Genomic DNA, 56,851 nt, shown 5'->3' with positions numbered 1-56,851 from the left:
CCAGAGGGGTGAGGAGCGCCCCAGCCTCAAGCGTCGTGGATGCTCTTCGTAGCTCGCGGGCTGACTATCCGCTCCTGTCAACGCGATTCCTGCAGAAGGGTGGGGATTCGAAGAACTAGATGATTCGATGCGCGCAGAGTTTCTAGAAAAATGGCACAAACGGTCAGTGCTTTCATGGAAAGAGCTGGCACAGCATCCCAAGCACGGACTCGGCTCAGAGTTTATTCCGGCAAGCGCGATTATTCCTCAGATTCCTCGGCAGTTTCAGGATGTCGAGAGATTCCGGGTTTACCGCCATAAAGGGAATCTCCCTTTTGCGGGCTGGAAAGACGGGGAAGTGTTTTACGTCATTTGGATTGAGAAAGCCTACAACGAGCTCTACGAGCATTAGCTCCTGTTCTGAGCCCTCGTAGGTCAGCATTTAGGCGGAGCATTCCAAGGAATAGCTCCTTAATGCGAGAATCCGCTCGCTACCCGTTACGATGACCACTATGAGCGTTGTCGAGATGGACCCATTGATCGAGTCGCTGTACTACTGGTCCGACATCATTGGTGTCCTCCTCATGGGCATGATTGGCGGAACGATGGCGCGGCAGCGCGGCTATGACATCGTGGGCTTCTTCTTCATCGCGATGTTCTCTTCCCTCGGCGGCGGCATGATCCGTGACGTGCTCATCAACCGCGGAACCGTCGCCGCGATGAGCCAGCCGGAGTACCTCTACCTGGCGTTTACCGGAGCCATCATCGCCCGCTTCGTCTACTTCAAGGGCAAGACGTGGGACTATGTGCAATCCCATGGGGATGCGGTGGTCTCGGCGCTGTGGGCGTCGACAGGCGCGCTCAAGGCCATTGCCTATGGCTTGCCGCTGATTCCCTGCATCATGATGGGCGTGTTCACGGCCACGGGCGGATCCATGATTCGTGATATCGCCATGGGCCGCGAGCCGGCCGTCTTCGGCGATAACACCCCCACCGTGATCCCGGCGGTGGCCTGCGCCCTGGTGGTGCTCGGCGCGGACTCGGCCGGTTACTTGGCCTGGGGAGTCATTCTGGGCCCCGTCGTCTCTTTCGTGATGACGATGCTGGGTATTTGGGCCGGGTGGCGCGTGCCCGCCCGCCAGGAGTGGGCGCCGGTCAATGACACCGCGGCCTACGTCATGGTGATGGCGCGCAAGGCGGAGAGTAAGGGCAGGGCCGTGGGGCGTCGCCTAGAGCCCACGAAGCTGCGCTCCTGGCGTCACAACCAAATGGAGAAGGCACTGCAGCGCCGTATTGAGCGCGAGGTACGAGCCGGCAAGCGGCGCGCGGAAGCGGCTCTCGATGCTAACGAATTCCTCGACTCCTTCAATGAGGAAGTAGCGGAGATGTCAGAGATGATTGAGCCTGCCACTGCGGAGACGGAAACCTCTGACTTCGGCGTGGACTTAAGCGGTGACTCCTATGAGACCCCGAGCGCCGATGAGCCCTCACCGCGCGAGCTTCTGGATCGTATTTTGGCTGATGATCAGCTCACCGATGAACTGGTGGAAAGGCTCATGCGTCGCTATGAAAAGAGGGATGATTAGATGCTTTAAAGTATGGGTGAAAGTGAGGTGATGAGCGCGTGACGTCGAGGCGTTCTTTTCTGGGTCTGCTGGGGATGCTGGCAGTGTCGGGGGCAGTGGCACCCGCGGTGGTGGGCTGTGCTTCGCAGCCTGGCAGCGTTGATACCTCAGGCTTAGACCTCATCACCACTGATATTTCAGAGCCGCAGCGCTCCCTCATCCCGGCTGATTCCAACGATGTGCCGGGACAGACCATCATCAACCTGGTGTATTCGGGATTGATGTATCTGGATGAAGACGGTGATGCTCACTATGACATGGCGGAATCCATCACCCAGGTCGATGACACCACCTATGATGTGGTGATTCGTGAGGACGCGGTGTTCTCCGATGGCTCGAACGTTACTGCTGAGGACTTCGTCGATACGTGGAATACCGCGGTAAACCAGTCGCTGCTGTCTGCGCACCATTTTGAACCGATCCTAGGTTTCCACGAGGGCGGCAAGACTATGCGTGGCCTGACGGTCACGGGGCAGAAGTCCTTCCGCATTCAGCTCTCACGTCCCACGGCGGGATTCCTGGAGAGGCTGGGCTATTCGGTCTTTTTCCCCATGCGTTCCGAAGACCAAGACAAGTTGAGCGAGCGCGGAATGGAACCCATCGGCAGCGGACCGTACATGCTGGCCTCTTGGGAGCGTGAGAAGGCAATAACCCTCGTGCCGAACCCGCGCTATAACGGTCCGCGCAAGCCACAAAACGAGGGAATCACGTTCGTTGTCTACTCCTCGGAAGAGAAGGCCTACCAGGATCTTGTGGAGGGCCAGCTGGACGTGCTCACGCGCATCCCGTCGGAGAGACTCGGCAGCTTCGAAAAGGACCTGGGTGAGCGTGCGCTGACTAAGCCAGGTGGCTCCATCATGGAAATCACCATCCCCGCCAATGACGCGAATTTCCGCGGTGAGGCTGGGCGCTTGCGCCGCCGCGCTATGTCCATGGCGGTGGACCGCGAAAAAATTGCTCAAGAAGTCTTCCACGACATGGTGGTTCCGGCCACCAGTTTCGTCGCGCCCCTCTTTGGCTCCACCCCGCCCGCCCCGGAAGGAGCCGACGTGCTGACCTACCAGCCGGACAAGGCCCGCGAGCTGTGGGCGCAGGCGGAAGAGCTAAAACCCTTCGAGGGCCCGTTCAGCATTGGCTATAACGTCGATGGCGGCCACAAGACGTGGATTGACGCGGTGGCGAAACAGCTGACGGATACCCTCGGCGTTCCCTCGGAGGGCCAAGAGTTTGGGACTTTGAAGGACCTGCGCAAAGAGGTTACTGCCCGCCACATCACCGGGGCCTTCCGCACGATCTGGCAGGCGGAGTTTCCAGAGGAATCGACCTTCTTGGTTCCCTTGTATGCCTCCTACTCCTCAGAGAACGAGTCCGGCTTTAGCAGCCGTGAATACGATAAGTTGCTGGAAAAGGCAGGTAAGGCACAAGACCACGAGGAAGCCCAGAAGTACTACACCGAAGCGCAGAGCTTGCTGCTGGAAAAGATGCCGGCCATCCCGCTGTGGACGACAAAGTCCTATACCGCTTACGGCGCAGATATCGTCCCCGCCGGCTTCACGTGGAAGCCCACCCCGAATTACTATCTCATCCACCGCGCTTAAAGTTCCAAGGGTTCTGTCAGGCTGAAAGAGTAATCTCGGCGAAATGCTGAAGTACTACATGTTCGCCATCTGGCAGGCCATCGTGGACCATGGTTTGCCGCTGTTGGGAATGCTTCTGTTGGGCATTCTCATCCCGCGTATCGGCCGGCTGGCCGTGCGGGTGATTGAGTCCCGTTTGGATGAGAACCAAGAATCCACCAAAGCGCGCCTAGCACTCGCCGGGGCGCTGGTCTATGTGGCGCAGGCGGTGGTGTATTTCCTGCTCGTGCTGGCTGCGCTGTCCAATCTTGGGGTGCCACCCCTCGGCGCGGCGATTCCGGCGACCGTCGTCTCGGCTGCCGTCGGTTTCGGTGCGCAGTCCATCATCGGTGATTTCCTCGCGGGTTTCTTCATCCTGTCGGAAAAGCAGTTCGGTGTGGGGGATTACGTCAGCTTCGACGGCGTGACGGGTGTGGAGGGCACGGTTGTGTCGCTGACTCTGCGTACGACGACGGTGCGCACGCCCACCGGCGAAGTCGTCATGGTGCCCAATGGTTCTGCGGGCGTGGTCACGAACTTCTCCCAAGAGTGGTCCCGTGCGGTGGTGGATATTGCCATCCCGGTTCATGAGGGCGATTCTTTGCCGGAGATCACCGAGCAGGTGGAAAAGATTTCTCAGCACGCCCTCGGTGCCCCGGAAATCCGCGAGGATGTAGCTGGCGAGCTCGACGTCCTGCCCGCTACCGGGCTTACCGCACCCACTGCGGCTGGCCAGCCCTGGCAGGTACAGTATCGCGTCTTGGTGCAGGTAAACCCCGCCCGCCAGTGGGCGGTGGAGCGCGCTATTCGCTCAGCCCTGCTGTCTTCCTTCTGGGATCTCTACAAGCTGCCCACGGCGGAGGGCTTGCCGGGCGATGCCCTGCAGGTGCTTGGCGACGCCTCCGATACCACCACCCCCACCACCGTCATGCCGGCGGCAGGTACTGCTTCGATCTCGCAGCACAGCGCGACGTCGGATAGCGTGGCTGAGGCGCAGACGGAGGTCATCGCTACGGACGCTGTGGCGGATGCCGCCGAGGAACCTAAGGAGAACATGGATGACGGCCCAGGCCGCCCGGCGTTCTCCGATGAATCCGACGACGAGGAAGAGGACGACTACAAGGGCGGCATCTGGCGCGCCGATAAGCCGGAGACTAAGTGGCAGTATTTCTGGACGCTGGGCGGGCGCGTGCGCGCCTCCACTATGGGACTCTTCGCCTCGCTCGGCGTGGTGGGCCTGCTGCTCCTTTTCTCCGCTAACCCGGATGGGGTGGATGCCGGGTGGCTTTCGCCTTCGCGCTGGATGGGGGACTCAGAAGCAGCTTCTGAGTCCGCGGAACCGTCTGAGCCTTCGGCCGCACCGAATAGCACGCCGCAGGATGCCCCGGCTACTGAGCCCACGGGCCAAGAACCGACGGATGCAGGCCAGCCGGCGACGCCGACTGATAGCGCCCCGGACAGCGAGGCCACGTATGTCCCGGCGGATCCGCAGGCCCCTGCAACGCAGACCCCAGCGGAGCAATACTCCGAAACAGCTGCACCAACAGCTAATGAGCAGCCCACCGTGAACGCCACGGAGCCTTCCAGCGCGATGTAGGTCCTGCAAAAAGTCCAGCAGGGCTGGGCGAGTGGCACCGTGAGGTGCTGCCGGGAAACGCTTGGAGAGGGCGCACCAGAGATATGAGTGATAGGGAAGTGCAGCGGCGCAATGCGCTACGCCTTATGTATCGCCAAGGCGGGGTCATTCGTTAACGAAGCGTGTGTCGGGGCAATCCAGCCCCAGCTCATTGCGTAATTTCCTGTGGGGAAGAACCACGGGCTATAACTTATCTTTATGACTAAGTTCTCTCGTGCGGTTCTCGCCGCCTCTGTCTCTGTTTCTCTTTGTTTATCCGCTGTTGTTCCTGCTCAGGCGGAGACTGCTGGTCAAGGAGCCGAGGCTCCTGTCGCTGACTCCTCCGCCGCTGATACTGGTGCAGATTTGTCCTCTGATCAGAGCTCTGATTCTTCCAGCGAGGAAGATGATGCTGAGTTCCAGCAGTCTTCCCAGGGGGAGAAAATTGCTCTTGGCGTGGGCATTTCCGCAGCCATTCTCGCGGCAATTGCTGGCGGCGTCTACTGGGCCGTGCAGCAGCGCATCATCCCGAATCCGCTCCCAGGTCTGATTCCTTCGCCGCCGGCCCCTGCGCCGGCCCCGGCTCCCGCACCAGCGCCTGCTCCGGCACCAGCGCCTGCTCCCGCTCCCGCACCGGCACCGGCTCCGAAGTCTGCGTCCAAGCCCGCTCCCGCCCCGGCACCGAAGCCGGCTCCGGCATACTTCACTCGTTGTGCTGATGTGTGGAACGCGCTCGGCCGCCCGATCTATGCGGGTGAGCCGGGTTTCCGCTCCAAGTTCGACCGCGATGGTGATGGCGTAGGCTGCGAGCGCGATCCTCGTTAAGCTGGAGCGCATGAGCGCTTTTTCTTCTCTTGAGTCCTGGCCAGTCGATACCGTTGCTGCCGCCCTGCTGCACCGCGGCGAGGTGGTAGAGCAGCTGGGAGATACCTCCCGCCGCTTCCCGGTGGCGTCTGTGACCAAGTTGGTGGCCGCCTATGGGGTGATGGTGGCCGTCGAAGAAGGGGCGGTGGAGCTGGATCAGCCTGCAGGCCCTGAAGGCTCCACATTGCGCCATCTTTTAGCCCATGCCTCGGGGGTGGGCTTTGATACTCGCAAGCAGCAAAAGCCCCTCGGGGAGCGCCGCATCTACTCCTCAGCCGGCTATGAGTGGGCCGCCGAGGAAGTGGAAAAGGCCACCGAGATTCCCTTTGCTGAATACCTTGCTGAAGGCGTGTGTGCCCCGGTCGGCATGCAGGCGACGATCCTGGAAGGTTCGGCCGGACACGGCTTGGTCTCTAGCGTGGAGGACCTCGCTGCCTTTGCTGCCGAGGTACATTCGCCCAGCCTGCTTGATCCTTCGACGGTGGAGGAAATGCGCAGCGCTCAGTTCCCTGGGCTGCGCGGCATTGTTCCCGGCTATGGCAGCTTCAAAGACTGTACGTGGGGGCTGGGCTTTGAAATCCACGGCGAGAAGAAGCAATGGATGGGTGGCTTGCCCGCTGATGCAGTGGGTCACTTTGGCATGAGCGGAACCTACCTGTGGGTGGCGGGTGATTGGGCCATGGTGGCGCTCACGGACCGTGACTTTGGTGAGTGGTGCAAGCCGCTGTGGGCTGAGTCCAACACGGCCATCTGGGAGGAGTGCCAGGCGCGCTAGGCACGGTTGTGCGAAGACCCCCGCATGTTGTCGCGGTGCCCTTCGGTGCGCCGCGACGGGGGTAGTGGGAGGGCTGTGGCGACAACGCGCGCCTGGTGCGCGCGTTAACTTGTGTGGTTCAAGTGATTCGTGGGGCGAATTTCGGGGTAGAAGTCTCAAGTCTTTGTTGAGGCTATGGGGGCTTAAGTGCAGGTTGAGGGTTGTTGTGGCCCAAGTGGCAGGGGAAAATTGTGGTCACACAACGACGCACCGCGTGGCCACATACTGCGGCCACACCAGGCGGTGTTCGCGCCTCGGCGCGAGTGACGTGATGAAGACAAGTTCGTAGGGGAAGACGAAGCTCGTCTTGCGTCGGCGCATGCCGGCGTGCCATCACTCGCACGTCAAAGGAGTTTAAGGAGTGAATCAACGCGTTCACCCGCAGCTGGCCGGTGCCGCCGCGCCGGCCGCTTCAGCCACCCCACTTGGTAGCCCGGCGGATAGTTGGCCCAACCGTGCCTGCGGTGAGGTCTGCACAGCCGTGTTAGAGATCTCAGGCATGCCGCGCAGCCTGCGCCCCGCCATTGAGCGCGCCATGGCGCGCTGCATTCGCAGCGAAAGCGAATTCATCGTGCCCGGGGATGACCCGCTGACCGCCCAGTGGTGCACCCGCTGGCGTCGCGACCCACTGTGGGACGTTGTCAGCATGAATGCCGACAACACGATAACGACGGATGCCGACAACGTAGTTAAAGGGGAAACCGCCAACGCAGGTTGCACCGGAATCGGCTGCCAGCAAGTGCTCACCGGAACGCCCAGCGAATTGGAAGCGCTGGGCCGCGCGGTGGAGATGCTGGCGGGGGAGTATGGTTTCCGGGGCGTCGTCAAGCGCGCGGTCTAAGCCCTAGTCCGCGAAGGGATCGAGGATACGCTCCGGCAGATCCGCCACGGAATCAATGATGCGTGTTGGGCGGAAAGGATAGCGCTCGATGATGCGGTCATCGCTGATGCCGGAGCGCACCAGGATGCTGCGCATGCCGGCCTCCAGGCCAGACTTGACGTCGGTATCCATGCGGTCACCGATCATCACGGTGTTCTCCGAGTGCGCGCCAATGTTATTCAACGCGCTGCGCATCATGACCGGGTTGGGCTTGCCCACGTAATAAGGCTCGCGGTTGGTCGCTGCGGTGATGAGTGCCGCGACAGCGCCCGTGGCTGGCAGCACGCCCTGCGGGGCCGGGCCCGTAACATCCGGGTTGGTGGCAATGAACCGCGCGCCGTCGCGGATGAGATTGATTGCCGTGGTGATGGCTTCAAAAGAATACGTGCGGGTCTCACCCAAGACCACGAAATCCGCGTCCCGGTCGTTGAGAATCCAGCCGGCCTCGTGCAGCGCGGTGGTCAGCCCAGACTCGCCCACGACATAAGCCGTGGACAGCCCCGCCTGGTTGGAGAGGAAAGCCGCCGTGGCCGTCGCGGAGGTCCAGATGCGCTCCGCCGGAATATCCAAACCGGTGTTCTGCAGGCGCGCGGACAGGTCCCGCGGGGTGGACATCGAGTTATTAGTCAGAACCATGTACTCGATGTTGTTATCCTTCAGCGCTTGGATGAATTTATCCGCGCCGGGAATCATCTCCCCTTCCTTGATGAGGACGCCGTCCATGTCCGAAAGATAAGAAATCACGAGTGTTCCTCCACATACTCAGCAAGTTCGCCCACCGTGGTCACGGAGAGCATGGTTTCTTCATTAAGACGGACCCCGCAGGCTTCCTCGAGGCGCACGGCTAATTCGATGCGCTCGAGTGATTCAACCCCCAGGTCCTCCAACTTCGCTTCGCGCTCCAGGCCTTCCTCCACGCCGGTCACCTTTGTGATGAGGCGGGTGAGCTCACTATAGGCGTCGCCGGCGGGTGCAGTATCTTTCTCTTCTGCCGGCGCGGAGCCGAAGCGGGCTTGGAGTTGCGCTGAAAGGTCATTAGCCATGGGGCCCAGTCTAGTATTGAAATGTCATGGTTATTCGAGCACGTTCCTCCGCCATCGCCCGCAGCTGGTCGCGCCGGGTTCGCCCCCGCATGCGCGCCGTCGAGCACACCGTCCACAACGATCTGCATGATCTCACAACAAAGCCAGGGCTGACAGGAGTGAGCGACTCGGGCTTCGTGGATAACGACGGCGTGCGCGTGGCCTGGTATGAGGTGGGCCCTGAGGATGCGGAGGTCACCGCGGTTTTCATCCACGGCTATTGTCTGTCGGCTGAGAGCTTCTACTCCCAGGTCAACGACGTGCGCCGTAACTATCCCACGGTGCGCTGCCTGCTTGTCGATGTCCACGGCCACGGCCAATCCACCCACGTCGCCCCCGCGCAGTGCACGGTGCGGGGCGCGGCCGATGACGTGCTGGCCGTGATTTCCGAGCGCGCCACCGAGGGGCCCTTGGTCCTCCTCGGGCATTCCATGGGCGGGATGATCGCGCTGAATTTATTGCGCCGCGCCCCGCGGGATGTCTTTGATCGCGTCGAAGGAATGGCGCTGGTGGCCACCTCGATGCAGCGTTTTGCCGCCGCTGGCGTGGCTCGCATCTTGGAATCGAAGACGCTGGGCATGGTCTACCGCGCTTGCCTGAAGCTGCCGAACCGGCTCAACCGCGTGCGCTTCGAGGCAGCAGCACTCATCGCCCCGGTGTTTGCGGCGCTGTTGCAGGGCTTCCCGCAGATGGACAAGCTGCAATTCCACGTGGCGATGCTGCTGGATACTCCGATGTCGAGCTACGCGGGCTTCTTCGATGACTTGGTAGAGCACTCCGAGTTCGGTGCAACGGCGCGGCTGCGCAGCGTGCCGGGGGAAATCGTGGTGGGCCAGCATGACATTGTGACCCCGCGCCGCCAATCGGAGGTCATTGCCCGCCACTGGCCGGACTCTACCCTGACCGTCATCGATGGCGCCGGCCACATGGTCATCCTGGAAGAGCCTAGCGAGGTCTCCCAGGCTTTAGGCCGGGTCCTCGATCGCGTGCTAGGCAGCTAGTCCCCGCTGCTGGTGGCGGTTGGGCTTTGTATTGCCGTTGGCTGGGGCTCCTGTGGTGGTCGAACTGCCCGTTCTGCCAAAGTTATAGCCTCTGATTCAAGATCTGGCCAGAACTTTGGCAACAAGGGCAGTTGCCCCTGGGCTGGAACATGAGTTGAGCATGAGAAAGCCCCTCCTGCTCAGGCAGAAGGGGCTTGAGGCCTTAAGCTCTAGCCTTAGTCCTCATCGGAGGACGTGGAGACGGTGGCGGTCGGGTCGTCGAGCTTCAGCTCGCGGGCCGCCTTCTCTACGGTGCTGCGCTCCACCTTGCCTTCGCGGGCGAGGCCCTCGAGGACGCCGACGACGATGGACTCGGCGTCGATGTTGAAGTAGCGGCGAGCACCCTCACGGGTGTCGGAGAAGCCGAAGCCGTCTGCGCCCAGGACGATGTACTCACCCGGGACGTAGGGGCGAATCTGCTCCTGCAGGTCCGTGGCAAAGTCGGAGACGCCGACGAACGGTCCCTCGAAGCTCTTGAGCTGGGAGGTAGCGAAAGCCTCGGTCGGCTCCGTGCCCTTGCGCAGCGCCTCCTGGTTGCGGGCAGCACCGTCGCGAGCCAGCTTGACCCAGGACGTGACGGAGAACAGCGAAGCCTTGACGTCGTAGTTCTCAGCCAGGATCTCCTGGGCGCGCAGAGCCTCGTACATACCCACACCGGAGGCCAGGATGTTGGCAGGGATGGAGCCGGACTCAGCGGTGTTGTAGTGGTAGATGCCCTTGTGCAGGCCCTCGACATCGAGGTTCTCCGGCTCGGCAGGCTGCTTGACCGGCTCGTTGTACACGGTGATGTAGTACATGATTGGCTCGTTGTCCTCGCCGTACATGCGCTCGATACCGCGGGGGACCAGGTGCGCAATCTCGTAGCCGAAGGCTGGGTCGTAGACCTCCACAGCCGGGTTGGTCGACGCCAAGATTGGGGAGTGGCCGTCCATGTGCTGCAGGCCCTCACCGGTCAGGGTGGTGCGGCCGGCGGTAGCGCCGATGATGAAACCGCGGCCCAGCTGGTCGCCAGCAGCCCAGAAGGCATCACCGGTGCGCTGGAAGCCGAACATCGAGTAGAAGATGTACAGCGGGATCATCGCCTCGCCCTGGGTGGCGTAGGAAGTAGCCGCCGCAGTGAAGGACGCTGCGGCACCGGCCTCAGAAATGCCCTCGTGCAGAATCTGGCCGTCCGTGGCCTCGCGGTAGGAGAGCATGAGGTCGTGGTCCACCGGAACGTAGTTCTGGCCGCGCGGGTTCCAGATCTTCAGGGTGGGGAACCACGAGTCCATACCGAAGGTGCGGGCCTCATCCGGGATGATCGGCACGACGCGCTTGCCCAGCTCCTTGTCGCGCATGAGCTCCTTGAAGGTACGCACCAGCGCCATGGTCGTGGCCACGTCCTGCTTGCCGGAACCCTTGCGTACCGAGCGCAGCTTGGACAGGTCTGGGGTTGTCAGAGTCTCGAAGTTCTCACGGCGCTCCGGCAGGAAGCCGCCCAGCTCTTTACGACGCTCCAGCATGTACTTGATCTCCGGAGCATCTTTGCCCGGGTGGTAGTACGGCGGCAGGTACGGATCGGCCTCGAGCTGCTCATCGCTGATCGGGATGCCCTGCTTATCGCGGAAGAGCTTGAGATCCTCCAGCGTCAGCTTCTTCATCTGGTGGGTAGCGTTGCGGCCCTCGAAGTTGTGGCCCAAGCCGTAGCCCTTAATGGTGTGGGCCAGGATGACCGTCGGGCGGCCGGTGCCCGCGTAGCTCAACGCCTTGTCGTATGCAGCGTAGATCTTGCGGTAGTCGTGGCCACCGCGGCGTAGTGCCCAAATCTCATCATCGGACATGTCCACCACCAGCTTGAGCGTGCGCTCATCGCGGCCGAAGAAGTGCTCGCGCACGTAAGCACCGTCGTTCGCCTTGAAGGTCTGGTAGTCACCATCGGAGGTGGTGTTCATGATGTTGACCAGGGCGCCGTCCTTATCGGCTTCTAGCAGCTTGTCCCAGCCACGGCCCCAGACAATCTTGATGACGGACCAGCCGGCACCGCGGAAGAAGGACTCCAGCTCCTGAATGATCTGGGTGTTACCGCGCACCGGACCATCGAGACGCTGCAGGTTGCAGTTGACCACGAAGGTCAGGTTATCCAGCTCATAGAGGGAAGCCATCTGCAGCAGACCGCGGGACTCCGGCTCATCCATCTCGCCGTCACCCAGGAAGGCCCAGACGTGCTGCTTGGAAGTGTCCTTAATGCCGCGCTTCTCCAGGTACTTGTTGAAGCGTGCCTGGTAAATGGCGTTGATCGGGCCAAGGCCCATGGACACAGTGGGGAATTCCCAGAAGTCCGGCATCAGGCGCGGGTGCGGGTAAGAAGGCAGGCCATTGCCCTCGCCGCGGGAGTGCTCCTGGCGGAAGCCGTCGAGGTCCTCCTCGCTCAGGCGGCCCTCCATGAAGGCGCGGGCGTAGACACCCGGGGAAGCGTGACCCTGGAAGAAGACCTGGTCACCGCCGGAGGGATCATCCTTGCCCTTGAAGAAGTGGTTCAGACCCACCTCATACAGCGGGGCAGCGCCAGCGTAGGTCGAGATGTGTCCGCCGACGCCAATGCCTGGGCGCTGCGCGCGGTGTACCATGATGGCCGCGTTCCAGCGGATCCAGCGGCGGTAGCGCTTCTCCAACTCCTCATCGCCCGGGAACTCCGGCTCGAGGGAGGTGGGGATGGTGTTAACAAAATCCGAGGACGTCAGGGACGGCAACGGCACGCGCTTAGCGGTAGCGCGCTCAAGAAGACGCAGCATGAGGTAGCGGGCGCGCTCCGGATCGGAAGAATCTAGAAGACCATCGAGGGAGTCCATCCACTCGCGGGTCTCCTCCGGGTCGGAGTCATGCAGGTATGCTGCCACGCCATCGCGAACGATGGGAAAGTTGGAGTCGCCGTTGTGGGCGTCCAAGTCGGCCATTAAATCCTCCTGGGTCGTAGTACACAGATCTTGCTCTAGGATACGCGCCTCGTTCACGGTGGGGCACTCGGAGGCCCCCACGGGTGGTTTTATGAGGGAAAATGTCCACCTTGGGGCAAGAATGGGGGAGGTTTGACGCGAAAAAGTGCACCGTAGACGTTAAAATACTCTGCATGACATCAACTACTTCATCGGAAGGAACTCAGCGAGTGACGGGATTTGCAGCCAAGCTCGGCGTCGAGGAGGGCCAGATTGCCCTGGAACTTGGCTGGGACGAGGACTGTGACTCCACGATTTCTGAGTCCATCGAGGACGTGTTGGGGGAGGACTTCCTCGAGGAAGAGACCGACGAACTGTGTGACCTCGTGCTGCTGTGGTGGCGCGCGGAGGACGGCGACTTGGTCGATGGGCTGGTGGATGCCACCCGTCCCCTGGGTGATTCCGGCCGTATCTGGCTGCTGACCCCGGGTGCTGGAAAGCCGGGCAACCTGGAGCCGGGCGAGATCTCCGAATCCGCACAGCTGGCCGGCCTCGTACAGACCAAGGCTGAGCGCCTCGGCGAGTGGCAGGGTTCCTGCCTCGTGGCCCGCGGCTACACCAAGAAGCCCTAAAGAATAACCGCAGGATATACCTGCTCAGGCGGCATTCGCGGCGTCGAATCACACCCTGATTTGTTGCTGCGGGTGCCTATGGGCTAATCTTGTTCGAGCACACCAAGTGTACTGCGGCTTTAGCTCAGCTGGAAGAGCAACTGGTTTACACCCAGTAGGTCGGGGGTTCGATCCCCTCAGGCCGCACCAAATGAAACCCCTTTCCGTTAAGTCGGAGAGGGGTTTCGTCGTGCTCGGCGGTTGCCCGCGGGTGCTCTAGGGCGAAGGCCGCTTTGGCGGTCGGCGTAGATGCGGACTGCTCCGGCTGCTTTGAGTTGGGTGTGTTGGCGTTCGGGGGTTTGGTCAGGGTTTAACCCTAGCGAACACTTGGTATGGTTCCGGAATTAGTGTTCGGTTAGGGTATACCTCAAATGTGAAGCTTCCTAGAACAATGGCCGAACGATGTAATCCGGGTGGGGGAGACTACTAACCACACAAACCCGCGCTAAAACAGCAAACATGTATTGAGGAGGATGGCATTGACGCGTAAACAGAAAAGCGCAGCCTACTGGTCGAGCGTTACTGTCGTTGTAGTGCTGTTCATCGCAACGCTTGTAATCAATTATCTAGCAGGACTAAGTGCTGATGAATCATACTTTGGAGCACATTGGTGGCATCGTCTGGCGTGGGTTACGCCACTGTTGTTCTTGGCTTCTTTGATTTGGGCCTGGTTCGAGCACAGGAAGGTGCATCGGTATCCGCATTGACCCATATTTAGTAGGGTCGCGCGTGAATGAGAAGGAAGCCTTTGCGCTTGGGTGAAAGATGCTTTTTGCTCTAGTGGGGAGTGTCGATCGGGCCTAACCCCCGACGTGTCTACTTTCCGGGGTCAGGCCCATGTCTTCGCCCCAGTTGGGAATGCAGTTCTCAGCGGTGCAGCCAGCGGCTTCAAGAATACTGTCGGCAATCTCCATGTTTAGAAAGCCGGCAATCTCGGAAATCTCGGTTTCGGTCGCTTCTCACGTCCACGCAATCGCGTTCATGATCGTCCCCTTTGGGGGCCGAGGCTAGAAGCGTTCCTGACCGCGCTCGCGGATCTTCTCGTAGAAGTCCGGCTTGGCGGAGCCATAGCGCGAGCGGGAGCGGCGGGAAGGCTGCGTTCCAGCCGCCGGTCTTGGTCCTGAGGCAGAAGGCGCTGTGGCTTCGGGGTGCTCGCTCGCAGGCTCCTCGTGCTCGGAGATATCGACGTCTGCGGACGCATCGGGGGAGCCAGCACTGGTGGCGGCCGCGGTGGCCTCGGCCATCAGGGCTTCCTCCTCGCGGGCGCGTCGGCGCTCCCGAATCTCGGACCACACGAAATACGCAAAGCCCAACGGCGCCATGATGCCGAAGGCAATCCATTGGTAGCCATAGGAGAGGTGATTGCCGCGATCCAACTTCGGCACCGGCAGCGCATTAAGCTCACCCGGCTGATCGGGGGAGAGTTGGAGGTAGTCGTGGGCGAGGGGGACGTCGACAAGCTCTGCTATCTGCTCCGTATTGATGGAGTAGACCTGTGTGTATCCCTGCTCCTCAATGGGGGCGGAGGAGTGCTCGCGCTCGTTGTAGCGCGCCATGCCCACGATGGTCACCTTGTCCCTGGGCGCCGGATCGATGTGGGGCACAGAATTACCCTCATCCGTAGGCACCCAGCCGCGGTTGACCAGGAAGGTCTCGCCGGATTCGGTTTCAAAGGGAACCAGTGACTGGAAGCCCGGGGCGGACTCCACCGGGCGCAAGCGCAGGAGAACCTCATCCTCCGGGAGGTAGTGGCCAGTTAGCTCCGCGCGCTCCCACTCCTTGTGCAAGGAACCATCCGCCGAAAAAACCTCGGTGACCGGTTGGGGGTCGGCCTCATAGGCCTCCTCAATGAGGTGGTTGCGCTCCACAATCTGATCGTCCTTATTTAGCTGCCACGGTGCCAGCACCGTGAAAGAGAAATAGGAAAAGGCGACGACGAAGATGAGAAAGAGCACCCACCCAGGCTTGAGGAATGTCTTGAGCATGATGATCAGTCTAGTAGCCGCAAAGAATTATCTAGCCGTGGTTCGTCTTAATCCACTCGAGTAGGCCGGGAACGGCGGCATCAATCTCCTCGCGGGTGCGGGCGAAATCCTCCTCCGTGCCGTAGAACGGATCCTCTACGCTGGCATCCTCCGGGGAATTCGGATCGAAGCTGCGCATGAGACGCACCTTCTCCTGCGGGATGCCGCGCTCCAGGAGGGCATCGCGGTGGCCGGTGTCCATGGCCACGAAGAGATCCGCGTCCATGTGCTCTTCGCCCAGCTGGGCAGCCTGGTGGCCGGCACCATCGTGGCCGCCGCGGCGCAGTTCAGCAACGGCGCGCTCATCCGCGCCCTGGCCCACGTGCCAGCCGCCGAGGCCGCAGGAGTCCACGCGCGCGAGGAGATCGAGCATGTCGGTCTCCATGGCATCGCGGGTAATGATTTCCGCCATTGGTGAGCGGCAAATATTGCCCGTGCATACGAAGACGATGTGGAGCTGGTTGGAGTTCTCCGGAGGCGTCATGCAAAGGCTCCTTAAGCTAGAGGGGTGCGCTGGCGAACGAAAGCTAGGATATAGCAGCGACGCGACTGACGTGAAACCTGAAGCCGTATAAGGAGCATAGGAGATGGCAGAACACACGACCGTTGGCGAGATCCGCCGCGTTATCCACGAGGCCTACCCGCCGCAGCTGGCCGAGCCCTGGGATGCCGTTGGCCTGGTATGCGGCGACCCCACGGATGAGGTGAGCACCGTGGCTTTCGCTCTGGACTGCACCCAGGAGGTAGCAGACAAAGCTGTGGAACTCGGCGCGCAGATGCTCGTGGTGCATCACCCGCTGCTTCTGCGCGGGGTGACCTCGGTGGCGGCGGATACCCCGAAGGGCAAGGTCATTCACACTCTTATCCGCAACGGCGTGGCCCTGTTGGCCGCGCACACCAACGCGGATAAAGCACGCCCGGGTGTCAACGACAAGCTGGCGGAGCTCGTCGGTATCAAGCCTGGGCGCCCCATCGTCCCGGTGGAGCCCTATGAGAACCTCGATGAGGCCTTAGGGTTGGGGCGCGTGGGCGAGTTGGAGGAGCCGGTGACTCTGCGCGAATTCACCCAGCGCGTGGCCGATGCCCTCCCGGAAACTGAATGGGGAGTGCGCGCGGCTGGTGACCCGGAGCGGATGGTCAAGCGCGTGGCCGTCTCCAGCGGCTCGGGGGACTCTTTCCTGGACCAGGCGGCCGCGCTCGGAGTGGACGTCTACGTCACCTCCGATTTGCGCCACCACCCGGTGGATGAGCACCTGCGCGCCGCGCACTTGGCGGAGCCGGAGGGCCCAGCCGTGGTGGATACTGCTCACTGGGCCAGCGAGTTTCCCTGGACTGCCCAGGCGCGCGATATTGTGGAGGACGCATTGCGCGTGAACACCGAGAGCATCGATGTCCGCACCGACCCATGGACGATTTCTGCGCATAAGGAGAACTAAATGAAACTGCCACAGGACCTGCAGAACATCTTGCTGGAGCTGGCCACCCTCGAGCGCTCCCAGGCGCACGGTGGAACTCCCACCATCCCGGAGCAAGAGGAATACGAGAAGGCTCAGGCCGCACACGCCCGGCTTGTCGACGCCTCCGGCTCCGCCCAGCTCGCCGTCGATGACATGGAGATGGAGATCCTGCGCATCCAGGCTGATGAGCGCAAGCTGCGCCAGCGCGAGCGCGATGACAAGGCACAGCTCGGCGCCGCGACCGACCCGGAGACCCGCAAGGATCTGGAGCACGATCTCTACGCGGCCAAGTCCCGTATCGCGGATCTCATGAGCGAGCTGCAGGAAGCCCACAACGAAATCCACGCCCTGCGCGCCAACCTGGACGTCCACGGCGCAAAGGTCTCCGATTCGGAGCGCAAGCTCGAAGTCCTCAAGCGCGCGGCCGAGGCCGCCCAGGAGGCTGCGACGAACCGCCCCGACCCACAGGTGCGCATCGGCGAGCTGCGCGAGCAGCTGCCCGCGGATGTCCTGGAAGAATACGAAACCGTGCGCGAAGAAAACGGTGTGGGGGCCGCGGCCTTCACCGGCCGCGCTTGCGGCGGCTGCTTCATCGTGTTGCCGCCAGCCGAGCAGAACGCAGTGCGCAACGCGGCGGCCGACGAGCTTCCGCAGTGCTCCGATTGCGGCTCCTACCTGGTGCGCCCGGCCTCATGAAGCTAGTCATCTTCGCTGACGGCGGCTCCCGCGGCAACCCCGGGATAGCCGGTTCTGGCACGGCGGTCTACAACGAGGACCGCTCGCAGGTGCTCAAGGAAATCGCCTACGTCGTGGGCCAGAAGTCCACCAATAACGTGGCCGAATACCACGGCCTGCTGCGCGGCCTTGAGGCCGCGGTGGAGCTGGGGGCCGACGAGGTGGAGTTCTATATGGACTCCAAGCTCGTGGTGGAGCAGATGAACGGGCGCTGGAAGATCAAGCACCCGGACATGCAAAAGCTCGCTATCGAGGCGCGCCGCCTGCTCAACCAGATTCCGCGCTTCAGCCTCGAGTGGGTACCGCGCGCCAAGAACTCGGTGGCTGATGAGCTGTCCAACGTGGCCATGGATGCCGCCGCGAAGGGCGAGCCCGTGGGCATCCTCGACATGGGTGCCGACGACGCCACCGAAGCGGACGCTGCTGTCGATGCGGCGGGCGGCGGAGAGGCGTCGCCAAGCGCGGCGTCCTCAACCGCGGCCGACTGGCGCCCCGAGTGTGGCCCGGCCACCCGCTTCATCCTGCTGCGCCACGGGCAGACGGCGATGTCCGCCGCCAAGCAGTACTCCGGGCGCGCGAACCCCGAGTTGACTGAGTTGGGCAAGAAGCAAGCGCTCGCCGCCGCCCAAGCCTTGGCCGATACCCACATCGATGCCGTGGTGTGCTCGCCGTTGCGCCGCTGCCAGCAGACGGCCGCGGCCGTGGTGGAAGGCCGGAACCTGCGTGTGGAAACCGTCGAGGACCTCATTGAGGTGGACTTTGGACGCTGGGAGGGCAAGACCTTTGCTGAAGCCGACGTCGCCGACCCCGAGCTTCACGCGCGCTGGCTGAAGGATACGTCCGTGGCCTGCCCGGGCGGGGAGTCCCTGCGCGCCGTGCACCGCCGCGTCAGTGCTGCGCGCCGTAAGTTGCAGCAGCGCTACGCGGGGCAGACCGTTCTCGTGGTTTCCCACGTCAACCCCATCAAGTCCTTCGTGCGCCAGGCGCTTGATTCCGGACCGCAAACACCCAACCACCTCTTCCTAGAGCTGGCTTCTGTGAGTGAGGTTGAATTCTTCGACGGCGGCAGCACTCTGCACCGTTTCAACGATGTGGGGCATCTGGGCGCGCTGCGATAAACTAACAGGCGCGAATGAGCCGACCGGGCAAACGCGTTCCGTCGAACCGGTTCCGTTATGGGACTAGGCGCGGGCCGAGGAAAGTCCGGACTCCACAGAGCACGGTGGTTGCTAACAGCAACCCGGGGTGACCCGCGGGAAAGTGCAACAGAAAGTAGACCGCCGCGCCCTTCGCTTCGCTCCGGCGCGGCGTGGGGTAAGCGGTAAGGGTGAAAGGGTGCGGTAAGAGCGCACCAGCACCGTCAGCGATGGCGGTGGCTGGGTAAACCCCACTGGGAGCAAGGCATCACGGCCCGCCACGCTAGCGGGCCCGATCAGGCGTTAGTAGGTTGCTCGCCGAAGCCTGAAGGTAGCTGCTTGAGTCAACTGGCAACGGTTGGCCTGGATGGATGTTTGCCACCGCGCCACGCGCGCGGCACAGAATCCGGCTTATAGGTTGGCTCATTCGCGCCCTACACTTTTATTTTTTGGAACAATGGGGCGGCATGAAACTGTATGCCGCGCCCTTGGACTTTCGGCCCATCGCTGAGGAGTTTTCTGTTCCGACCGACTTCCCAGAGGAGGTCACCGCACAGGCCGCGTCCGCGCAGGACCGCTATGCCGAGCAGCGCCGCGATGCCCGGGACATCCCGTTGGTGACCATTGACCCGGCCGGCTCCAAGGATCTGGACCAGGCCGTCTTCATTGAGGCGCGCGATGGCGGCTACCGCGTGCTCTATGCCATCGCGGATGTTGCCGCTTTCATTGAACCGGGCTCCGCACTCGAGACCGAGTCCCTCAAGCGCGGCCAGACTATCTACCTGCCTGATGAGCCAGCGCGGCTGCACCCGCCGGAGCTGTCTGAGGACAGAGCTTCGCTGCTTGCCGACGTCGACCGCCCCGCCGTCCTCTGGACCTTCAACCTTGACTCCGCGGGTGAGGTGGAGGACTTCTCGGTGGAGCGCGCACTCGTGCGCAGCTGCGCGCGGCTGGACTATGACCAGGTCCATAAGGACTTGGAGAATGGCACTCTGCATTCCTCTATCGCCTTACTGCCGGAGGTAGGCAAGCTGCGCCAGGCCTCCTCACTGCGCCGCGAGGCAATCAACCTGCGCCTTCCTTCGCAGCGCGTATCTGAAAGCAGCGATGGGGAAGAAGGGCACTACGAGCTGGTGATGGAGCCGCGTCACGAGGTGATGGACTATAACTCGGAGATTTCCTTGCTTACCGGAATGTGTGCGGGGCGGTTGATGGAAGAACACGGAGTTGGTTTCCTGCGCACCCTATCTGCGGCCACCCCGGAGGCCGAGGCAACTTTTCGCTCGGAAGCGGAAGCGCTGGGCTTCGAGCTGGGGGAGCGCAGCATCTCGGAATTCCTCCATTCCGTGGATGCGGATTCACCGCGCGGGATGGCGGTGATGCGTGAGGCCCAGCGGCTTTTGCGGGGTGCGGACTACGTGTGGCTCGAAGATGGCCAAGCGGACGTGCACGCGGGAATCGGCGGCTACTATGCGCACGTGACCGCCCCGCTGCGGAGGCTTGTCGACCGCTTCGCCACGGAGGTCTGCTTGGCGCTGAGCGGTGGCTACGAGGTTCCGCAGTGGGTGCGCGAGCGCGCCGGGGATGTCATGTCCACGATGCGCTCAACATCGCAGTTGGCCTCCCAGGTGGATAAGGCGTGCTTGAACCTCACGGAGGCGACCGTCTTGACGCCGTGGGTTGGCACCAACTTCGAGGCCGTCGTGGTTGATGGTGGGCCAAAGCGCGAGAAAGCACGGCTCTTCGTGCTGGACCCACCGGTGATTGGGCAGGCCGTAGGCCACCCAGAGACCGGTAAGGAGACGATGGTGTCCTTGGTGAAGGCCGACGTTGCGGAGCGCGATGTGCTCTTTGCCTGGCCGGCAGATTAGTCCTCGGTGATTGCAGGGCTTCCGGCAGAAAGCGGAATGACCAGCAGGCCGTCCTCGGCCAAGTCGGCCGCGAAGTTTGTGGCCCTAGCGCTCGGCACGTAGGCGATGACGGCGGAGGATGTGCCGGCGTGAGCAGAGCGTGAGGCGACGGCACCGCGGGCGGTGGCCAGCTGCGCGAGTTTTTCTGCGGAGTTGAAACCATAGACGGTGGCCAAGGCAGACTGCGACTGTGTGAGCAGCGGGAAGAGCTCGGTGCCGCGGCGGGAACGCAAAGCACGAGCAATGCCTTCGGCGCGCTCAGTTTCCTCCGAGTAGAAGGTCAGCCATGCCGTGGCTTCGGCGATGGTCGGCTGGTTCTCGGTGCCGTGCACCTTGTGGACCGCGGCCAGCCACTCAAGGACGCGCTGGGGCGCATCCGGCAACAAGCGCAGCGACGGCGTGCCGAAGGCGCGGCAGGCGGCGTCGATGAATCGCTCGCGGGCGCGAATCTCCGTCACGGCCTCAGCGGAATCCACGTCTCCGGGCACGGCCAAGGCGTAGGCTGCAATGTCCTTGTTGATCATGTGGGGTGCCTGGGTCACGGAGCCATCGGCGTAGTCGATGATGGTGATGGAATCACCTGCGCCGCGCAGGGCAGCGGAGTGACGAGCGCGCAGTGCAGGGAATCGCGCGAAGGTGCCAACCGCTTGGGAACAGACCTCTGCGATACGGGCGCGCAGCGGGGCGTCATGCAGATCATCCGCCGTGCCGAGCAACGCCAAAGCGGTGGCGATGTCGATGGCTGCTGCGGCGCCGAGTCCAGTTGAATCGGGGATGTCGTTGACCACGGTGATATCGGCACCAGCGGTCTCGCGGGTAAGAAGCTGGCGGTTGATCATGGTGTAGATGATGCCGCCGAGGCGCGCCGCGATAGCGCCTTCGGGTGCTGGGGGTTCGATGGGCTGGCCTTCAGAATCCACGCCGGGTTGCTGTTGTGCGGCGAGGGCAGAAACCTGTTCGAGGGAGATCTCGTCTTTAACGGTCTCGCCATTGGTGTGCTCGAGGTGAACCTTGACGAGTCCGTCGCTGCGGGGGCTGACAGCTGCTGCCGCGCGGATAGTGGCAAGCCCCATGATGGCGATGCCGCCGTAGTGGTCGATGTGCTCGCCAATGAGTGCCCAAGTGGCGGGGGCGCTGGCGACGTGTGCTGATTCAGCGCCCACGTTCTCGCGGTGTGCGGCGCGAACGCGGTCGACGGCCGGGGTCGAAGGGGCAGTCCACAGGGGCATCGGGAAGGTTCTCCTTTGCTGGTGGCGATATCCTGCCAAAGAAGTAGCAGCAGGACTAAGTGACCTATCTATTCTAACGGGCATGGTACGTAGGCGGTCTGTAGTGTGGGGTGCACTGAGTGAGAGATGAAGAGAATGGAGAAAATTATGGCTGAGGCCGATAACAAGTGGTTCTATGACCCGTCCACCGGTGAGGTATCCCAGGGCAAGGTGTCCGGTTGGGAGAACCGCATGGGACCTTATGATTCCCGTGAGGAGGCTGAGCACGCCATCGAAATCGCGCAAGCACGCACCGCTGCAGCTGATGCTGAGGACGCCGCCGAGGACGATTACTAAAGCACCACACCGCCGAGAACGGCACGGCTGATTAAGAAACCCACTTAAGAAGTCCGCTCAACAGAAGCGGCCCACACCACCGCACGGGAGCGAAGGTGTGGGCCGCTTCGGCTTGTTGCCTCGCAGCGCAGGAAGACTAGAGGAGGAAAGCCAGCCGGCTAGCGCAGTTTCTTGCGCAGCGGCTTGAAAGCAGACTTGATGGCCTTGAAGCTATCCGAGTAGGCGTTGAGTGCTTCCAATCCGATGATGCGCTCACGCTGGTAGAGGAGGCCATAGCCGAAGGTGTCCTCACCACGGCGGCGTGCGCTTTCTGCCAACTCGAGCAGCTTATCGCGGGAGGTCACCGAATCCTGGAAGTCTCCCAAGACAGATTGCATCTGCTTGCAGGCCTTGTAGAGGTTCTTCGTCTTCAGCGTGGTAGCGGACCCAGCAGCTTCCGCGGCATAGCGCAGCTTCTTCGCTGCCTTGCGCATATCGTGGAAATACTCCTCACGCTCGTGCAGCGTCAGCTCGGTGTTATCCCAGTTGGAGACGGCCTTCTTGTGGCGCTTGACCAGCTTGTCATAAGCCTGCTTGAGGTGCAGGGCCATCACCGCGTCGAGATCGTGGGGCTCGGCTTCCTCATCAGACTTGGCGTGCTTCGGCTCGTAGTCTTGTGCTGCTTCTTGTTCCTGAGCGGAATCAGTGGATGCCGACTCGGCGCTTTCAGAGTCTTCCGCTCCGCTATCCGCGGATGAGCTGTCTGAGTCAGCGGAGGTGTCTTCCCCGGCAACCGGCGGGTTGGCGAGGAAAGCGTCCAGTGCATCGAGCAGAGCCAGGTATTGGTCCGAATCGAGCGCGGCGATGACTCGGCGATGCGCACGGCGGTAGGCACGGCCCATGTCATGCGCAATGTGCTCGCGGGTAGCGTCATCGAGAACATCGGAGTCCTCGGATGCGAGCAGATTCTGCCAACGTTCTTCTACAACCTCGGCATCACGGGCAACGCCCAGCATGGCCGCAAGCTCCTTGAGATCTGACTCGATGCGCTTGATCTCAGGGCCCACCACAATGCCGTGGAAGGTCTGCAAGTGGCTGCGCAATTCACGGGTAGCCACACGCATTTGGTGCACCGAATCCCACTCATCCCGGCGAACCCGCGGATCGAATTCGACGAGCTTGTCCCGATTAGCCTTCAGTGCCTCCACGACTGCCGCCGCGGGGGAGCCCGGCTCCACAGTGGACGCGGCGAGGGCCGGAGGCAGCTCGACGTTGTTGATGGAGTCTCCCAATGCAGACTTCAGCTTGGACGGCGAGGAGGAAACCCGAGCTCCAGAACCGATCAATAGGGAAGTGGCGTGCCGCAGCAGTTTGCTGCCTGCTTTGCTTCCTGGCAGGTCCCCGGCGAGCTCTACCTCCCACTCGCGCCACGTGCTCTGCGAACCACCCGGCAGGAAGGAGAACGCGGTGACATGGTCATCGCAGAACTCAGCAACTGGTTGCTCGTCTGCGTCAACGAGGAGCAACTCGGTGCGGTTGTTATCCACCTGTGCGATCGGCTCAAGAGGCTGGTTGCGCACGACCGATCGGACCTGGTGGAGCAACTCGTCCGGAACCTCGTATTTGCCGTCGATGGGCTCACCGAGTTCCGCGCGGATCTCAGTGCGACCTTCCGCACCGGGAATCTTGATGTGCCAGCCATCATCATTTCCGCCGGTGCGACGTCGCAGCGTGATCTTCGCGTGGGTAAGGCGGAGGTCCTCGGTGTCGTAGTAAATCGCGGACAACGAGTGGTGGCGGGTTTCTGCAACACGGGAAACCTCATCGAGGTGGGTGAGATCCGGCATGGGGGTGGTCTCATCCACGGCGAACTTGGCTTCGATTTCAAGGAACGTCTTTGGAGACATGTACACACCTTCGTCGGGGAGCGAATTGATAAAAAGGAGGCATCAAACCTCGGTACCGCCTTCTAGGTTACCTGGCTAGTAACGCAAATGTGCCTGCCATTAATCGTCCTTAGCAGGTGAGTTGGCGGCGTCCGTTAAGCCCCGAGGAATCACCTCCCAAGTGGGACTTTTCTGCAGCTGATGCGCCGGCGGATACTCCTGCGTGGCTTCTCACCGCCAGGGAGACGGTGCGCGCATTGGGGTAGATTCGATCAGTCACTGCTTCGGCGTTGCGGCGGCGTTCTTCGACTGCCGATAGCGATTGCTGAGCCAGGGTAATTTCGTCTTGCCGAGTGCTGGGGCCGCTTGGTGCCGAAGCAGTCCCTTCTACGTCGTGGGAGACCAGCTTTGAATTTGCTTCCTCCAATAACTCACCGATACGGGTGGCATAAGACAGAATGAAGCTTCGGCGGAAAGACGCCACATTGCCTAGCTGGCGCGCACTCTCGGCGTGCTCGCCGTGGTGCATATGCCATTCACATTGCCGTAGAAGTGAGGCGAAAAGATCAGTGACGTGGTGAACGTCCTCTTCAGCGCCTATGACGGTGACAATCCCTTTGGGATGCAGCCGGAGGGCGGTGCATCCGTTCCGATCCGCAATGACGCTGAGCAGAGTGGTTTTGTGGTTGATATAGGGAGCGCTGATATGGATGCGTGTGGATACCACCGTGTCCGAGGAACTAGTCAGTGTCTTCTCGAGGCGGTGCTGTTGTTGCAGGCTCTGCGCTTTGGCGATGAGCGCGCTGGCTTCTTCTTCATAGGGAGTGGATTCTGCTTTTCGCAAAAGATGAGAGATTTTGGCGCGGATCCTATCTTCCTTGCTGTCGCGGGATACCCGAGAGTCGGTTCGTTGGGCCGCTAGCACTTCAACGTCCCGAAGGGGTGGCAGGAAAGTGATTGCTTCAATAAGTCGCATAAGGTCATCGGTCGGCATGGTCATCGAGGCAGGCGGGGTAGTACTCAACCATTCCTTGCGCAGCGCAGTGGAACTAATCTGTGCGGGAACATGAGGGGCGGCGCGATAAATGAGTGGGTGGCAAAAACTACCCAGGACATGGAGCAGGTCTTTAGGCGACCATCCTTGCTGGGCTGCTTGGCTAATGAGCTCGATTCCTCGCTGGCTCAGGGTTGCGTGTTGCGTGTTCATGGCTGTTCCTCATCCTTCTTTATGGGTACATATGTTCGGTTGTGTGGCCATTCAAGCATGTGAAGCCGACAGAGGTCAGAGGAGTCGAAAAAATTTGCCCCCGAGATACTCTTGCCAACTGGGTTAATACATGTCGGTGCGGGGGCAAAAGAAGAAACTCTCTCCGTGGCTTCGGCGCGCGGCGGTAGGGTTTAAAGCATGAACAGCCAACACGAATTCGTCCTTCGTACAGTTGAAGAACGTGATATCCGCTTCATTCGCCTCTGGTTCACTGATATCTTGGGGGCGCTGAAATCGGTGGTAATGAGCCCCTCAGAGTTGGAATCCGCCTTCGAGGAAGGTGTTGGCTTCGACGGTTCTTCAGTGGAAGGGTTCTCCCGCATTTCGGAGGCCGACACCATCGCGATGCCGGACCCTTCGACCTTTCAGATCATGCCCTTTGACAAGGAAGAGCCCGAGCTTCTCTCGGCGCGCATGTTCTGTGACATTACTCAGCCCGATGGGCAACCTTCGTTGGTGGACCCGCGCCACATCCTGCGCCGTCAGGTAACCGAGGCGGCCAATGAGGGATTCACGTGCAAGGCGTCTCCTGAGATTGAGTTTTATCTCCTTGAGGACGCGCACGATATCAACAGGCTTGTTGCCACCGATAACGGCGGCTATTTCGACCAAGCCACGCATGATAACGCCCCGAGCTTCCGGCGCCGGTCAATGTACGCGTTGGAATCAATGGGCATCGCCACGGAGTTCAGCCACCATGAGACCTCACCTGGCCAGCAGGAGATCGACCTCCGCCATGCTGACGTATTGTCGATGGCGGACCACATCATGACCTTCCGCTACCTCATCAAAGAGGTTGCCTCCCAGCAAGGAGTGCACGCGACGTTCATGCCCAAGCCTTTCGAGGACCGCTCAGGCTCGGGCATGCATACTCACTTGAGCCTTTTCGAGGGAGATTCCAACGCCTTCCATGACCCCGATGATGAGATTTCGCTGTCCAGCACAGGACGGCAGTTCATCGCCGGCATTCTTGAACACGCAGTGGAGATGACAGCGATCACCAACCAGTGGACTAACTCCTATAAGCGCCTGATGTTTGGCAGCGAGGCTCCAGGGTCAGTGACGTGGGGAATCTCTAATCGTTCTGCGCTGGTGCGAGTTCCCACCTACCGCCTTTCCAAGGAAATGTCGCGCCGAGTTGAAATCCGCTCGCTGGATTCAGCGATGAACCCTTACCTGGGTTACGCGGTGCTCCTTGCCGCTGGTTTGCGCGGAATCAGAGAAGGCTATGAGCTAGGGGATCCGGCCGAGGATGACGTCCACCAGCTGACCCACCGCGAGCGCCGTGCGATGGGGTACAAGGATCTGCCGAGCAGCCTGGACCAAGCCCTCCGAGAATTTGAACGCTCCGAGTTTATGGCGGAGGTCCTCGGTGAACACGTCTTTGAGTACTTCCTGCGCTCAAAGTGGGATGAGTGGCACGAGTACCAGCAGCAGATCACTGCATTCGAACTGCGCAACAACCTGAATTTCTAGGAGAAGTATGCGTCCAGCATCAGTACCGTCCCCAGCTACTCTTGGTCTGACCCGGCCAACTGCTGCGGAGGATCTATCCCGCCTCGGGTGGGATAATCCGGAGTCCCTAGAACTGTTGTGGACACTGGCCGGAGCAGGCGATCCCGATATGGCCCTCAACACGTTGATGAGGATCGTCGAGGGGGCGCCTGAGATTGGCCCGGCGATGCGCGAGGACGAAACATTCCGGGTGCGACTCATCGCCCTGCTGGGCGGCTCTTCGGCATTCGGTGATCATCTCGCTGCACACCCAGAAACCTGGCACGAGCTGCAGCGGGCGCTGCCGACTCCTACCGAAATGCTGCACACGCTGCTCACAGAGGTCGGGGCGGAACCTGCGACATACGTTGAGCAACCAGACCAGCCTGACACCGCGAGCTCCGACCTGACGTCTCCCGGCACCTACCGGGCAGCACCGGGGGACCACAAAGCATCACTCAAAGTGGCCTACCGAACGCTGATGATGCGCATTGCCGCCCATGACCTCGCAGGTACATTTCACTCGCGCAAGGGCCAGTCACGCCCCCAGCCGCGAGTTGGTTTCCGGGAGGTCACTAGGCTGACCACAGCCCTCGCAGATGCCGCCTTGACGGCAGCACTCGCCGGTGCGGTCCGGGTGGTCTATGGGGATGAAGCACTCGATGCGCAGCTGGCCGTCATCGCGATGGGCAAGTGCGGCGCGGGCGAATTGAACTACATCTCCGACGTGGACGTGGTCTTCGTAGGCTCCGAGGCGACACCACGGATCACCCGCCTAGCGTCGGAGTTCAACCGGATTGGCTCGGCCTGCTTCTTCGAGGTTGACGCTAACCTGCGTCCAGAAGGCAAATCCGGCGCCTTGGTCCGAACACTGGATTCGCACGTGGCCTATTACAAGCGGTGGGCAGAAACCTGGGAGTTCCAAGCGCTGCTGAAGGCACGGCCACAAACCGGCTATCTGCCTTTAGGCACGGACTACCTGGAACAAATCGGGCCGATGGTGTGGACTGCGTCGCAGCGGGAGTCCTTCGTGGAAGACGTTCAAGCTATGCGCCGCCGCGTGCTGGATAATGTCCCCGAAAAGATGCGCCTTCGAGAGCTCAAGCTGGGGGAGGGCGGCCTGCGTGACGTGGAGTTCGCCGTCCAGTTGCTGCAGTTGGTGCATGGGCGCTCGGATGAATCGCTGCGCACACTCGCTACGGTTGATGCACTGGCAGCGCTCGTGCGCGCCGGGTATGTCGGACGTGAAGACGGCACCCAGCTCATCGAGGCCTACGAGTTTCTGCGTTTGCTCGAGCACCGCCTCCAGTTGGAGCGTTTCCGCCGTACCCACACTTTGCCGGAGAAGGACGACAACAAGGCGCTCACGTGGCTGGCCATCAATTCAGGCTTTCACCCACAGGGGCATCAGTCGGCAGCGGACCAGATGAATACCCAGCTGCGGAAGATTCGCCTGCTTATCTCTGAGCTCCACTCGCGCTTGTTCTACCGCCCACTGCTCAATTCCGTGGCCTCGATGTCGGCGGATGAACTCAAGCTCTCCCGCGAAGCCGCGCTCTTGCAGCTGGCGGCACTGGGCTATCGCCACCCAGACCGAGCTTTTGAGCACCTCACCTCCCTCGCCGCGGGGCAATCGCGCAAGGCACGCATCCAGGCCATTCTGCTGCCGACGCTGATGGAGTGGCTCTCCAATACCGCTGACCCGGATATGGGCCTGCTGAATTACCGCAAGCTTTCTGAGGCAGCTTATGACCGGACGTGGTTTTTGCGCATGCTTCGTGACGAAGGCGTTGTCGGCCAACGCCTCATGAAGATTCTGGGCACCTCGCCCTTCACGGCGGAGCTCATCATCCGCGCCCCGGACGTCGTCAAGCAGCTCTCCGATGGCGCGGCAGGGCCCAAGCTGCTGGAAACCAAGCCCGAGCAAGTGTCTTCCGCCTTGATTAATTCCACCAAGCGCCACGCGGACCCAGACAAGGCAGTATCGGTTGCCAGATCCCTTCGCCGCGCAGAGCTAGCGCGGATTGCCGCTGCTGATTTATTGGGCTTCTTGCCGGTTCAACAAGTGTGTTTTGAACTGTCCACCATCTGGAATGCTGTGTTGGAAGCCGCGCTGCGCGCCGAGGTCAGGGCGTGGAGGCTGAGCCATGAGGATGCCGAACCACCAGCCCGCATCGCCGTGATTGGCATGGGGCGGCTCGGTGGTATGGAGCTGGGCTTTGGTTCAGATGCCGATGTCATCGTGGTGGCGGAGCCAACAGGAGATAATGCCGAAGAAGAAGCTCTGCCATGGGCCATCGGCATCATTGAGAAACTGCGTCGCCGTCTGGCAAAGCCTTCCGGGGATCCGCCCTTGGACGTGGACTTGGGCCTGCGGCCAGAGGGGCGCTCGGGAGCGGTCGTGCGCTCGATCGAATCCTATGAGCGCTATTACTCGCAGTGGGGTGAGCCTTGGGAGATGCAGGCTTTGCTCCGCGCGGCCTTCGTGGCAGGAGATGAGGAAGTCGGTTCACGTTTCCTCACCATGGTGGATGCCTTCCGCTATCCGCCGAAGGGCGTGAGTGAGAAGGCGATTCGTGATATTCGCCGAATGAAGGCGCGTGTTGATAACGAACGCCTCCCGCGCGGTGCTGACCGCAATACCCACACCAAGCTGGGGCGCGGCGGGCTAACGGATATCGAATGGACCGTTCAGCTGCTCCAGATGATGCACGCCCACGAGGTTCCGGCGCTGCATGATCCGTCCACGCTGCGGGTGCTCGATGCCCTCGAAGACAATGAGGTCATCCCTGTCGAGCAAGTGCAGGAGTTGCGGGAGGCTTGGCTCTTGGCCACCGATGCCCGCAATGCGCTCGTGCTGGTGCGCGGCAAGCGCGTGGACCAGCTTCCGGCACCGGGCCCGCAGCTGGCGCAGGTGGCCGGCGCGGCCGGGTGGGAGCCCGAGCGTAATCAGCAATTCCTGGAGCATTACCTCAAAGTGACCAGGCACGCGCGGAAGATAGTGGATGAGGTGTTCTGGGGTGAAGCAGAATCCTTCGAGCATGACTAGCAGAAGGCAGTTGCTCCGCCCCTGACCCGCACCCTGAGCTCACCCGGATCTTTCCCTGACTTTGGAGCAAGCCCCTGTTCTATCAGGTGATCAGCCGATAGCCTTAGGTGGCAGTGAACAGTCATTATCCCCGCGCCGCACAAAGGAGCACACCATGAGCCTGAACCTGTCCCTCGACCTCAACGATGCCACTCTTGCTGATCTCGACGCCTTCCTCTCCGCTGCCCGCGCTGCTGGGTGCGACCCCGCCGCTGCGTTGAGCGTAGAGGGGACGGTGATGCGGTTGGACGTCGACAAGCCGCGCGTTGTCTCGACTGAGCCGAAGCCTGAGGGCCCGCGCCGCAACAGCCTGGATCGCTCCGTGGCGGAGTCCACCATCCGCTCCATCATCGATGCGCTGTCCGAGCGCCTCGATTCGCCACACCCGCCGCATGGAAATTCTTTTGGCACCTTTGGCCCCCGCGCGGATTAAGCCGCGAATGTGAGAGAAGTCTAAAATTGTGGCCGTGAAGTCCAAGCAGATTATCGCCGTATGGGTCCTCGTGGTGGTGGCAGTCATCACCGCCGTCGGCGCGGGCTGGTGGGCTACGGAGCGGTACCAAGTGCCGGAGGGGGCATTGACGGTGGAGCAGGTGGTCGACGGCGGCGTCCCACAAGATCCGTCGGTAGGCGCCGAGCTTGACCCGGCTGAAAAGGATCGCATTGTCTCGCTGGCGGAAGCACTGGGGATTCCATCGGAGTCAGTGCCACGCGGACTTCTGTCGGTGGCGTCGGATAGGTACCGCTCCCGTCAGATGCTTGAGGCTGATTTGGAGAAGGCCGTCGAGGCAGGCGCCATCACGAAAGATGATGCGAAAGGTGTCCTCGCCGCCTTCGATGCCGGTGTTGTCGCCCCGGTGGAAGGTCCGATCTACGTAGAGTCGACCCCCGCAGAATAAGTCTGCCCGCCACTCTCGTTGAGTGCGCTGCCATGGAGCCCACAGGGACTGGCAGGTGATGCGCAGTCAATGAGGATTTGCCTTGCAGCCGTAGCTCTTAAGCTCACACGCACAGATAACGAAACGATAAAGGTTGGTGCGTTGAGGTGGAGAAACGACGAAAATTACGCGAGCTGCTCAGGACCGCAGTGGGGGTGAGCATCGCCGTTCTCGTCCCCATCGGCGGCGGGATCGGGGTCTTTGAAGTGGCCAATGGGCTACCCCTTGAGGCACCGTTGAGCGCCTTGGCCTTTCAGTAATCCAGCCCTTTACTAACCCACTTGCACGATTCTGGCGTGCGGCCCTTCCTCCTCGCCCCGGCTGCGCAGGATGTGGGTGATGAGAACACCCACGATGCCAATGCACCACACGCCAAAGACAGCCCAGGCGGCAAGCCGGAAATCATGGAAGGGATAGTCCGGCCCATTGCCCAAGTGATCGAGAACCATGCCGACGAGCTGGGCACCAAAGACGGTAGCGGTGAATGCTCCCATGTTGCCCAGGCCAGTCGCCGTCGCGACGACGCGGCGATCCAGGTTTTCACGGACAATGTCGAAGCCATAATTTGCCACAGGCGAACACAAGGCCACCACGCTGATGAGGATGAACAGTGAGAGGTAGCTGCCGCCAAAGAAGAAGAACAGGACCCACACCGCGCAGTGGATAGCCACAAACCCTAAGGCCAGCCAGGGACGGAAACCCCTAGCTCGGGAGGATAACCGGCCGTGCAAGGGACCAACCAGCACCATGCACACGCTAAACCACGTCAGGACCCAGCCGGCGCTAGTCTTAGAAAAATCCATGCCCGCGGTCATCAGGGGCACTCCCCACAGCATGACAAACACGTTGGTGGCTCCCAGACCAATCCAGTGAATGAAGAATGCCTGCCACGCTACGGGGGAGAGGAAAACGGTGGATAACAGTGCGGCAGTGCTCTCCGGCTTCGCGTTCGGTTTTTCCTTTGGTTTGGGCACGATGCCGAGTGATTCTGGGGAATCCGCAACCGCCACCGCGGCCGCAACGGCGATGAGAATGCCCACCGCACCCAAGGTAACGAAGGCCATGGTCCACCCGCCCCAGCCCAGCAGAATGGCAAAAGGCAAGGCGGACATGAACTGACCCAGCTGCCCCAGCGACGAGGTGACCTGGGTGAACATGGGGGTGCGGTGCAGCGGGAACCAATAGGGCAGGATGCGCATCACGGAGAGGAAGGCGGTGGCATCGCCCGCGCCGATGAGCAGGCGGGCGGCGATGGCTACCCAATAATTACTGGTGAAACCGAGGACCACCTGGCCTATGCCCATGATGATGGAGCCAATGACCAGCAGGCGGCGGGGTCCGAACCTATCAATGAGCATGCCCGTAGGGATCTGTGCCAGTGAATAAATACCCAGTTGTACAGAGGTGAAAACAGCAATGCGGGAGGCATCGACGTCGAAGCGATCGATGGCTTCAAGCCCCGCTACGCCAAAAGATGTGCGGCCGGTAATTGCCACGATGTAGACCAACACCGCAGCTACCCACACGGAGAGAGCCTTAGTGGTAATTACGTTGCGAGGATGAGGGACCGACATGGCTGATACTTTACGCGGCACCAACTAAGATGCAGGGGGTGAAGTACATTTCGACCCGCGATACCGACCGCCAGCCCGCCTCCTTTACGGATATCCTCCTCGGAGGTCTGGCCCCCGATGGCGGCCTCTACCTGCCGGACACCTACCCCCACATCGATGACGCCACTCTGACTAACTGGCGCCAGACCTTGGCGGAGGGTGGCTACGCGGCCTTGGCCGCCGAAGTGCTCAAGCTTTTTGTGGATGATATTCCCGCCGAAGACCTCGAAGGAATTGCCCAGCGCGCCTACACTTACCCCAAGTTTGACCACGAGGAGATCGTCCCCGTCAGCGAACTGGGGGAGGGCCTTTACATTGGCCACCTCTCTGAGGGGCCGACGGCCGCCTTCAAGGACATGGCCATGCAGATGTTGGGCGAGCTCTTCGAATACGAGCTGGCCCGTCGCGGCGAAACCCTCAATATTCTGGGCGCTACCTCTGGCGATACCGGTTCCTCGGCGGAGTACGCCATGCGCGGGCGCAAGGGCATCCGTGTCTTCATGCTGACCCCGGCCGGGCGCATGACGCCCTTCCAGCAGGCCCAGATGTTCGGCCTGGATGACCCGAATATCTGCAATATCGCCCTCGATGGCGTGTTTGATGATTGCCAGGACGTGGTCAAGGCGGTCTCGGCCGATGCCAACTTCAAGGCAGAGAACCGCATCGGCGCGGTCAACTCCATTAACTGGGCTCGCCTCATGGCGCAGGTGGTCTACTACATCAATTGCTACCTCAAGATCACCACGGAAAACACGGAGAAGGTCTCCTTCAGCGTCCCGACTGGCAACTTTGGGGATATCTGCGCCGGCCACATCGCCCGCCAGATGGGCCTGCCCATCGACAAACTCATCGTCGCGACCAATGAAAACGACGTGCTCGATGAGTTCTTCCGCACCGGCAGCTACCGCCCGCGTTCCTCGGAGCAGACGTACAAGACCTCCTCGCCGTCGATGGATATTTCCCGCGCTTCCAACTTTGAGCGCTTTGCTTTCGACCTGTTGGGCCGCGATGCCGCACAGATTAAGGAGCTGTTCGGGACGAAGGTGAAGGAAGGCGGGTTTAACGTCGACAAGCAGGCGCTTGACGCCGCCCACGCGGAGTACGGTTTCCTGTCCGGTTCCTCCACCCACGCGGACCGCCTCGCCACCATCAAGGATGTCCACGAGCGCTACGACGTGCTGGTGGATCCGCACACGGCCGACGGCATCAAGGTCGCCCGCGCGGTACAGGAAGAGTATGGGGTCGATACCCCGATCATCTGTCTGGAGACCGCCCTGCCGGTGAAGTTTGCGGAGACCATCAAGGAGGCCATCGGCAGCGAGCCGGAGGTGCCGGAGCGTTTCGCCGGCATCTTGGACGCCGAGCGCCACGTCACCGACCTGCCAAACGATGCCGCGGCGGTGAAGGATTACATCACGCAGTACATCAAGAGCACGGAGGTTTAAGCCAATGGCACAGGAACAGTTCTCGGGCCCGGAGTATTTCACCGAATTTGACCCAGAGAAGTTCATCCGTGACATGAAGCAGGTCGCGGAGATGGAGAAGGAAAATAAGGAGAATAAGGCGAACGCGGGTGAGGCTGCACCAGAAGAGGATGCCTAGGTTTCTCCTGCTTGGGGCATTCAGCACAGCAGCTCTGGCGACGGCTGGGTGCACGGTGCACACGGGCGTTGAGCCCGTTCCCGAGGCCGCCTCACATCCGTTCGAGAACGCCACTATTGAGCCGCCCCCGCCGCAAACACACACTCCGGGTGCGTCTCCGGTGCCGCCGGGGGCAGCATTGGATATCTCTAGCATGCAGCCCGTTCCCGGCGAAGCCTTCGACTTCAACCTCTGCACGGTGGCGTGGAGCTTTGTGCTTGACGACGGCCGCACCATCGCCGTTACCGCCTCCCATTGCGGTGAGCCCGGGGATACGGTGTGGGCGGGTGCCGCGGACGGGGAGTTCATTTACCCGGCCGAGCCCGTTGGCAGCATCATCTATTCCGACCTCAGCGCGCCTGACACGCACCAGCTTGATTTTGCCTTAGTGGAGATAACGCGGCAGGCGGAGTTTTATGTTCCGCAGGACATGCCCACCAGCGTGGTCGCGGCCGAGCAGGAGGAACTTCCCGATGAGGTGTGCAAGCTGGGGCGTATCACCGGTGAGACCTGCGGCCCGCTCACACACGGAGAGGGACACGGGAAACTCCAGTTTGGTGAGCGCACTGTGGATACTATCTCTGCGCGTGCCCACGTCTGCTCCACACACGGTGATTCCGGCGCACCGGTCTTTGGCGCGCCGGGCAGCCCCTATGAAGGCGTGATCGTGGGAGTTCTGTCCGGTACGACGGAAGCGGCCGCGGGTAGTGAGAGTTGTGCTCACGGCTCGGAGGCAGAGATGTCTTTTACTCCTGCTTCTGACATCGAAGCGCTCCTGCCGGAGATTCTGGCGCAGCTCTAAGACGCTAAGATAAAGCCCATGCCCACTCCTGATTATATTGTGTCCCTGCGTGAGAAAATCGGCCACGAGCAGCTCTTTTTGCCCGGCGTGACCGCGGTTATTGTGCGGGCCGTGCCTACCGGCTCCGCCATCTGGGAGCTGCCATCGGTCCTGCTTGCTCAGCGTGCCGATACTGGTGCGTGGGGTCCTATCTCCGGTATCTGTGAGCCGGGTGAGGAGATTACGGCGACCGCACTGCGTGAAGTTAAAGAAGAGATTGGTCTTGACGGGCGCATCGAAGCGCTTCTTGGGGTGGGGCAGGTGGGCCCAGTGACTCACCCCAATGGGGACAATTGCATGTTCATGGATACCGCCATTCGCGTTTCCGTGCCGGATGATGCAGAGCCGGTCATCTCCGACGAAGAAAACCTTGTCGCGCAGTGGTTCTCCGTGGCGCAGATGCCGACGTCCGTCAGTGCCCGCCACCGCATGATCATCGGGGATGCAGTGGCGCAGATGAAGCACCCGCAGGGCTTCCGCCCGCGGATGGGCTACGTTAAGCGCACTTAAACTCCAGCGCAGTGCCGTTTTCTGAGGAGCTTGCCTGTGGGTTTAGAGTGTTGGAGTTGCCGTAAAATATCATCAGAAACGCATGATATGGGTTGATGCTGCCGGTGATGCTCGATAGCTTCGGGGCCATGATTTCACGCACACTGAAGAAAGTAACCACTGCAACCGCGTTCGTCGCTCTCGCCGGCGGCGTCCTGGGTGCCGGTACCGCCGGTGCGCAAGAGATGTCCTCCGTCGACTCCGTGAAGAACAGCCAGATTCAGGAGCTGAGCTCGCGTCTGTTCGGTGACTCCTTCTCCTCCTCCAAGGATTCGGAAGCACCGGAAGGCTCTGGCTTGATTGAGAAGTACGAAGACGTTGACGGCCTGCAGGAGAAGCTGCCGGCTGACGAGGCCCAGAAGGTTCTCAACGGTACTTTCACCGCAAAGAAGAACCCGGATATCTCCGTGACCTTCAATGAGGATGGCACGCTGAACTTCAACGATGGCTGCAATTCCGGTGGTGGTAGCTACACGCTGGATCAGACCGATGCCATCGTGGTGGAGAACCTGAATTCTACGATGCGTGCCTGCGGCCCGGATGAGATGGCCGATGCCGATGCGCTCAACGCCATCCTCTCCGCCAAGCCAGTGGTCATCCCCGTAGAGGGCAATACCTTTGCGCTGGGCAGCCAGGGCCAGGTCATTCAGTTTGAGAAGGCCGAGAACTAAGGCTTCCTAAGCATCCAGATTTTCGCGTGGCGGGGCTAGTCCGAGACTGGGCTGGCCCCGCTTCGCTGTGCGCGCCGGCCTTCGATGAGCCAGCTAATGAAGCGGCAGGAGCAGGCAGACCAGTGCGTGATGAGGAGTACCGGGATGCTGAGCGCGATGAGGTCTAGGAGCTCAGAGCCATTCACCAGCGCTACCTGGTGCCCGCCCATGCTGATTGTTCCCGGTGGGAAGGTGCACGCCCACCACGCGGGCGAGTAGTCCACCCAGCGAGCCACGTTGGGGTAGAAGGTGACCATGGCATAGAGCGCGAGGGGAATGGCGATCACCATGGCGGTCAGCCCGTAATAGACAGAGAAAGTGCCGGGGTAGAGAATCTGCATCGCGGTGGTGGATTGGCCCACCACGCCCAGCGGAACCCAGGCCGTCGCGGAGTTGGCGCCGGTGAGATTGACCTTGCCCTGCCAGGCGGCCCAGTACACGCGGATGAAGATGGGGACCGCCGTAGAAAGCGACATGACAAAAAGAACCGTGCCCATGACGTGGTATGCATGGCCATAGTCCAAGGCGAGGAAGCCGGCTACGGAGGAGGAAATCATGGGGCCGACCAGCGGCAGGCCCCAGGTAAACCGCGGCTGGCCGTCGAAGCGGGTGAGCTGAATAGCCCAGGTGATGACGGTGACGGGGCCGCCTATCCAAAAGCCCACTAGACGGAATGTTCCGATATCCGTCAAACCCGACAGTGCTGCGCCGAGCGCCAGGATGCCGATGAAGTACATGGACCATTCCGCCATGGAGGTCCGGGCAAAGCTGGGCTGGCGGTAGACCGCGAAACCTACTGTCAGCACGAGGAGGATGACGCAGGACAGTGCTGCGAAGATAGCAGAACCTGTTAGCATGCCTTCCTCAACGAGCAGCCGGGAGACGATGGAGGTACCCATGAGGCTGCCGCCCCACGCGGGGCCGGGCGGTGGCAGTTGGCGGAATTTCTCAGTCACAGCTGGCATGGTAGCTGCATCCACCAACTACTGTCCTATTGCTGTGCTGAACTTTGCGGAATCGGTCTCTTGTGGGGTGGGCAACCTGCCCGTATATGCCTGCTAGCTTTGAGGATCGGGCTCGCGGGGTTACGGAAGCTTGGGTTTGTTATAGGTTTGAGTCAGGTCCTTCAGGCACATCCGCGCGTCGGGCCTGTATAGCCGGCATGTACCACGTTACAACGGCTGCCAGGATAGCCACTGCGGAAGCGCTCCATGTGAGAAACTCATCTGGGGTAAACCACCATGCGGTTACAGCGAGTACACCGAGCACGAGCCATAAAGCGGGGATAAGGGGGCTAGGGTTTTCCGCCCATGGTTCTTGGGGGAACCGGCTACGCGCTTCGGTACGGATGCGCCGGGGAGTTTTTCGGGAAAGCGCCCAAACGCAGCCGACAACAAACACCAGCCCTGCGCCAGCGATGAGTAGGTCTCCCTTCACTCCGCCGAACATGAAAACGCCGACGGCGAATGCTAAAGCCACGCGTTCCGACAAGGTAGGGGGGAACTTTTGGGTCGGATCTACGTCTGGGTAGATGCTCCTGAAGATAGCTGTGTGGGGGTGGCTGTGCATGCTGTTTTCTCCCGTTTGGTTGATTTGTTGACAAACCTGTTACTTTAGGCCAGGATTACCTAACCAAGGTAAGCCTAGCCTATAGCTTTATCTGGATGAAACAAGGTTCTCAACATGATTCGCAATCTCTGGCGCTCAGCATGCGGTGTGATAATCGCAGCTCCCCTCGCTCTCGGTGCCGTTCCATTTTTTAACACTGTCCCAGTAGCCCACGCAGAGACTTCCTGCACGTGGAACTGGGGGATCAAGCAATCCTTCCGAAGCTACATCAAGGGCAATATCGCCCGCGGCGGCTGGGGCGCCAGCGGTATCGGCTTTAGCGGTGATGAAAAAGGCAACGGTGCGTTTGTGTTCCAAGCCGGCGCGCCCACGGCCTCTGGCGGTACAGTCACCATCCCGTTCCAAGGCACGCTGAACTTCACAGGACATGACGGGGTTCTCGACATGACAATGTCGGACTTCAAGGTCATTGCTTCCGGTGACCAAGCAAAAGTGACGGTTGACTACGTTTCTTATGAACTGAACCGAAGCAACTACACCCGCGGGGCCCAGATTCAAGGCGACGATGAGGTCATCGCCACCATTAATCTGCAGGAGCCTGTCAAAGACAACGGCTCGGCAGTGAACCTGGCAGGAACCACGTCCCTTAGTGCCGGGGGAGTCAAGCTTTTCACGGGCTTCTATGAGCAGGGTGAAAAACTCGATCCTTCCTCAGGCACCATTGCGTTGGATGGATCCTGCTCTGGTTCTGGCGGCTCAGGCGGCAATGGATCTGGCTCGAAACGGAAGCTGAACTCTATTACCGGCACCTTTACGGGCTTCAACAAGGAAGCCATGGCTATTTTGTCCGAAACCAATGACACCATGAACGGTATCACCACGTTTATGGGCAATACTCAGGCTTTCTTGGATGAGTTGGACTCATTCAAGAAGCGGGGCGACACCAACTCGGCGGCTTCCGGAGCGTCGGCTAGCGCATCATCTGGAACCTCCACCACTGGTAGCACCACTACTTCGGGCCTCAGCGGCAACGACCTTCCAGAAACAGTGGCAGCTGGCAGCGGAAACAGTAGTGGAGCATCAACAGCTGGCGCGTCGAACTCCGGCGCTACGGGTGCGACGGGCTCGGCGGACTCTTCGTCTGGAGCATCCGGTGCAGCCAACGAAACCTGCCAAGCCACCGGTGTGACCCAAGCTACGGCGCAGTGGGGAGTGAAGAAGTCATTCCAGTCCTATATCACCGGCTCCATTGCGCAAGGAAAATGGGAACTCTCGGGAGTCGGATACAGCAATAGTAGATTCCAGTTTTCCGGCAACTCAGGCGCAGTTAAGGACGGCGCGGGTTCCGTGCGCTACGGCGGAAGCATCCAGTTCACCGGCCACCACGGCAAGCTCGACCTCAATATTGCGAACCTAGAAATCTCCTTCAACGGTAAAACCGGAAAACTAATCGGCGACGTGCGCTCCTCCAACATGGAAGGCGAGAAGAAGGACTTCGGACGCACCGCCATCGCCGACTTGAATTTCACGTCTCTGGATGTGGGAACAGATGCCGTATCGGGTGAAGCAACAGTATCCCTGACTGACGTTGGCTCCAAGGCATTCGCCGAATTCTATGAGCCTGGAACCCAGCTCGATCCGCTAAGTTTCAACGCCAGCCTGGGCGGAAACGCTGATTGCAACGACGCTAACGGCAGCACTAGCAGCGGAGGCTCGTCCAGCGCGGGAGATAGTGCCGGCTCTGGGGCGAAGAGCAACGGTGGCGTCAACTCCGACGCTGTGGAAAACGCACTAGCCAGTGACTCCTCGCAGGGCTATGAAGATGGCTCAAAGAAATTCCAGATCAAGTCCGCGAGCTCCGCGAACGGCACCACAGATGACCCAGTTACCTACCTCCTCCTGTTCATCGCCGGGCTCATTATCGCCGGAGGCTCCACCAGCCGCCTCATTATGAACAACTCCTAGAAAGATGGCCGTGAAACTACTCCTACGTTTCCTTATCCCGCTTCTGTGCATTGTGGGACTGACAGCCTGTGGCGTACAAGGAAGCTATACAGACCAGCTACCAGAACCGCAGGACCTCTCCGACCCTCGCTCGTTCGAAGGCGTTACTGAGGTCAGTGACTTCGTCGATATCGAGCCCGTAAGCACAAATGCCCAGCCCGCCCTTCCCGTGGAACTTACTGACGCTGATGGTTATGACGTCTCCGTCACGGACGTCTCGCGGATTCTGGCGCTGGATATTTATGGGACCTACACCAAAACGCTGAGTGGATTGGGGCTCGCGGACAATATCGTTGGCCGCACCGTCTCTTCCACTGAACCGAATCTGGCGGACCGTCCTGTTGTGACTGAAGGCGGCCACAATATCAATGTTGAGGCAGTCCTGGAACTTAACCCGACGCTCGTTATCGTGGACCACTCCATTGGGCCCCGTGATGCGATCGATCAGATCCGTGAAGCAGGCGTGACCACTGTGGTTATGGAACCGCAGCGGACCATCGACTCGGTTGACGAAGACATCATCACGCTGGGTGAAACCGTCGGGCTTCCGGACGAGGCCCGCAAGTTATCAGAGCGCTCCATCAAGGAAATAGATGAGGCGAAGGAAGCCATTAAGGCCATCTCCCCCGAGGAGCCAATGCGTATGGCCTTCCTCTACGCCCGTGGAAACGGCGGCGTGTTCTTCATCATGGGGGAGGGGACCGGTGCCCAGGACCTCATCGAAGGAATTGGAGGAGTCGACCTCGCTGCGGAGAACCACCTTTCTTATGCCGAACCTGCTAATGCAGAAGCGCTGGCCCGCATCAACCCGGAGGTCATCATCATGATGACCGATGGATTGAAATCCACAGGGGGAATTGACGGTCTGCTGGAACGCCCTGGTGTGGCTCAGACCATCGCTGGCCAAAAGCAGCGCATCGTCACCATCCCCGACGGTCAATCCTTGGCCTTCGGCCCTATGACCGGTCAGACGTTGGTCAAACTCGCAAAGGCTGTCTATGACCCAGATAATGCATAGCGACGTCTTCACACGGCGCCGTACTCAGCGGATATCAGTTTTCATACTTTTAGCAGTGCTTGCTGTTCTAGCAGGGCTCATCTCGATCGTCCTCGGACAGTACTACATCTCGCTTTCGGATCTGTTCCCGATTCTCGCTTTTGGGCCGAGCCAAGAGTCCCTCACAGCCAGCGTGGTCTGGAGTATTCGCCTACCGCGGTTAGTTCTGGGGCTACTCGTAGGTGCTGCTCTAGGCGTCGCGGGCACATTGATGCAAGCCATCTTTGCCAATCCTTTGGCGGAGCCATCCATCATCGGTGTGACCTCCGGTGCAGGTGTGGGGGCGGCTGTAGCGATCGTCTTCAACCTCACCTTCGCGGGAACTTTCACTGCGCCAGCGTTGGCTTTCTTAAGTGCGTTACTAGTTACCTTCATCATCTACCAGCTTGCACGCCACAATGGCCGCGTCACGGTGGTTAACCTGATCCTCACGGGTATCGCCATTAATGCCGTGTGCAATGCCATCATCTCCTTCATGGTGTACCTAGCACCGACCGCCAACCGGGAAGCCATCATTTTCTGGCAGATGGGTTCCTTCAACGGCTCCCAGTGGAAGCACGTATGGGTAGTTCTTCCCGTTGTCCTCGTTGGTCTTGCGGTAGCCCTGTGTTTAGGAAGGCAGCTTGACATTCTTGCGCTGGGCGAACGCGCCGCTGCACACACTGGAGTAGATGTGCCTATGTTGCGCATAGTGGCAATTGTGACATCCGCAGTGCTTACCGCAGCGGCTGTCTCCTTCGCTGGTCTCATCGGCTTTGTCGGGCTCATCGTTCCCCATTTGTTGCGCAGCATCGTGGGACCGCAAAACCATATCCTTATTCCTGCATCCGCCCTAGGCGGCGCGGTGCTCATCGGCTTTGCGGATGTGGCAGCACGAACCTTGATTCCCTTTGCAGACCTCCCAATCGGTATTTTTACCGCTCTCGTTGGTGGACCGACCTTCTTTGTCTTGTTGCGGCGCATGATGCGAAAGGGGGTGCACTGATGCTGAGCGTAGACAACCTCACTGTCCACGTGGATGGACATACCCTCGTTGACAGCGTGACCTTTAAAGCCCAACCAGGCGAGGTTACCGGTCTGATTGGCCCGAATGGTGCAGGGAAGTCAACGGTCCTCGGTGCGGTCGCGGGTGATATCGACTTCTCCGGTGAAATTCGCATCGGTGGTCTGTCGCCTAAAGCCCCACCCCGTGAGCTTGCACGTCAACGTGCGGTGATGCTTCAGGATGTCGCGGTGTCCTTCGAATTTCTGGTACGCGATGTCGTAGCGATGGGGCGACGCCCGTGGGGCGGAACGCCCCAGGCCAAACTCGACGATCAGTTTATCGAAGCCGCCCTCGAAACAGCGGGCGTTGCTCATCTTGCAGGAAGAGATATCAGCACGCTTTCCGGTGGTGAACGCGCGCGGGTGGCCTTTGCACGTGTCCTTGCGCAGAATGCACCGATAGTTCTGTTGGATGAACCGACAGCGGCCCTCGACATCCGCCACCAAGAACAGCTCCTGGGCTCTGTAAAAGCCCTGTCCCGTGAGGCAGGAGTAACCGTAGTTGTGGTGCTCCATGACCTGAACGCGGCAGCTGCATATTGCGATCACATCGTGTGCGTCTCATGCGGGGGGATCGCAGCTCAAGGGCGCGTGGCGGAGGTTTTTACCGGCGCCACCTTGTCTGAGGTGTACGGCTGGCCAATCTCCGTCAACGAGCTGCAGGTGCAACCGCAGCGCGCCACGCCCACAATCAATCCACTTTTCTCGCATCAACTGGAGGACTTCCATGTTTAAAAAAATCCTGGTGACCGCTATCGCAGCGACGGCGATTACCGTGCCGCAGGCTACCGCGGCAGAAGCAGAATCCTGCACCATCGAATCCGGCAATTTCAATTGGGGTGTCAAGCACTCCTGGCGCTCCTACATCAAGGGACGAATTGCTAACGGTGGCTGGGAGACGACCGGAGCGGTGAAGGAAAACGGAGACCCTACGGGCGGTGATTTCACCTTCGGTTTCGAAGTCGATCCGGAAGCGTCCACAGTCTCGGTGGACGAGGCAGGAAATGTGACTGCATCGAAGATCAAGGCTAAAGATTCTTCGATTACGTTCACTGGCCACCACGGAGCACTGTACTCCAAGATGACCAACCCATTCGTGCAGACCGAAGGCGATAAGGCCCAGCTCGGCTCCGGCTACGAGGCCTACTTTGTTGAAGGCAAGCACATGACGCAGTACACCCCGGAGGACCGCGTTGAGGCCAACAAGCGCACAGGTGAAGGGGCATTCGGTCACGGTAAGGCACAGTGGAACAAGGACGGGGATACTCTCACGCTTTCGGCTTCCGACGTTATGTACGAGCGGCAGCCCGGAACGAACGATTCTGGTGACGTCGAGGGCGTTGACTTCCTGTTCATGGGTATGTACAGCCATGACTACAACCCCGAGGTGGATAGCGCGCAGCTGACCCTCAAGCTCGCCCCGGGCTGTGGCCAGAAGAAGGACAATGGCAAGGATCCGTCCGACGGGGAGAAGCCGAATCCCCAGGTTCCGTCCGAGGGGGAGAAGCCGAAGCCCCAGACGCCTTCGGAAGATAAGAACCTTAGCTCGGGTGAGAGCTCCTCTTCTAGCTCGAAGACCACCAACTTCTGGAACTACTTCCTAGGCATTGCGGCTATCGGCAGCATGATCGCAATTCTGTGGCAAGCATTTGTTAAGTCCGGTGCTTTTGACAGTGCCCGTGCCTTCTTTCAGCGATAAGCGCTAAAGCACACCGCTGACAGTTCAAGAGCGACGTAACGGGTGTGGGGTGCCGATAAGAATTGGCGCCGCACACCCACGTCGGCCTAATCCCCTTAATTTTCGATTTTGAGTTTTTCTAACCTCAACTGATTTGTAGTTTTTAAATAACACCGTGGAGAAGAACAGTGAGTACCACTCTCAATAAACCTTTGTCCGTTGCGTTGCGTGAGGCGACTGCGCGTGCGCATGAGAATGCGGAGAATTCGGCATTCATGCAGCGTCTGTTGTCAGGGGAGCTCGACAAGTCAGCCGTGGCTGATTTGGCCGGCCAATTGTGGTTTGTATATGGAGCTCTCGAGAACGCCGTTCGCAGCGTGGCGACTACTCCCATTGCCGGTGCGGTAGCGGATCCACGGCTGGAACGTCGTCAAGCTCTGGAGGTAGATCTAAAGGTGCTCGTCGGCGAAACCTGGCGTGAGGAGATTCGCATTCTTCCAGCGACGAGGACTTATAGCGCGCGCTTAGAAGAAATTGTGGGCAAGCCAGTAGAAGTGGTAGCCCATCACTACGTGCGCTATCTCGGTGATATTTCCGGTGGGCAGGTGATTGCAGCGCGTTTGGGAGCCCATTACGGAGTTCCTCCTGAGGCACTGAACTTCTATGACTTCACTTCGATTGGAAAAATCCCGCCTTATCGTACGGGATACCGCGAGCGCGTGGATAGCCTGGAGCTAAACGTTGAACAGCGTGAAGCTATGCTCTCGGAGGCAGAGCGGGCTTTCAACTTTAATTCGGGTATCTTCGCTGAATTAGGGCGCCTTCATTAGTCGGTGGAACATTAGCCTGCGTAGCCGGTAGCCCCTGTAGTTAGTTTCAGAAGCTGTGCCATTGGGTTTCCGCGCGCTGGGCTCAACATGACACAACCCACGGAATCCGTGAAGGACACCGTGGGTTGTGTCTTTGCACTGAGTGCTAAAAGAATGGGGCAGATACCCACATATCCTTTAGCAGTCGTAGTACATCTCAAATTCCTGCGGAGTCGGGCGCAGGCGGACCGGTGCGATTTCGTTCTCACGCTTGTAGTTGATGTAGGTCTCGATGAGATCCTCGGAGAAGACATCGCCCTCAGTGAGGAACTCGTTGTCCTCCTCAAGCGCTGCGATGGAGGCCTCCAGGGAGGTCGGCGCCTGCGGGATGGACGCAGCTTCTGCCGGCGGCAGCTCGTAGAGGTCCTTATCCACCGGAGCGTGCGGCTCAATGCGGTTCTTGATGCCGTCGAGGCCTGCCATCATCATGGCAGCGAAGCCGAAGTAGGGGTTGCCCGACGGATCCGGCGCGCGGAACTCAATGCGCTTGGCCTTCGGGTTAGAACCGGTAATCGGGATACGGATAGCAGCCGAGCGGTTGCGCTGCGAGTACACCAGGTTGATTGGGGCCTCAAAGCCCGGGACCAGACGGTGGTAGGAGTTCAGAGTGGGGTTAGTGAACGCCAGCACAGCCGGTGCGTGGGTCAAGATGCCGCCGATGTAGTAACGCGCCATATCAGACAGACCGGCGTAGCCAGCCTCATCGTGGAAGAGCGGCTTGCCGTCCTGCCACAGGGACATGTGGGCGTGCATACCGGAACCATTATCGCCGGCCAGCGGCTTCGGCATGAAGGTTACGGACTTACCGAACTGCTCAGCGGTGTTCTTGATGATGTACTTGAAGGTCTGAATATCATCAGCCGCGTGCAGCAGGGAGTTGAAGCGGTAGTTGATCTCGTTCTGGCCGCTGCCCACCTCGTGGTGGAAGCGCTCGATAACAAAGCCTGCCTTCTGCAGCTGCTCCACCATGGCATCGCGGACCTCGCCGTGCTTGTCGACGGGCGCCGTAGGGAAGTAGCCGCCCTTCACGCGAGTCTTGAAACCGGTGTTCGGGGTGCCATCGAAGTTGGTCTCAGAACCGCGGTTCCACCAGCCCTCATCGGTATCAACCTCGTAGAAGCCGTTGTGTACGTCGGTGCCGTAGCGAACGGAGTCGAAGATGTAGAACTCAGCCTCGGCGCCGAAGTTACAGGTATCCGCGATGCCGGTGGAGGCGAGGTACTCCTCAGCCTTGCGCGCGATGTTGCGCGGGTCGCGGCTGAAAGGCTCCAGGGTAAACGGGTCGTGGACGAAGAACTTGATGTTCAGGGTCTTCGCGGTGCGGAAAGGATCCACGAAGGCGGTCTTCGGATCCGGCAGCAGCGTCATATCGGACTCATCGATGGTGGTGAATCCGCGGATGGAAGAACCATCAAAAGCGAGGCCTTCGGCAGCTGCGTCCTCAGTAAACTCCTCGGCCGGAATAGAGAAGTGGTGCTCAGTGCCGGGGACGTCCGTAAACCGGATGTCAACGAACTTGACGTCCTCTTCCTTGATGAATGTGATGACGTCCTGGATTGTCTCAAAGGACACGGTGGTCTCCTGTTGGTTGACGTGTAGTACTCCCGACTAGTTTACAGGTATTGGCTGCTTCACTGGGGTGCCTGGGGCACCTAGATGTAAATTTTCTGCTTCGCGGAGCCGACGGCTAGATTGGTGAACATGGCAGATAACAACGACGGCTTTGAGCACGGGCAGTGGCCTGGGCAAACAATGGGCTTGCCCAAGGAGGGGCCAGGTGCCCTGGCTTCTGTAATGCGGCGCACTCTTGGCGTGCTCATTGACTGGATCTTGGCGATGATCATTGCCAATCTTCTTGAGCTCTTTACGGATTCGCTCGGCGGCCCAGCCTTCTTGGGTTATGCAGTGTGGGTAGTCATGGGCATCGTGTGCGGATGGCTCTTCGCTCGCACCCCGGGAATGGCCATGCTGGGTATGGGCGTGGCCCGCCTCGACGTGCCGGGTACCTCTGTCGGTTTGTGGCGGGCCGCGGTCCGCACGCTGCTGACTGCTGTGCTCTTCCCCGCAGCGATGGTCGATGCCGACGGCCGCGGCCTCCACGACCGCGCCACCGGCACCGCCGTCATCATGGCCTAAAGCTTGTTCAGCGCCAGCCGGTCGTATCCACTACAAGCTTCGCGCAGGGTATGGGAGCGGATGGCTTTCAGTGAACGGTATCTGGCAAATGGCACCTGACAAAAGGCATCTGTTGTATGGCGTTTTTAGGATTAAAAACGCCATTTAGGCTGTGCAAATGGCGTTTTCAGGGCTGTAGATGCCTTTTGGGAGATGCCAAGTAGAAGGTGCTTGCTGAGCAGAAGATTTTGCTGTGGCCAATGCAGGGAACAAGGCCCAGGGACGTCCTTAAAGCCAATGAAAAAGGGGTCCCTTCCGAGAATCTCGGAAGGGACCCCCTTTGGTATGGAACGAGGTGGTTTATTTGCCGCCCTTGCGCTCCTGCATGCGGCGCATGCGGCGGTTCATGCCCGCCATGTTCTGAGCCTGGCGGGGCATCGGGCCCTTCGGCAGACCCGGAGTAGTACCCGGCAGATCATCCATGGCCTCGATGCGGCGAATGTTCTCGTAGGTCTCGTTTTTATTGTAGTTGCGCGGCAGCTTCATGATGTGAGTGCGCAGCTTGGACACCGGCACCTCATCCTCACCGCTGCCCACGAAGACCTCGTAGACCGGCACGCCGCCAGCTAGGCGGTCAACGCGCTTCTTCAAACGGTTGAGAGTAGGGGCGACGCGCTTGCGGTCACCTTCGACGACGAAGATGACGCCCGAGTTACCAATCACGCGGTGCACCAGATCCTGCTGGCGGGTCGCCGCCACGCCCGGCTTGACCTTCCACACCACGCCCACGGTGTTGCGCAGCTGTTGCTCCAAAGCCCAACCGGCGACACCAGGTTGGTCCTCCACCTTCTTGTACATGTCGCGCTCGAGGCGGCGAGTGAACAGGAACATAGCGAGCATTGCGCCAAGGCCCAAGCCGATGATGAGCATGAACCACTGGCCGTTGAAGAGCAGGCCGATAAGGAAGAAGAGCAAGCCCACACCCAAGAATGCAGCCAGCATGATGGGGATGAGAGCCTTGTCCTGCTTGCGCTGCATGTTGAACGCTTGCCACATCTGTGACCAGTTCTGCTTGCGCTGGGCGCGCTTGGCTGCCCGCTCTTGCTTCTTCGCTTCCTTGAGCGATGCCTTGTCGTCGTTAGCCATGGCTCCTACTTTAGAGGTCAGAGGGTGAAAAAGAGAATCGAACTAGCGAATGGTGGACGCCGCCGAGTTCCGGTTCGCTGCACCGGCTGGGGTCTTGACCATGCGGGTCGTCACTGGGGTCTCCTCGGAGGGGCCGTACTTCTCCAGCAGAGTGGAAGCTTCTTGGGCGGTAGCGCCCTGGGAAGTCTCCGCCAGGTGCTTCAGGTTCTCCGGAAGCTCGAGACCGCGTGCCTCCATGGCTTGCACGTAGAGGCGGCCAGCACGGTAGGAGGAGCGGACCAGCGGGCCAGACATGACGCCGCCGAATCCCAGCTCCTTGGCCAGCTTGGAGTGCTCCACGAACTCCTCCGGGCGCACCCAGCGCTCGATCGGGTGGAAACGCGGACCAGGGCGCAGGTACTGGGTAATCGTGATGATGTCGCAGCCTGCCGAGCGCAGGTCGCGCAGTGCTTCCTCGATTTCTTCGGCGGTTTCGCCCATACCCAGGATGAGGTTGGACTTGGTGATCAAACCAAAGTCGTGGGCCTGGCGGATGACGTCGAGCGAACGCTCATAGCGGAAGGCCGGGCGGATGCGCTTGAAGATGCGCGGCACGGTTTCCAGGTTGTGAGCGAAGACCTCGGGGCGGGCCTCAAAGACCTCCTGGAGCAGGTCCGGCTTACCTGAGAAGTCCGGGGTGAGGTTCTCCACGCCCGTGTGCGGGTTGAGCTCATGAATCTTGCGCACCACCTCGGCGTAGAGCCAGGCGCCCTCGTCGGGCAGATCATCGCGGGTAACACCCGTAATTGTGGTGTAGTTGAGATCCATTTCTTGGATGCTCTCTGCCACACGACGCGGCTCGTCGCGGTCCAATTCCGCCGGCTTGCCAGTAGCGATATCGCAGAAATCACAGCGGCGAGTGCACTTGTCGCCGCCGATGAGGAAGGTAGCCTCACGCGATTCCCAGCATTCATGAATATTGGGGCAGCCAGCCTCCTGACACACGGTGTGCAGGGAAGCACCAGACACGCGAGATTTCATGTCCTCATACCCAGGGCCGGTGCGAACCTGGTTGCGGATCCAACGCGGCTTCTGTTCGATGGGAGACTCCGCATTCTTCTTCTCAATGCGGAGCATCTTGCGTCCTTCAGGCTTAACAGTCACGAAACCTCACTTTAGGTGTTGAACTAGCTCTTTCTAATACAAGCCCTGCGGGTGGTTGCTTTATTCCACCGAGGGTAGCCGCTACTTTTCTTGCGCGGCTTTGCGGGCTTGGCGGGCCTTCTCGTTGGCCACTTTGATGGGATCAGGGGCCGAGGCAAAGGTGTGGTCGGCCACGGTTAGTTCGCCGGAGAGGGCTTTGAGGAGGGCGTTGAGAAGCGGCGCTTCCGCTTCCTCCATGGTCACCGGACGGCCCAGCTCCAGCGACAGCGTGGATACATCCGCATCGTCGATGCCGCAGGCCACGATGTGCTCGTAGTACTCCAAGGTGTTGGTGCAGTTGAGCGCTAGGCCGTGCATGGTCACGCCGCGGGTCACGCGAATGCCCAAGGCGCCGAGTTTACGGTCGCGCTTCGGGGCGGCTGGGTCGGCAGCCTGGGTGGTGGAAGGAACCCATACGCCAGAGCGACCATCGATGCGCCCAGCGGTGCTCACACCGAGTTCGCGGACGGCTTGGATGATGGCCTCCTCAAGGCGGCGGACGTAATCGACAACGTCGACCGGCTCGGCCAGCTTGATAATGGGGTAGACCACCAACTGGCCCTCGCCGTGCCAGGTGATGCGCCCGCCACGGTCTACATCAATGACCGGCAGGCCATTATCAGGCATATCCTCCGGCTGCGTGCGCTTGCCAGCGGTGTAGACGTTGGGGTGCTCCACCACGAGGATGACATCACCCTGCGTACCCGCCGCCCGCGCCGCCGCGAGCTCAGCCTGCAGATCCCAGGCCTCTTGGTAGCCCATGCGGCCCAAGCGGCGGATCTCCAGTGGCTTATCGGAAGCGCGGATGGAGCGATCAGCGGGAAAGAAAGGTTCGCGGGGAGCAGTCATGAACCCAATCCTAAACCCCGCGAGAAATCAGCCCGAAAGGGGCTGAGTCTGCGCTGCTCAAGCGTTGTTTTAGTCAACGCCGTTGGCGGAGGCGTACTCGTCGGCGGTCATCAGCTCGCCGACCTCGGTGACCTCTACCTCGAAGAGCCAGCCCTCACCGAAGGGATCGTTGTTGATGACTGCGTAGTCATCGTGCACGCCCTCATTGACGGCGGTCACGGTGCCGGTGACCGGGGAGTAGAGGTCAGACACGGACTTGGTGGACTCGACCTCGCCGCAGGTCTCGCCGTGCTCGACGGTATCGCCCACGGCAGGCAGCTCAGCGAAGACGACCTCACCCAGGCGGTCGGTGGCCACGGAGGTGATGCCGATACGGACGGTAGAACCAACGACGGAGTCAGCGGTGGCGTTGATCCACTCGTGGTCCTCGGAGTAGGAGAAATCGGAAGGAAGATTAGCCATGAGAAGGGGTGTCCTTTCGGTAGTTGACTTCAGTAGTGGAGTTTACTTATCGCGCTTGTAGAAGGGCAGCGCGGAGACTTCGAAGGGGTAGCGCTTGCCGCGGATATCCACCTCGACGGCCGCACCCGGCTCGAGTCCAGCGGCGGTATCGATGAGCGCGAGTGCTACCGGGTGCCCCAGGGTGGGGGAGGGCTGACCAGATGTCACCGTGCCCACCTTGTTCTCACCCACGTAGACCTCGGAGCCGGCACGGGCGGCGCGGCGCTGGGAGGAGACAAGTCCGGTGATAACGGCCTGCGGGCCCTCCTCAGCGCGCTGGCGCAGCACCTCAGCGCCCACGAAGTCCTGCTCCTTCTTGGCAAAGGCGCGGGACATTCCGGCCTCCACTGGGGTGATATCGCGGGTGAGCTCGTTGCCGTAGAGCGGCATACCAGCCTCCAAGCGCAGGGAGTCGCGCGCTGCCAAGCCGCAGGGCTTGATGCCGTATTCCTCGCCGGCCTTGAGCAGCTCTTCCCACAGCTCCGGGGCATCGGAGTTGTAGACGATGAGCTCGAAGCCGTCCTCGCCGGTGTAGCCGGTGCGGCAGATAAATGCATACTTGCGGGCCACCTTGCCGGTCATCGCGGCGTAGTAGGGCAGGTCCATCACGGCCTGCTGCTTGGTGTCTTCTACCAACGGGGCGAGGATCTCCAGCGCCTTCGGGCCCTGGACAGCAATCATGGCCACGTCGCGGGACTCGTTCTTCAGGTCCACGTCGAAGCCCTCGGCGCGCTGGTTAAGCGCCTCCCACACGGTGTCGGCGTTTCCGGCGTTAGGGACGACGAGGAACTTGGTCTCCTCCAAGCGGTAGGTGATGAGGTCATCAATGATGCCGCCGTCCTCAGCACAGATCATGGAGTACTTTGCCTTGCCCTCCTTGAGGGGGGCGAGGTTGGAGATGAAGCAGTAGGACAAGAACTCGGCGGCGTCCGGGCCGTTGACCCAGATTTCACCCATGTGGGAGAGGTCGAAGAGGCCCGCGGCATTACGCACCGCGCGGTGCTCCTCAAGCTCGTTGTCATACTTCAGCGGCATCTCCCACGGCCCGAAGGGCGTGAAGGTAGCGCCGAGTTTCTCGTGCTCGGCATGCAGCGGGGAGTGCAGGTAGTCAGTCATTGATTAAACCTCCTGGTTGTCGTCGGAGTAGTCAAAAGCCTCTGGCGGCGGGCAGGTGCACACCAGGTTGCGGTCACCGTAAGCCTCGTCGATGCGGCGTACCGGCGGGAAGTACTTATTAGCCCGCAGGGAGGTCACCGGGTAGGCAGCCTGCTGGCGGCTAAAGGCATAGTTCCACTCGTCGGCAGCGACGGATTCGGCGTTGAACGGCGCGTGGTGGATGACGGAGTCCTCGTAGGCCACCTTGCCGTCGATGATCTCCTGGATTTCGGCGCGGATGGAACGCATGGCTTCGATGAAGCGGTCCAGCTCACCTAGGTCCTCGGACTCGGTCGGCTCCACCATGAGGGTGCCGGCCACCGGGAAGGACAGGGTCGGCGCGTGGAAGCCGTAGTCCACGAGGCGCTTGGCCACATCAGCGGCGGTGACGCCGGAGGCGTCGGTCAGCTCGCGCAGGTCAAAGATGCATTCATGCGCCACCAGGCCGGCATTACCCGTGTAGAGAACGGGGAAGGAATCCTTCAGGCTCTGCGCCAGGTAGTTCGCGCCGAGGATGGCGTGGCTCGTGGCCTCCGTGAGCCCTTGCGAGCCCACCATGGCCAGATAAGACCAGGAAATCGGCAGCACGCCGGCCGAGCCGTAGCGCGATGCGGTGGACGGCACGCCGGTGCCTTCTGCGGCCGGCTGTGTGGGGTCCAGCTGGGGATCGTTGGCATCCGTCGGCAGGAAAGGTACCAAGTGCTTGGCGACGCCCACCGGGCCCACGCCCGGGCCACCTCCGCCGTGCGGGATGGTGAAAGTCTTGTGCAGGTTGAGGTGGGAGACATCGCCACCGAAAGCACCCGGACGGGCCCAACCGGCCAGCGCGTTCATGTTCGCGCCGTCGATGTAGACCTGGCCGCCTGCCGCGTGGACCTTGTCGCAGACCTCGCGCACTTCCGGGTCGAAGACGCCGTGGGTGGAGGGGTAGGTAATCATGATGCCGGCGACGTGCTCACCGTGCTGCTCGAGCTTGGCATCGAGGTCAGCAACATCAATGGAGCCGTCGTCAGCGGTCTTGACCACTACAACGCGCAGGTTGGCCAACGTCGCCGACGCGGCGTTGGTGCCGTGTGCCGAGGCAGGGATGAGGATGACATCGCGGCCATGGTCGCCGTTGGCCACGTGGTAGCGGCGGATGGCCAACAGGCCTGCCAGCTCGCCTTGGGAACCAGCATTTGGCTGGATGGAAACCTGCGCGTAGCCGGTGATTTCGGCGAGCCAGGACTCGAGTTCGTCGATCAGCGCGCGCCAGCCAGCGGTGGTTTCCTCCGGGGCATAGGGGTGGATGCCCGCGAACTCCGGCCAAGAGATGGGTTCCATGGCGGAGGTGGGGTTGAGCTTCATCGTGCACGAGCCCAGCGGGATCATCGTGCGGTCGAGTGCTAAGTCCTTATCCGCCAGGGTGCGCAGGTAGCGCAGCATCTGGGTCTCGGAGTGGATGGAGTTGAAGATCTCGTGCTGCAGCGGCTCCTCGGAGCGCTGGACGGAGGACGGAATCTCGAAGGAGGCGGCGGTCGCCGCAGCGGAGTCCGCGGCGCCGAAGGCAGCGGCCAGGGTGGTGACATCCTCGTGGGTGGCGGACTCGCCGAAGGAAACAGAAACCTTATCCGCTCCGATGACGCGCACCAGGTAGCCCTGTTCCTGCAGCTGGGTCTTGATAGCGGCGGCATCCACGCCGGTGACGGTGACGGTGTCGAAGAAGTCGCGGGAGACAATCTCCTTGCCTGCGCCGGTGACTGCCGCGGCGAAAGCAGAAGCGCGGTCATGCACGCGCTGGGCAATTTCCTTCAGCCCCTTCGGGCCATGGTAGACCGCGTACATGGAGGCCACGTTGGCCAGGAGGGCCTGGGCAGTACAGATATTGGAGGTGGCGCGCTCGCGGCGGATGTGCTGCTCGCGGGTCTGCAGCGCCAGGCGGTAAGCGGGGCGGCCGGCAGCGTCCTTGGACACGCCCACGATGCGGCCCGGCAGCTGGCGCTTGAGCTTATCCGTGACGGACATGAAGGCTGCGTGCGGGCCGCCGAAGAAGAGTGGGACACCGAAGCGCTGCGAGGAGCCGAGGACAACATCTGCCCCCATCGACCCCGGGGCTTCCAGAAGGAGCAGCGACAGCGGGTCAGCCACGACGGCAGCTAGGGCGCCGCGGGTGTGCAGCTCCTCGATGGCGGCGCGAGGGTCGACGATATCGCCCTCGGTTCCCGTGTAGGCCAGAACTGCACCGACGAGGTCTTCGCCGACGATGCCATCGCGGACATCAGCAATCTCGACCTCCAGCTCGATGGCCCGGGCGCGCTCGGCGGCCACGGCCAGCACCTGCGGGTGCAAGCGCGAATCCAACAGCACGCGGCGGCCCTTCTTGACCGCGCGGGCCATCAGGCCGACGGCTTCGGCGGTGGCAGAGGCTTCGTCGAGAAGCGAGGCGTTGGCGATAGGAAGGCCGGTCAGGGACTCAATCATGGTCTGGAAGTTCAGCAGGGCTTCGAGACGACCCTGCGAAATCTCCGGCTGGTAGGGCGTGTAGGCGGTGTACCAGCCGGCATCCTCCAGCAGGCCGCGGCGAATGACCGCCGGGGTGAGGGTATCGGAGTAGCCCTGGCCATAGAAGGACTTCAGCACGACGTTCTGGGAGGCGTACTCGCGTAGCTTCGCCTGCGCATCATCTTCGCTCAAAGCCTCCGGGAGGTTGAGCGCCTCGGTGGCGCGGATGGAGGTCGGTAGGGCAGCATCGACAAGCGCGTCCACGCTGTCGTAGCCCACTGCCTTGAGCATCGTCTCACGCTCGGCTGCATCCGGGCCGAGGTGACGAGAGATGAAATCCATATGGTGAATCTCCTTCGTGGCGTTAGTTTGTGTGACCTAAACTGCCCCAAGTATAAGGCGTATGCCATGACATTAACCCCGGTTACCCCTGATTCGGAGATGCAGCGGCACGGCAGTCAGCGCCGCGACCGCGAGTCCAATGATGAAGGCGGTGGAATAGCCTGTGATAGGGCCCAAAAGGGAGAGGATGAAGGGGGCAAAGAAGCCTAGATAAGTTAGCGAATAAAACACCCCCGTTGCTGCCCCGAGCTCCGCTGGGTCGGCGATGGCTTGGGTTTCTGCGAGCCCGCTGAGCATGCCAATTCCATAGGAGCTACCCATGATAATGGCTGCGAGAGGCAGGAGGAATACTGCCCAGCCGTGGTGTGCTGACACGACGACGATGAGACACAGCACCATGCCTAGTGCGGCCAGCACCATGCCGTGGAAGGCGTTAACCCGGATACGTCCCGCCAGCTGTTGGATGACCACGCCGCTGCCCATGGTGAGCAGCGCACACAATCCGGCGATGAGAATGGGGTGGCGCAGATGCTCACTGAGCTGTGCGGGCAGGAACACGAAAGCGGTGGTGGCGGAGCCGAAGACCCACGGCGCGTAGGCCACGACGGGTAGGTAGCTAGGAGTAATCAGGCTTGTCGGTATGAAGGCGCGCCGCTGCGTCTGCGGTGTTCTGGTTCGCTTTTCGGGCACCGTCCACACGAGTGGGACCACGACGAGGGCAAGTGCGATGTGTAATAGATAAGGCAGGACGGTGGGCCAGGGAAGGAATTCCGCGGCGATGCCAGCGACTCCAGGCGCGGAGGCGAAGCCGGCCGACAGAGCGACGGATGAACGCTTGGCGCCCACGCTGAGGTGGGTGCTGAGCTCCTTGATCCACGCAGCGCCGGAAGACATGGCCAGTCCCACCGCAGCCCCGGCACACAGGCGGCCAATCAACAAGGGGAGGAAGGCGCCGCCTGCGCCAGCGAGGAAGACCAGTGAGCCAGCAGTGGTGGTGAGGACGGCTGGGCGCATGACGGCGCGGCGCCCCAGCGAATCCGAAAGCGGGCCGCCAATGAAGAGAGCCACCATGATGCCGAGGGCATAAATGCCAAAGAGGAAGGTCGTCTGCAGAACTCCCAGATCCGTGGTGACTTGGTAGACCACGACCATAGGGGCGAAAAGATTGGCGCCGCACGCGACGAGGAACATGCCTAAAGCGACGCGGAACCACTTCTGAGAAACCATGCGCCACAGTCTAGTGTGCTGAGTCACAGTTAGGCATGGAAATGGAGCAGCGGGGCTCGGAAGGCGCCTATCTGCCAAAGTTATTGAACTCGCCGCAGCATCTGCGGCAACTTTCGTCAGGTAGGCGGGGTGCTGGCATGAGAGCGCTTGTCGCTGGGCCGCCCTGGGCCGCTGTGCGGCGTTGGAGGAGAGAAGCAGCGCGCACAACGACGAAGCTCCCCCGCCGCAGTGGCGGGGGAGCAGCCTCTTAAGAGTTGGAGCCTTGTAAAGACTTAGAGGTCAAGGTCGGCTTCGAAATCAGCGGTCTCGAGGCGGTCCTTGATGGTGGTGATGAAGCGACCAGCGTCGGCACCGTCGACCACCTGGTGGTCGTAGGTGAACGGCAGGTAGCACATCTGGCGGATAGCAATCGCGTCCTGGCCGTCCTCGGTGACGACGACCGCGCGCTTGGTAATAGCGGCGGTGCCCAGGATGCCGGCCTGCGGCGGAACCAGAATCGGGGTATCCAGCAGGGCGCCCTCGGAGCCGATGTTGGTCACGGTGAAGGTTGCACCGGTCAGATCGTTCGGCTTGAGCTTGTTGTTGCGTGCCTTGTCAGCCAGCTCGGCGATCTTCTGGGCAATCTCCGGCAGCGTCAGCTCCTGAGCCTTGTGGATGACCGGGGTCAGCAGGCCGCGCGGAGTATCTACGGCGATGGCCACGTTGACGTCAGCGTGGTAGGTCATCTCCTTGGTCTCCGGGTTGTAGGACGCGTTGACGTTCGGGTGGGAGACCAGAGCCTCGACGGTTGCCTTCACGATGAACGGCAGGAAGGAGAGGTTGGCCTCGTACTTGTCAATGAACGCCTGCTTGGACTGCTTGCGCATATCCCAGATGGCGGTCATATCGACTTCCTGGACGTGGGTCAGCTGAGCGGAGATCTGGAGGGCCTCAACCATCTTGGACGCCGTGATCTCGCGGATACGGTTGACCTTCTGGGTGGTGCCGATGAGCTCCTGCTTCTCCGGATCCACGGACTTGGTGGACCAGCGAGCACGCGGGTTGCTGGAGGAAGCGCTAGCGGAGGAAGCCGGTGCCTCGCCCTCGCCAGCAGCGGCCAGGACGTCCTGCTTGCGGATGCGGCCGCCGACGCCAGTGCCGGAGACGGTGGACAGGTCAACGCCGTGCTTCTCAGCCAGCTTGCGCACCAGCGGGGTCACGTACGGGACGTTATCGCCGTTGTTGACCTTGGTGGAAGTCTCAGAAGTCTTCGGCTCGGAGGACTGGGAAGCAGCAGGCTTCTTCTCTTCTGCCTTCGACGCTTCCTTCTTCTCCTCAGCCTTGGGCTCTTCCTTCTTTTCCTCTGCCTTTTCTTCCTTGGCAGCGGGCTTCTCGGAGGCTGCGGCGGAGCCGTCGCCGACGCGGGCGATGACGGCGCCGACGTCGACGGTGTCGTCTTCCTCGGCGAGGATTTCAACGAGGGTGCCGGCGACCGGGGACGGGATTTCGGTGTCGACCTTGTCGGTGGAGACCTCGAGGAGTGGTTCGTCGACCTCGACGGTGTCGCCGACGGACTTCAGCCACTGGGTAATCGTGCCTTCGGTGACGGACTCACCAAGCTCCGGCATCTCTACGTCGGTGGCGTCACCAGAAGCAGCCGGCTTGTCCTCAGACTTCTCTTCAGCCTTGGGTTCTTCCTTCTTTTCCTCTGCCTTTTCTTCC

49 protein-coding genes, 1 tRNA gene and 1 other RNA gene are annotated in these 56,851 nt (G+C 61.0%); 32 read left to right on the top strand and 19 right to left on the bottom strand.

The genetic code is table 11. The annotated features are described in order from the left end of the window. Positions 1-127: 127 nt before the first annotated feature. The 7 genes from HMPREF2943_RS10350 (at position 128) to HMPREF2943_RS10320 (ending at position 7,354) form a co-directional block, all read left to right on the top strand. The gene (locus HMPREF2943_RS10350) at positions 128-391 is read left to right on the top strand and encodes a hypothetical protein (protein ID WP_070711509.1); all 264 of its coding nucleotides are present in this window, start codon (positions 128-130) and stop codon (positions 389-391) included. A gap of 100 nt (positions 392-491) precedes the next feature. Beyond that, positions 492-1,565 carry a trimeric intracellular cation channel family protein gene (locus HMPREF2943_RS10345; protein WP_070711525.1) on the top strand — a complete coding sequence of 358 codons (1,074 nt, stop codon included), beginning with the start codon at positions 492-494 and terminating at the stop codon, positions 1,563-1,565. 38 nt (positions 1,566-1,603) lie between these two features. Then, a complete protein-coding gene (locus HMPREF2943_RS10340; protein ID WP_083315673.1) occupies positions 1,604-3,202 on the top strand; it encodes an ABC transporter substrate-binding protein in 1,599 nt (532 codons plus the stop codon). Positions 3,203-3,245: 43 nt separating this feature from the next. Continuing rightward, positions 3,246-4,817: a mechanosensitive ion channel family protein gene (locus HMPREF2943_RS10335; protein ID WP_070711507.1), complete on the top strand. Its 1,572-nt coding sequence runs from the start codon at positions 3,246-3,248 to the stop codon at positions 4,815-4,817. A gap of 237 nt (positions 4,818-5,054) precedes the next feature. Beyond that, complete coding sequence (locus HMPREF2943_RS10330; protein ID WP_070711506.1) at positions 5,055-5,660, top strand: excalibur calcium-binding domain-containing protein; 606 nt, start codon at positions 5,055-5,057, stop codon at positions 5,658-5,660. A 10-nt stretch (positions 5,661-5,670) separates the two neighbouring features. After that, entirely contained in the window at positions 5,671-6,474 is an 804-nt protein-coding gene (locus HMPREF2943_RS10325) for a serine hydrolase domain-containing protein (RefSeq protein WP_070711505.1), read from the top strand. A 400-nt stretch (positions 6,475-6,874) separates the two neighbouring features. Beyond that, positions 6,875-7,354 carry a hypothetical protein gene (locus HMPREF2943_RS10320; RefSeq protein WP_070711504.1) on the top strand — a complete coding sequence of 160 codons (480 nt, stop codon included), beginning with the start codon at positions 6,875-6,877 and terminating at the stop codon, positions 7,352-7,354. 3 nt (positions 7,355-7,357) lie between these two features. Here HMPREF2943_RS10320 and HMPREF2943_RS10315 read toward each other — a convergent pair whose 3' ends face one another. Further along, positions 7,358-8,137 carry an HAD-IIA family hydrolase gene (locus tag HMPREF2943_RS10315; RefSeq protein WP_070643980.1) on the bottom strand — a complete coding sequence of 260 codons (780 nt, stop codon included), beginning with the start codon at positions 8,135-8,137 and terminating at the stop codon, positions 7,358-7,360. Then, entirely contained in the window at positions 8,134-8,436 is a 303-nt protein-coding gene (locus HMPREF2943_RS10310) for an acyl carrier protein (RefSeq protein ID WP_070711503.1), read from the bottom strand. The genes HMPREF2943_RS10315 and HMPREF2943_RS10310 overlap by 4 nt, the downstream gene beginning before the upstream one ends. A gap of 26 nt (positions 8,437-8,462) precedes the next feature. Here HMPREF2943_RS10310 and HMPREF2943_RS10305 point away from each other — a divergent pair, with 26 nt between their 5' ends. Next, complete coding sequence (locus tag HMPREF2943_RS10305; protein WP_070711502.1) at positions 8,463-9,476, top strand: alpha/beta fold hydrolase; 1,014 nt, start codon at positions 8,463-8,465, stop codon at positions 9,474-9,476. Between the two features lie 215 nt (positions 9,477-9,691). On the opposite strand, the gene aceE is transcribed toward HMPREF2943_RS10305, so the two are convergent. Continuing rightward, positions 9,692-12,448 (bottom strand): pyruvate dehydrogenase (acetyl-transferring), homodimeric type, encoded by a 2,757-nt coding sequence (aceE, locus tag HMPREF2943_RS10300; protein WP_070711501.1) that lies wholly within the window; start codon positions 12,446-12,448, stop codon positions 9,692-9,694. Positions 12,449-12,621: 173 nt separating this feature from the next. On the opposite strand from aceE, the gene HMPREF2943_RS10295 reads away from it, so the two are divergent. Continuing rightward, positions 12,622-13,059 carry a DUF3052 domain-containing protein gene (locus HMPREF2943_RS10295; protein WP_070643970.1) on the top strand — a complete coding sequence of 146 codons (438 nt, stop codon included), beginning with the start codon at positions 12,622-12,624 and terminating at the stop codon, positions 13,057-13,059. 113 nt (positions 13,060-13,172) lie between these two features. Then, positions 13,173-13,248: transfer RNA gene (locus HMPREF2943_RS10290), tRNA-Val, on the top strand. 857 nt (positions 13,249-14,105) lie between these two features. Here the strand turns inward: HMPREF2943_RS10290 and HMPREF2943_RS10285 are convergent. Together HMPREF2943_RS10285 and HMPREF2943_RS10280 are read right to left on the bottom strand one after the other, a co-directional pair. Further along, the gene (locus tag HMPREF2943_RS10285; RefSeq protein ID WP_070711500.1) at positions 14,106-15,083 is read right to left on the bottom strand and encodes an SURF1 family cytochrome oxidase biogenesis protein; all 978 of its coding nucleotides are present in this window, start codon (positions 15,081-15,083) and stop codon (positions 14,106-14,108) included. 31 nt (positions 15,084-15,114) lie between these two features. After that, positions 15,115-15,606 carry a low molecular weight protein-tyrosine-phosphatase gene (locus tag HMPREF2943_RS10280; protein ID WP_070711499.1) on the bottom strand — a complete coding sequence of 164 codons (492 nt, stop codon included), beginning with the start codon at positions 15,604-15,606 and terminating at the stop codon, positions 15,115-15,117. 103 nt (positions 15,607-15,709) lie between these two features. Between HMPREF2943_RS10280 and HMPREF2943_RS10275 the strand changes: the two genes are divergently transcribed. From HMPREF2943_RS10275 to HMPREF2943_RS10255, 5 genes are all read left to right on the top strand, one after another. Beyond that, a complete protein-coding gene (locus HMPREF2943_RS10275) occupies positions 15,710-16,558 on the top strand; it encodes a Nif3-like dinuclear metal center hexameric protein (protein WP_070711498.1) in 849 nt (282 codons plus the stop codon). After that, positions 16,559-17,275: a zinc ribbon domain-containing protein gene (locus tag HMPREF2943_RS10270; RefSeq protein ID WP_070711497.1), complete on the top strand. Its 717-nt coding sequence runs from the start codon at positions 16,559-16,561 to the stop codon at positions 17,273-17,275. Next, positions 17,272-18,432, top strand: coding sequence for a bifunctional RNase H/acid phosphatase (locus HMPREF2943_RS10265; protein WP_070711496.1), 1,161 nt, complete (start codon positions 17,272-17,274; stop codon positions 18,430-18,432). Before HMPREF2943_RS10270 ends, HMPREF2943_RS10265 begins: the two co-directional genes overlap by 4 nt. A gap of 15 nt (positions 18,433-18,447) precedes the next feature. Further along, positions 18,448-18,880: RNase P RNA component class A (rnpB, locus tag HMPREF2943_RS10260), an RNA gene on the top strand. A 37-nt stretch (positions 18,881-18,917) separates the two neighbouring features. Continuing rightward, complete coding sequence (locus HMPREF2943_RS10255; RefSeq protein ID WP_070711495.1) at positions 18,918-20,321, top strand: RNB domain-containing ribonuclease; 1,404 nt, start codon at positions 18,918-18,920, stop codon at positions 20,319-20,321. Here the strand turns inward: HMPREF2943_RS10255 and HMPREF2943_RS10250 are convergent. Beyond that, positions 20,318-21,589: a galactokinase family protein gene (locus HMPREF2943_RS10250; protein WP_070711494.1), complete on the bottom strand. Its 1,272-nt coding sequence runs from the start codon at positions 21,587-21,589 to the stop codon at positions 20,318-20,320. The genes HMPREF2943_RS10255 and HMPREF2943_RS10250 overlap by 4 nt on opposite strands. 147 nt (positions 21,590-21,736) lie before the next feature. Between HMPREF2943_RS10250 and HMPREF2943_RS10245 the strand changes: the two genes are divergently transcribed. Further along, positions 21,737-21,925 (top strand): hypothetical protein, encoded by a 189-nt coding sequence (locus HMPREF2943_RS10245; RefSeq protein WP_070447463.1) that lies wholly within the window; start codon positions 21,737-21,739, stop codon positions 21,923-21,925. A gap of 158 nt (positions 21,926-22,083) precedes the next feature. On the opposite strand, the gene HMPREF2943_RS10240 is transcribed toward HMPREF2943_RS10245, so the two are convergent. Continuing rightward, positions 22,084-23,811 carry a CYTH and CHAD domain-containing protein gene (locus HMPREF2943_RS10240; RefSeq protein WP_070711493.1) on the bottom strand — a complete coding sequence of 576 codons (1,728 nt, stop codon included), beginning with the start codon at positions 23,809-23,811 and terminating at the stop codon, positions 22,084-22,086. 109 nt (positions 23,812-23,920) lie between these two features. Beyond that, entirely contained in the window at positions 23,921-24,997 is a 1,077-nt protein-coding gene (locus HMPREF2943_RS10235) for a DUF2786 domain-containing protein (RefSeq protein WP_070711492.1), read from the bottom strand. Positions 24,998-25,195: 198 nt separating this feature from the next. On the opposite strand from HMPREF2943_RS10235, the gene HMPREF2943_RS10230 reads away from it, so the two are divergent. The 4 genes from HMPREF2943_RS10230 (at position 25,196) to HMPREF2943_RS10215 (ending at position 30,538) form a co-directional block, all read left to right on the top strand. After that, positions 25,196-26,533: a glutamine synthetase family protein gene (locus tag HMPREF2943_RS10230; protein WP_070711491.1), complete on the top strand. Its 1,338-nt coding sequence runs from the start codon at positions 25,196-25,198 to the stop codon at positions 26,531-26,533. 7 nt (positions 26,534-26,540) lie between these two features. Beyond that, the gene (locus HMPREF2943_RS10225) at positions 26,541-29,600 is read left to right on the top strand and encodes a bifunctional [glutamine synthetase] adenylyltransferase/[glutamine synthetase]-adenylyl-L-tyrosine phosphorylase (RefSeq protein WP_070711490.1); all 3,060 of its coding nucleotides are present in this window, start codon (positions 26,541-26,543) and stop codon (positions 29,598-29,600) included. Between the two features lie 154 nt (positions 29,601-29,754). Next, the gene (locus HMPREF2943_RS10220; protein ID WP_070711489.1) at positions 29,755-30,072 is read left to right on the top strand and encodes a hypothetical protein; all 318 of its coding nucleotides are present in this window, start codon (positions 29,755-29,757) and stop codon (positions 30,070-30,072) included. 34 nt (positions 30,073-30,106) lie between these two features. After that, positions 30,107-30,538, top strand: a complete 432-nt coding sequence (locus HMPREF2943_RS10215) for a hypothetical protein (protein WP_236659246.1) — start codon at positions 30,107-30,109, stop codon at positions 30,536-30,538. 311 nt (positions 30,539-30,849) lie between these two features. On the opposite strand, the gene HMPREF2943_RS10210 is transcribed toward HMPREF2943_RS10215, so the two are convergent. Beyond that, complete coding sequence (locus HMPREF2943_RS10210; RefSeq protein ID WP_070711488.1) at positions 30,850-32,151, bottom strand: MFS transporter; 1,302 nt, start codon at positions 32,149-32,151, stop codon at positions 30,850-30,852. Positions 32,152-32,189: 38 nt separating this feature from the next. Between HMPREF2943_RS10210 and thrC the strand changes: the two genes are divergently transcribed. From thrC to HMPREF2943_RS10190, 5 genes are all read left to right on the top strand, one after another. Next, positions 32,190-33,635, top strand: a complete 1,446-nt coding sequence (gene thrC / locus HMPREF2943_RS10205) for a threonine synthase (protein ID WP_070711487.1) — start codon at positions 32,190-32,192, stop codon at positions 33,633-33,635. Between the two features lie 4 nt (positions 33,636-33,639). Then, the gene (locus tag HMPREF2943_RS12535) at positions 33,640-33,792 is read left to right on the top strand and encodes a hypothetical protein (RefSeq protein ID WP_168160911.1); all 153 of its coding nucleotides are present in this window, start codon (positions 33,640-33,642) and stop codon (positions 33,790-33,792) included. Positions 33,793-33,985: 193 nt separating this feature from the next. Next, positions 33,986-34,633 (top strand): trypsin-like serine protease, encoded by a 648-nt coding sequence (locus HMPREF2943_RS10200; protein ID WP_010190621.1) that lies wholly within the window; start codon positions 33,986-33,988, stop codon positions 34,631-34,633. Between the two features lie 18 nt (positions 34,634-34,651). Next, positions 34,652-35,182, top strand: a complete 531-nt coding sequence (locus HMPREF2943_RS10195) for an NUDIX hydrolase (RefSeq protein WP_070711485.1) — start codon at positions 34,652-34,654, stop codon at positions 35,180-35,182. A 128-nt stretch (positions 35,183-35,310) separates the two neighbouring features. After that, the gene (locus tag HMPREF2943_RS10190) at positions 35,311-35,892 is read left to right on the top strand and encodes an META domain-containing protein (RefSeq protein WP_246817305.1); all 582 of its coding nucleotides are present in this window, start codon (positions 35,311-35,313) and stop codon (positions 35,890-35,892) included. 35 nt (positions 35,893-35,927) lie between these two features. Here the strand turns inward: HMPREF2943_RS10190 and HMPREF2943_RS10185 are convergent, their stop codons facing one another. Then, positions 35,928-36,896 (bottom strand): TDT family transporter, encoded by a 969-nt coding sequence (locus HMPREF2943_RS10185; protein ID WP_083315676.1) that lies wholly within the window; start codon positions 36,894-36,896, stop codon positions 35,928-35,930. A gap of 718 nt (positions 36,897-37,614) precedes the next feature. Here HMPREF2943_RS10185 and HMPREF2943_RS10175 point away from each other — a divergent pair. The 6 genes from HMPREF2943_RS10175 to HMPREF2943_RS10150 all read left to right on the top strand — a co-directional run bounded on the left by HMPREF2943_RS10175 (position 37,615) and on the right by HMPREF2943_RS10150 (position 44,113). Beyond that, complete coding sequence (locus HMPREF2943_RS10175) at positions 37,615-39,465, top strand: HtaA domain-containing protein (protein ID WP_070447426.1); 1,851 nt, start codon at positions 37,615-37,617, stop codon at positions 39,463-39,465. Between the two features lie 10 nt (positions 39,466-39,475). Continuing rightward, entirely contained in the window at positions 39,476-40,522 is a 1,047-nt protein-coding gene (locus HMPREF2943_RS10170) for a heme/hemin ABC transporter substrate-binding protein (RefSeq protein ID WP_070711523.1), read from the top strand. After that, positions 40,503-41,546, top strand: coding sequence for a FecCD family ABC transporter permease (locus HMPREF2943_RS10165; protein WP_070447423.1), 1,044 nt, complete (start codon positions 40,503-40,505; stop codon positions 41,544-41,546). Before HMPREF2943_RS10170 ends, HMPREF2943_RS10165 begins: the two co-directional genes overlap by 20 nt. Further along, complete coding sequence (locus HMPREF2943_RS10160) at positions 41,546-42,340, top strand: heme ABC transporter ATP-binding protein (RefSeq protein WP_070711483.1); 795 nt, start codon at positions 41,546-41,548, stop codon at positions 42,338-42,340. The genes HMPREF2943_RS10165 and HMPREF2943_RS10160 overlap by 1 nt, the downstream gene beginning before the upstream one ends. Then, on the top strand, positions 42,333-43,304 hold the full coding sequence (locus HMPREF2943_RS10155; protein WP_070447417.1) for an HtaA domain-containing protein: 972 nt from the start codon (positions 42,333-42,335) through the stop codon (positions 43,302-43,304). Before HMPREF2943_RS10160 ends, HMPREF2943_RS10155 begins: the two co-directional genes overlap by 8 nt. A gap of 167 nt (positions 43,305-43,471) precedes the next feature. Further along, positions 43,472-44,113: a biliverdin-producing heme oxygenase gene (locus HMPREF2943_RS10150; RefSeq protein WP_070447415.1), complete on the top strand. Its 642-nt coding sequence runs from the start codon at positions 43,472-43,474 to the stop codon at positions 44,111-44,113. A 177-nt stretch (positions 44,114-44,290) separates the two neighbouring features. Here HMPREF2943_RS10150 and glnA read toward each other — a convergent pair whose 3' ends face one another. Continuing rightward, positions 44,291-45,724 (bottom strand): type I glutamate--ammonia ligase, encoded by a 1,434-nt coding sequence (glnA, locus tag HMPREF2943_RS10145; protein WP_070447412.1) that lies wholly within the window; start codon positions 45,722-45,724, stop codon positions 44,291-44,293. 129 nt (positions 45,725-45,853) lie between these two features. On the opposite strand from glnA, the gene HMPREF2943_RS10140 reads away from it, so the two are divergent. Next, positions 45,854-46,288, top strand: a complete 435-nt coding sequence (locus tag HMPREF2943_RS10140; RefSeq protein WP_070447409.1) for an RDD family protein — start codon at positions 45,854-45,856, stop codon at positions 46,286-46,288. Positions 46,289-46,627: 339 nt separating this feature from the next. On the opposite strand, the gene HMPREF2943_RS10135 is transcribed toward HMPREF2943_RS10140, so the two are convergent. The 8 genes from HMPREF2943_RS10135 to sucB form a co-directional block, all read right to left on the bottom strand. Continuing rightward, on the bottom strand, positions 46,628-47,413 hold the full coding sequence (locus HMPREF2943_RS10135; RefSeq protein ID WP_070643921.1) for a DUF4191 domain-containing protein: 786 nt from the start codon (positions 47,411-47,413) through the stop codon (positions 46,628-46,630). A 42-nt stretch (positions 47,414-47,455) separates the two neighbouring features. After that, positions 47,456-48,529 carry a lipoyl synthase gene (gene lipA / locus HMPREF2943_RS10130; RefSeq protein ID WP_070447403.1) on the bottom strand — a complete coding sequence of 358 codons (1,074 nt, stop codon included), beginning with the start codon at positions 48,527-48,529 and terminating at the stop codon, positions 47,456-47,458. A 108-nt stretch (positions 48,530-48,637) separates the two neighbouring features. Beyond that, positions 48,638-49,444 (bottom strand): lipoyl(octanoyl) transferase LipB, encoded by an 807-nt coding sequence (lipB, locus tag HMPREF2943_RS10125; protein ID WP_070711482.1) that lies wholly within the window; start codon positions 49,442-49,444, stop codon positions 48,638-48,640. Between the two features lie 69 nt (positions 49,445-49,513). Further along, positions 49,514-49,906: a glycine cleavage system protein GcvH gene (gcvH, locus tag HMPREF2943_RS10120; RefSeq protein WP_070711481.1), complete on the bottom strand. Its 393-nt coding sequence runs from the start codon at positions 49,904-49,906 to the stop codon at positions 49,514-49,516. 42 nt (positions 49,907-49,948) lie between these two features. Further along, entirely contained in the window at positions 49,949-51,061 is a 1,113-nt protein-coding gene (gene gcvT, locus HMPREF2943_RS10115) for a glycine cleavage system aminomethyltransferase GcvT (RefSeq protein WP_070711480.1), read from the bottom strand. Between the two features lie 3 nt (positions 51,062-51,064). Continuing rightward, positions 51,065-53,923 carry an aminomethyl-transferring glycine dehydrogenase gene (gene gcvP / locus HMPREF2943_RS10110; RefSeq protein ID WP_070711479.1) on the bottom strand — a complete coding sequence of 953 codons (2,859 nt, stop codon included), beginning with the start codon at positions 53,921-53,923 and terminating at the stop codon, positions 51,065-51,067. Positions 53,924-53,995: 72 nt separating this feature from the next. Continuing rightward, positions 53,996-55,150 (bottom strand): MFS transporter, encoded by a 1,155-nt coding sequence (locus HMPREF2943_RS10105; protein WP_070711478.1) that lies wholly within the window; start codon positions 55,148-55,150, stop codon positions 53,996-53,998. A 272-nt stretch (positions 55,151-55,422) separates the two neighbouring features. Continuing rightward, the coding region (gene sucB / locus HMPREF2943_RS10100) for a 2-oxoglutarate dehydrogenase, E2 component, dihydrolipoamide succinyltransferase (RefSeq protein WP_070711477.1) at positions 55,423-56,851 on the bottom strand (1,429 nt) is incomplete at its 5' end.

The organism is Corynebacterium sp. HMSC072D12 (genome assembly GCF_001813925.1).
Taxonomy (GTDB): Bacteria; Actinomycetota; Actinomycetes; order Mycobacteriales; family Mycobacteriaceae; genus Corynebacterium; species Corynebacterium aurimucosum.
This window is presented reverse-complemented; position numbering and strand designations above follow the sequence as displayed.

What these genes read in the sequence shown, in the direction of transcription:
- HMPREF2943_RS10200 (WP_010190621.1), top strand. Translation starts at nt 33,986, where the DNA reads ATGCAGCCCGTTCCCGGCGAAGCCTTCGACTTCAACCTCTGCACGGTG.
- HMPREF2943_RS10185 (WP_083315676.1), bottom strand. Translation starts at nt 36,896, where the DNA reads ATGCCAGCTGTGACTGAGAAATTCCGCCAACTGCCACCGCCCGGCCCC.
- HMPREF2943_RS10325 (WP_070711505.1), top strand. Translation starts at nt 5,671, where the DNA reads ATGAGCGCTTTTTCTTCTCTTGAGTCCTGGCCAGTCGATACCGTTGCT.
- HMPREF2943_RS12535 (WP_168160911.1), top strand. Translation starts at nt 33,640, where the DNA reads ATGGCACAGGAACAGTTCTCGGGCCCGGAGTATTTCACCGAATTTGAC.
- HMPREF2943_RS10155 (WP_070447417.1), top strand. Translation starts at nt 42,333, where the DNA reads ATGTTTAAAAAAATCCTGGTGACCGCTATCGCAGCGACGGCGATTACC.
- HMPREF2943_RS10270 (WP_070711497.1), top strand. Translation starts at nt 16,559, where the DNA reads ATGAAACTGCCACAGGACCTGCAGAACATCTTGCTGGAGCTGGCCACC.
- HMPREF2943_RS10135 (WP_070643921.1), bottom strand. Translation starts at nt 47,413, where the DNA reads ATGGCTAACGACGACAAGGCATCGCTCAAGGAAGCGAAGAAGCAAGAG.
- lipA (WP_070447403.1), bottom strand. Translation starts at nt 48,529, where the DNA reads ATGCTCCGCATTGAGAAGAAGAATGCGGAGTCTCCCATCGAACAGAAG.
- HMPREF2943_RS10210 (WP_070711488.1), bottom strand. Translation starts at nt 32,151, where the DNA reads ATGTCGGTCCCTCATCCTCGCAACGTAATTACCACTAAGGCTCTCTCC.
- HMPREF2943_RS10305 (WP_070711502.1), top strand. Translation starts at nt 8,463, where the DNA reads ATGGTTATTCGAGCACGTTCCTCCGCCATCGCCCGCAGCTGGTCGCGC.
- HMPREF2943_RS10350 (WP_070711509.1), top strand. Translation starts at nt 128, where the DNA reads ATGCGCGCAGAGTTTCTAGAAAAATGGCACAAACGGTCAGTGCTTTCA.
- aceE (WP_070711501.1), bottom strand. Translation starts at nt 12,448, where the DNA reads ATGGCCGACTTGGACGCCCACAACGGCGACTCCAACTTTCCCATCGTT.
- HMPREF2943_RS10330 (WP_070711506.1), top strand. Translation starts at nt 5,055, where the DNA reads ATGACTAAGTTCTCTCGTGCGGTTCTCGCCGCCTCTGTCTCTGTTTCT.
- gcvH (WP_070711481.1), bottom strand. Translation starts at nt 49,906, where the DNA reads ATGGCTAATCTTCCTTCCGATTTCTCCTACTCCGAGGACCACGAGTGG.
- HMPREF2943_RS10240 (WP_070711493.1), bottom strand. Translation starts at nt 23,811, where the DNA reads ATGTCTCCAAAGACGTTCCTTGAAATCGAAGCCAAGTTCGCCGTGGAT.
- HMPREF2943_RS10160 (WP_070711483.1), top strand. Translation starts at nt 41,546, where the DNA reads ATGCTGAGCGTAGACAACCTCACTGTCCACGTGGATGGACATACCCTC.
- HMPREF2943_RS10190 (WP_246817305.1), top strand. Translation starts at nt 35,311, where the DNA reads ATGATTTCACGCACACTGAAGAAAGTAACCACTGCAACCGCGTTCGTC.
- HMPREF2943_RS10220 (WP_070711489.1), top strand. Translation starts at nt 29,755, where the DNA reads ATGAGCCTGAACCTGTCCCTCGACCTCAACGATGCCACTCTTGCTGAT.
- HMPREF2943_RS10195 (WP_070711485.1), top strand. Translation starts at nt 34,652, where the DNA reads ATGCCCACTCCTGATTATATTGTGTCCCTGCGTGAGAAAATCGGCCAC.
- HMPREF2943_RS10245 (WP_070447463.1), top strand. Translation starts at nt 21,737, where the DNA reads ATGGCTGAGGCCGATAACAAGTGGTTCTATGACCCGTCCACCGGTGAG.
- HMPREF2943_RS10255 (WP_070711495.1), top strand. Translation starts at nt 18,918, where the DNA reads ATGAAACTGTATGCCGCGCCCTTGGACTTTCGGCCCATCGCTGAGGAG.
- HMPREF2943_RS10295 (WP_070643970.1), top strand. Translation starts at nt 12,622, where the DNA reads ATGACATCAACTACTTCATCGGAAGGAACTCAGCGAGTGACGGGATTT.
- HMPREF2943_RS10280 (WP_070711499.1), bottom strand. Translation starts at nt 15,606, where the DNA reads ATGACGCCTCCGGAGAACTCCAACCAGCTCCACATCGTCTTCGTATGC.
- lipB (WP_070711482.1), bottom strand. Translation starts at nt 49,444, where the DNA reads ATGACTGCTCCCCGCGAACCTTTCTTTCCCGCTGATCGCTCCATCCGC.
- gcvP (WP_070711479.1), bottom strand. Translation starts at nt 53,923, where the DNA reads ATGGATTTCATCTCTCGTCACCTCGGCCCGGATGCAGCCGAGCGTGAG.
- gcvT (WP_070711480.1), bottom strand. Translation starts at nt 51,061, where the DNA reads ATGACTGACTACCTGCACTCCCCGCTGCATGCCGAGCACGAGAAACTC.
- HMPREF2943_RS10175 (WP_070447426.1), top strand. Translation starts at nt 37,615, where the DNA reads ATGATTCGCAATCTCTGGCGCTCAGCATGCGGTGTGATAATCGCAGCT.
- HMPREF2943_RS10230 (WP_070711491.1), top strand. Translation starts at nt 25,196, where the DNA reads ATGAACAGCCAACACGAATTCGTCCTTCGTACAGTTGAAGAACGTGAT.
- HMPREF2943_RS10310 (WP_070711503.1), bottom strand. Translation starts at nt 8,436, where the DNA reads ATGGCTAATGACCTTTCAGCGCAACTCCAAGCCCGCTTCGGCTCCGCG.
- HMPREF2943_RS10335 (WP_070711507.1), top strand. Translation starts at nt 3,246, where the DNA reads ATGCTGAAGTACTACATGTTCGCCATCTGGCAGGCCATCGTGGACCAT.
- HMPREF2943_RS10285 (WP_070711500.1), bottom strand. Translation starts at nt 15,083, where the DNA reads ATGCTCAAGACATTCCTCAAGCCTGGGTGGGTGCTCTTTCTCATCTTC.
- HMPREF2943_RS10105 (WP_070711478.1), bottom strand. Translation starts at nt 55,150, where the DNA reads ATGGTTTCTCAGAAGTGGTTCCGCGTCGCTTTAGGCATGTTCCTCGTC.
- HMPREF2943_RS10250 (WP_070711494.1), bottom strand. Translation starts at nt 21,589, where the DNA reads ATGCCCCTGTGGACTGCCCCTTCGACCCCGGCCGTCGACCGCGTTCGC.
- HMPREF2943_RS10235 (WP_070711492.1), bottom strand. Translation starts at nt 24,997, where the DNA reads ATGAACACGCAACACGCAACCCTGAGCCAGCGAGGAATCGAGCTCATT.
- HMPREF2943_RS10165 (WP_070447423.1), top strand. Translation starts at nt 40,503, where the DNA reads ATGACCCAGATAATGCATAGCGACGTCTTCACACGGCGCCGTACTCAG.
- HMPREF2943_RS10140 (WP_070447409.1), top strand. Translation starts at nt 45,854, where the DNA reads ATGGCAGATAACAACGACGGCTTTGAGCACGGGCAGTGGCCTGGGCAA.
- HMPREF2943_RS10345 (WP_070711525.1), top strand. Translation starts at nt 492, where the DNA reads ATGAGCGTTGTCGAGATGGACCCATTGATCGAGTCGCTGTACTACTGG.
- HMPREF2943_RS10275 (WP_070711498.1), top strand. Translation starts at nt 15,710, where the DNA reads ATGGCAGAACACACGACCGTTGGCGAGATCCGCCGCGTTATCCACGAG.
- HMPREF2943_RS10265 (WP_070711496.1), top strand. Translation starts at nt 17,272, where the DNA reads ATGAAGCTAGTCATCTTCGCTGACGGCGGCTCCCGCGGCAACCCCGGG.
- HMPREF2943_RS10225 (WP_070711490.1), top strand. Translation starts at nt 26,541, where the DNA reads ATGCGTCCAGCATCAGTACCGTCCCCAGCTACTCTTGGTCTGACCCGG.